Origin of the sequence: Janthinobacterium sp. EB271-G4-3-2 (assembly GCF_020858035.1) — a bacterium.
Lineage (GTDB): Bacteria > Pseudomonadota > Gammaproteobacteria > Burkholderiales > Burkholderiaceae_D > Janthinobacterium > Janthinobacterium aestuarii.
On the sequence record NZ_JACYMG010000009.1, the window covers coordinates 57,672 to 114,698 of the forward strand.

Genomic DNA, 57,027 nt, shown 5'->3' on the forward strand with positions numbered 1-57,027 from the left:
CGCCGCACCGCAGCGACGAACCGTACCGCCGCGCCCTGATCGGCATCTATGCGCGCCTGGCCGCCACGGCCCGCGCGCTGGGCGCCACCAACATCCTGCGCAAGGAAGTGGGCCCGGCCGCCGCCTACCCTGACGCGGCCGCCTTTGTGGCCGACTTGCGCACCATCGTCGCCTCGCTCGAGTCGCACCACGGCGCGGCCCTCGTGCGCCCGCGCCTGGCCACCCTGGCGCGCGCGGCCGACATCTTCGGTTTCCATCTGGCCTCGCTCGACATGCGCCAGACCTCGGACGTGCACGAGCGCGTACTGGCCGACCTGTTCGCAAAAAGCGGCGTGGCCGCCGATTACACGGCCCTGTCCGAGGAAGACAAGCAGGCGCTGCTGCTGAACGAACTGGCCCAGCCGCGCCTGCTGTACTCGCCCTATATCGGCTACGCCGCGGAGACGGATTCCGAGCTGGCGATTTTGCGCGCGGCGCGCGACATCCGCCAGCGCTACGGCGCGCGGGCCATCCGCAACTACATCATCTCGCACACGGAAACCGTGTCCGACTTGCTGGAAGTATTGCTGCTGCAAAAAGAAACGGGCTTGCTGCGCACCGACTGGAAGGCCGGAGGCGACGGCGACAGCACGTGCGAGCTGATGGTCATTCCCCTGTTCGAAACGATACCCGACCTGCAGCGCGCGGCCGGCATCATGAGCCAGGTCATGGCCTTGCCCCTGGTAAAGCAATTGATCGCCAAGCAGGGACAGTTGCAGGAAGTCATGCTCGGCTATTCCGACTCGAACAAGGATGGCGGCTTCCTCACCTCGAACTGGGAACTGTACAAGGCGGAACTGGCGCTCGTCTCCGACTTTCAAAAGGCCGGCGTCAAGCTGCGCCTGTTCCATGGCCGCGGCGGTACCGTAGGACGTGGCGGCGGCCCCAGCTACGAAGCCATCCTGGCCCAGCCGCCGGGTACCGTCAACGGCCAGATCCGCCTGACGGAGCAAGGCGAGATCATCGCCTCGAAGTTTTCCAATGCGGAAATCGGCCGGCGCAACCTGGAATTGCTGGTCGCCGCCACCCTGGAAGCGAGCCTGGCGCCGCAGGAAGCCAATCCGGCCCGCAACAGCCAGCTGGCGCAGTTCGAAGCCGTGATGGCGCAGCTGTCGGACCTCGCCTATCACGCCTACCGCCACCTCGTGTATGAAACGCCGGGTTTTACGGAGTATTTCTTCTCGGCCACACCGATTGCGGAAATTGCCGAACTGAACCTCGGCTCGCGCCCCGCCTCGCGCAAGGCCAACCAGCGCATCGAAGACTTGCGCGCCATTCCCTGGGGCTTTTCCTGGGGCCAATGCCGCTTGCTGCTGCCGGGCTGGTTCGGCTTCGGCAGCGCCATCGAGGCCTGGATCAACGATGGCGAGCCAGCATCGAAGGATGACAGGATCGCCACCCTGCGCGCCATGTACGCCGAATGGCCATTCTTTGCCACCCTGCTGTCGAACATGGACATGGTGCTGGCCAAGACGGACCTGGCGATCGCCTCGCGCTATGCGGAACTGGTGGCGGACCAGGGCTTGCGCGAACGCATCTACAAGCGCATCACGGACGAGCATGGCAACACCTTGCGCTGCCTGGAGCTGATCACCGGCAATACCGAGCGCCTGGCGGGCAATCCCCTGCTGGCCCGCTCGATCCAGAACCGCTTCGCCTATCTCGACCCGCTGAACCATTTGCAAGTGGAATTGATCAAGCGCAACCGCGCCCTGTCCAGTGCCAGTAAAGTCGATGAACGGGTGCACCGCGGTATCCAGCTGTCGATCAATGGCGTGGCGGCAGGCTTGCGCAACACGGGCTGATCGCGTCAAACTGCCATCGGCAGGCAGGGGCCGGGACCGCAAGGGCCGGCCCCTTTTTGCTTGCTCAATGGAAAAATATTCTCAAGAAAGCAACATTTGGTATTACACTAGCGTCGGATATCCTCCCCACTCCGGCGCCACGTGCACCGCAGAGGCCAACCACGACGCCAGGAACGCGGATGAGCAAATGGTCGATTGAAACGCTGGGTGCGGCATGCGCCGCCCTCATCCTGGTCGTGCTGGGCTGGCTGGCGGGCGCGGCCTGGCAGGAACTCGACTTCTGGGAACATGTCTGGCTGTCGCTGCTGCTGGCGACCGCTGGCGGCATCGCACTGTGGCTGCTGCGCGTGCTGCGCAACCACCTGGCCAGCACGCGACTGCTGCTCGACGCCAGCGTCATGCGCTACCGCGACCTGAGCGAGACGGCGCAGGACGGGATGTGGCAAACGGATGCGCAAGGCACGATATTGCATCTCAACCAGCGCCTGTGCGACATGCTCGATATGCCTGCGGAAAAGCTGCTGGGCCATAAAATGAGCGAATTCTACGATGAGGCAACCTTGCTGCGCCTGTGTCCGCTGCGCCAGACAGCCACGGATAGCTGCATGGGCGAACTGCAGTACTGGCACAGCGACGGCTCGGAACGCTGGGCCATGATCAGCGGCCGCTGTCTGTACAACCAGCTGGGCACCCTGACGGGCGCGCTCGTGCTGGCCAGCGACATCACGGAACAAAAGCGGGCCGAACACGCGTTGAGCGTCGCCCATGCGGAGCTGGAAAGCCGCGTGGCCCTGCGCACGGCCCAGTTGCTCGACGTCAATCTCCAGTTGTCCGCGGAAATCGCCATGCGCGCGCAAACGGAAGCGGCCCTGGCGCGCAGCGAAGAGCGGCTGCAGGACATCATTTCCATGATGCCCCTGTCGCTGTTCCTCAAGGATGCCGATTCGCGCATTTTGCTGATGAACCAGGCTTGCGAACAGCAATGGGGCGTGCGCCAGCAGGACATCGCTGATGGACGCGACCTGCAGCACTTTCCCAGCGATCAGAACGTGGGCTTCCACGCGGCGGACCGGGAAGCGTTTGCCAGCCGCAAGGTGGTGATCCGCGAAGAATTGGTATGGAACGCGCAGCTGCAGGAAAATCGCCTGGTGCAGACGCACAAGAAACCCGTGTTTGACGCCAACGGCCGGCCGCAGATGATCATCGCCATGGCCATCGACATCACCGACAGCAAGCGTAATGAGGAAAACCTGGAACGCACCCTGGCCCAGCTGCGCGAACTGACCGACCACCAGCAAACCATCAAGGAAGAAGAGCGGCGCCGCATCGCGCTCGACATTCATGACGACCTGGGCCAGAACCTGATGGTGCTGCGCATCGACGTATCGCTGCTGCACGCGCGCACGGCCAGGACCCACCCGCGCCTGCACCGCCACGCGCAGCGCGTGCTCGATACCATCGATACCACCATCCGCTCCGTGCGTACCATCATCAATGACTTGCATCCCAGTACCCTCGAACTGGGGCTGGGCCCGGCGGCCGAATGGCTGATCCGCCAGATGGAGGGCCGCGGCGCCATCCGCTACCGGCTCACGCTCGACAGCGAGGCGCCGGACCTGGGCCTGGACCACCGCCAGACTTCGGCCATCTTCCGCGTGCTGCAGGAATCGCTGTCGAACATCGTGCGCCACGCCCAGGCCAGCGAAGTGGAAGTGGCGCTGGAACAGGACGCTGACGCCATCTTGCTGCGCATCAGCGACAACGGCATCGGCATGCAGCCGGGCGACCACGGCAAGCGGGCCGCCTTCGGACTGAAAAGCATACGCGAACGTGTCCACGCGCTGGGCGGCGAACTGCGTATCGACAGCCAGGCCGGCCAGGGCACGGTGCTGGCCATCCACTTGCCGCGGACCAGGAAAGGCCACCCAGCCAATCATGACACAACACAAGAATTATCAAAAACAGTAGAAAATTAAGTATGCATTTTCAACATTAAAAAGTATAGTAAGTTTTTTCTTTGAGGAAACTATCATGCTGCCACGGTTCTCCCGCTTCCGCTCCCCACTGCTTGGCCTGTGCCTGCTGGCCGCCGCCCCCATCGCCAGCGCCACCATCTATGCCGAACGGGGCTTTGGTGAAAGGGATGGCAACGGCAGCATCGCGTCCGACCTGAACCCGGCGGGCCTCGTGGCCGGCATCATCATGGAAGAAGAAGGACGGCGCCGCGCCGTGACATACCAGCATGGCCGCATCCGCGAGCTGGGCACCCTGGGCGGCGATGAAGGTTTTACCAAGGCCATCAATATCCATGGCGTGGTGGTCGGTTCGGCGCAGACGGCCAGCGGCGCCTGGCACGCCTTCCGCTACGACGCGGCGGGCGGCATGCGCGACCTGGGCACCCTGGGCGGCACCAGCAGTTATGCCACGGCCATCGCGCGCGGCGGCCAGGTGGCCGGCTACGCCGATACGAGCGGCGGCGATTTCCACGCCTTCGTGACGCAAGCCGACCACAGCCTGCAAGACCTGGGCACCCTGGGCGGCGCCAGCAGCTATGCCAGCGGCCTGAACAGCCATGGCGTGGTGGTGGGCACGGCCCAGCGCGACGACGGCTACCGCCGCGCCTTCGTCTACCGCCCCGGCGCGGGCATGCAGGAAATCGGCACCCTGCCCGGCGGACGCATCAGCTCGGCCACCGCCATCAATGACGCGGGCCTGATCGTGGGCGCCTCGGAAACGGAGAAACGGCGCTGGCACGCTTTTGCCTGGGACGGCAAGCGCATGCTCGACCTGGGCGCCATGATCGGCCAGGGCGACAGCTACGCCACGGCGGTCAATGCGGCCGGACACGTGGTCGGCAGCGTCAACATCAACGGCTTTGAACCGATGACCTTTGTCTACAAGGAAGGCGTGATGACGGTGCGCCGCCGCGACGACGGCCTGTACCTGACCAACAAGATCACGGACGCCGGGCTGGTGGTGGGCGCCGTCTACACGGGGCATAAGTTCCAGGCCTTCGCCGTGCCGTCGCAAGCGTCGCCGGCGCCGCCGCGTCGCAACCCGCTGGACTGGTTCTTCATGACCGTCATCGTCGGCGCCAGCGGCGTGGCCCTGTACAAGCTGCAGCGCCATCACCGCGCCGGCCTGCAAGGCCAGCGTACGTATTTCATGTAAGCCAACGCTGCGGATGGACGAAAAAAAAGAGGCTTGCGCCTCTTTTTTTGTTGCTTGCCCTACGCTTAGTTTTGCGTCAGGAAGGTTTTCAGCTTGTCCGAACGCGAAGGCTGGCGCAGCTTGCTCATGGCTTTCGCCTCGATCTGGCGGATGCGCTCGCGCGTCACGTCGAACTGCTTGCCCACTTCTTCCAGCGTGTGGTCGTTCGACATTTCCACACCGTAACGCATGCGCAGCACTTTCGCTTCGCGCGGCGTCAACGAGTCCAGCACTTCCTTGATCACGTTGCGCATCGAGGCGTGCAGCGCGGCGTCCAGCGGCGCCAACGTCGTGTTGTCTTCGATGAAGTCGCCCAGTTGCGAATCGCCGTCTTCGCCCATCGGCGTTTCCATGGAAATCGGCTCTTTCGCGATCTTCATGATTTCGCGCACCTTGTTTTCCGGCATTTCCATCTTGACGGCCAGGGTCGCCAGGTCCGGCTCGCTGCCCGTTTCCTGCATGATCTGGCGCGAGATGCGGTTCATCTTGTTGATCGTTTCGATCATGTGCACCGGCACGCGGATGGTGCGGGCCATGTCGGCGATCGAACGCGTGATCGCCTGGCGTATCCACCAGGTGGCGTAGGTCGAGAACTTGTAGCCGCGGCGGTATTCGAACTTGTCGACGGCCTTCAGCAGACCGATGTTGCCTTCCTGGATCAGATCGAGGAATTGCAAGCCGCGGTTGATGTATTTCTTGGCGATCGAAATGACCAGACGCAAGTTGGCGACCGTCATTTCGCGTTTCGCGTGACGGGCACGCTTTTCGCCGGCAGCCATCTGCTTGTTGATCTTGCGCAAGTCAGCCAGCGGCAAGGCCACGCGCGCTTGCAGGTCGATCATCTTCTTTTGCAGTTCCTTGACGGCAGGCACGTTGCGGCTGAGGATGGCGCTGTACGGATACTTGCAATCGACTTCGCGGTCGACCCATTCCAGGTCGCATTCATTGCCTGGAAACACCTTGATGAAGTGGGCGCGCGGCATGCCGCATTTGTTCACGCACAGTTCCAGCACGGCGCGCTCGATGTGGCGCACTTCTTCCATCTGGCCGCGCAGGGTGTCGCACAGCTTTTCCACGACCTTGGCCGTGAAGCGGATGCCCAGCAATTCCTGCGAAATGGCTTCCTGCGCCTTGATGTAGGCTTTCGAGTTGTAACCCTCGGGCGCCTTGCGCATCTTGTCGTACTGCGTCGAAATGACGTTGAATTTCTCCAACGCATTCTTTTTCAGCTGCGCCAATTGTTCGCTGGAGAAACCGGCCGCGCCGCCATTGGCGTCGCCGTCTTCTTCCTCGGCGTCTTCTTCCTCTTCCTCGTCGTCACCGCTGGCGGCGGCAGGCGCGGCGGCAGCGGCTGGCGCCGGGGCATTGCTTTCGTTCAGATCGACAAAGCCGTCGACCACTTCATCGACCTTGATTTCGTCGCGCGCGATTTTTTGCGACAGCGCGACGATTTCGCCGATCGTGGTCGGGCAGGCGGAGATGGCCTGGATCATGTCTTTCAGGCCGCCTTCGATGCGCTTGGCGATCTCGATCTCGCCTTCGCGCGTCAGCAGCGCCACTGCGCCCATTTCACGCATGTACATGCGCACGGGGTCGGTGGTGCGGCCGAAGTCGGAGTCGACGGTCGACAGGGCGGTCGCGGCGGCCGCTTCCACTTCATCGTCGCTGGTGACGGTGGCGACGTTGTCAGTCAACAACAAGCTTTCCGCGTCAGGAGCGCGCTCGTAGACGGCGATGCCCATGTCGTTGAAGGTGGCGATGATGCCTTCGATCGCTTCCGGATCGATGATGTTTTCCGGCAATTGGTCATTGATCTCGGCATAGGTGAGGAAGCCGCGTTCCTTGCCCATGTTGATCAAGCCCGTGATCTGCTTGCGGCGGCGTTCCAGGTCCGCCGCCGATGCTTCCGGATCGCCCAATGCGTCCGCCAGGCCGCCCTTGGCCTTGCGGTCGCGCGCCTTCGACACGGCCTTCAGTTCGGCGCGCTCGACGGCGTTCAGTGCTGCCACTTCATCGTTTTCCGGCGTGAATTCGCTTGGTTTGCGGCCACGGCGGCCTGGCACCTTGACGGTTGGCAGGAAGTAATTCGAGGTATCGATGGCGGCCAGGGCATCGGCGTCCGTGGTCTTGCTGACCACTTGCGCACCGGTGATGATGGTCACGGGCGCCGCTTCCGGCTTGGCGCGCACGACTTTCGAACGGGCTGCCGTCACCACTTTGTTGGTGGCGGCGCTTTCGCTGACCTTGCGCGGCGCGGCCGGAGCCTTGGCGCCGGGGGCGATCTTCACGCTTGGCGTTTTCGCCGGTGCGGCGTCGGCCACCTCGGCCACTTCGGCAACAGCCTCTACGGCCGGCGCGCTGACGTCCGCTTCCGCAGCCGCATCGGCCGGTGGCACGGCGGCCAGGCGCGAGCGGCTTTTCTTCACCACGGTGACGACGGTCGGCGCCGTCGTGACGGTCGCTTCCGGATTCGCTTGCGCATTATCGATGAAGTAAGATAAAGTCGTTTTGGGTACGGCAAGTGGTGCCGCGGCTGGGCGTGGCGCCTTGGCGGACAACGTTAAAGTTTTTGGCGTATTCTTCATGAGATATCTCTTAATGCGAGACCAGATGGTGTCGGCGCGAAGTGAATGATTCCACCTAAGCCTGCGAAACCGGACTCGATGGAGCGTATTGTTGCGGCTGCCGTGTCAACGGCAGCGGCGCCTGTCTATCGGGACGTTCAAAGCCCGCGCATCCGTCATGCGGAGCGGCGGGGCCGAAGCCGGGTCAGATAAATAAGCGATGTACATTGCGGAATGAAAAAAAGCCCGTACCAGAACGGGCTTGAATCTATTGTTGTTCAGTGAAGACACAGCGGAGAGCAAGATTATGCACGAAGGCCAGTTATCTGGATAATTGATAAGCGGAATATCCCATATCAAAAATACTAATAGTGATGGCCTGTACCGCACTGCTCCTATCCCCTGCACACCTGAGCCAGACCGTCAAAAACAGGGTCCAGTCATCAGCGCAAGCCGACATTATACACATTTCCCGCATTTCGCGCTGTGCCCGCTGTAGCGCGAAGCCGTTTATCGCAGGTCAAGTTGCCAAAAAAGACAATGCACTTGCCTGTGGCGCGTGCTATGCTCCCCTTTTATAGCCCAACCAATGATGTCGATGACCAGCTCCACGCCAGACCAGCAAGCCACCACTCCTGACACGCCAGTCGATGCAGCCCCAGCGGCGGCACCGGCCGCAGCGACCACGCCGGCGCCTGCCGGCCTGACCGCGCGCGCCCTGCTGAAGCAGTTCCAGGAGCAATTCCCGCCATTCCGCGATTGCCTGCCCTTGTCGATCGGTATCGACAAGCAGATCCTGGCGCGCCTGCCGGACCTGGACCGCAAGCTGATGCGCACGGCGCTGGGCATCCACACGGGTTCATTGCGCTACCTGCGCGTGATGGAAAAAGCCAAGGTACGCTACGACCTCGACGGCACCGCCGGCGCGGAAGTGACGCAAACCCACCGCGACCACGCCACGCAAGTCTTGCAGCAGCGCTTCAAGAAGGAAGCCGAGCGCAAGAAAGCCGAGCGCGACGCGGCCGCCGCCGAAGAAGCGAACCGTTTGCGCCTGGAAAAACTGAATCAGCTGACCGCGAAATTCTCGCGCAAAGGCTGATCCGGTTTCATGGACACAGCTGCCGCACCGCCACTCCCCCCGTATCAAGGCATCGCCCTCGAGCACGTCAAGCTGGTACGCACCAGCGATGATGCAAAAGCGGCCATGGCCGCCCTGCTGGCAGCGGATGCCATCGGCTTCGATACGGAATCGAAGCCGACGTTCGTCAAGGGCGAGTCGTCCACGGGACCGCATTTGATCCAGCTGGCCACCGACGACATCGCCTACCTGTTCCAGGTGGGCAGCACGCCGGCGCCGGCCCTGGCCGAACTCAAAGCCATCCTCGAATCGACCACCACCCTGAAGGTGGGTTTTGGCCTGTCCGACGACGTCAAGCGCCTGCGCAACAAGCTCGGTATCGCGCCAGCCCAGGTGCTCGACCTGTCCGTCGCCCTGCGCGGCGGCCAGCGCAACGACCTGGGCGCGAAGACGGCCGTGGCCAAGTTCTTCGGCCTGCACCTGCAGAAATCGAAAAAGATCTCCACCACCAACTGGGCCACGTCGCGCCTGACGGAAAAGCAGATCCTGTACGCGGCCGACGATGCACAAGTGGCCCTGCGCGTGTACCGCCGCTGGATCGCCGAAGGCGGTAAAGTGGCGCCGCAAAAAGCCCCGCGCGCCAGCACGCCGCCTGCCCCACCGCCCGCTCCCGCCTGAAACTGACGCCTTCCTGCAGCATGAACAAGAACAAGTCCATCGGCACCACGCTTGAGGCGATCGCCGCCGCCGAACAGGCGCTGGGGCGTTCGCTGCCCGCGTCCTACGTGCAATGGTTATTGGTAAACAATGGCCGCGCGCTGGGCGCCTTGAGCATATTTCCCGTCTACGACGCGGCCAATGCGCGCAAGACGTGGGAATCGATAGAACGCCATTACCGCACCGATTGGCAAGAGTGGCTCGAGAATACGGATGACGGCGATGCCGCATCCCTGCTGCCCTTTGCCCAGTTCGGCACGGGCGATTACTATTGTTTTGACTATGCGCAAACGGGGCCATCGGGCGAGCCGGTGGTCGTGCTGTGGTCGCACGAAACAGGGACTGCCACCACGGTGGCGCCCGACTTTGCGTCATTCCTGATACTGCCCGGCCGCCCGGGCTGACACCCGGCGGCCGGCGCAGCCTTATTTGACGAGACGCAAGGTCAGGGGATAGCGGTAAGTGATGCCATTACTGGCCTTGACGGCAGCAACGATCGAGCACACCAGATTGGCCAGCGCCACGATCCAGAACAGGAACAGGCCGATCAGCACGAACGACAGGATGAAGCAGGCGAAATACCAGATGATCAGGGTGATCTGGAAATTGAGCGCTTCGCGGGCGTTCTCGGCCGAGAATTTATCCGCATCATCTTTCTTGATCAAATAAATGATCAACGGCGCCACCCAGCTGGTGAACAGGCCGCCAACGTGGGACAGAATGGCGATCGTCGTATCTTGCGTACGACCCGCTTCCGGCTGCGTGTTATCCATTATCATTCCCATCATTAGTTATAGATACTTCAATATAACAGCAATATTTCCTTTTGGAATGAAACATTTGCTGACGCAAGGGCCTTTTTTCATGTGCCGCTTGCCGCCGCCTGCGCCAGCCGCCCCAGGGTGGCGATGGCCTCTTCCAGCTGCGGGCTCCACGGGTGGCCGTAATTGAGGCGAATGCAATGGCGAAACGCGCGCGTGGCGGAAAAAATGGGACCGGGCGCGATGCTGATGCCGGCCGCCAGCGCGCTACGGTGCAAGGCCAGCGCATCGATACGGGCAGGCATCTCCACCCAGACGAAATAGCCGCCCTGCGGCCGCGTCACCCGCGTGCCGGGCGGAAAATGCACGGCGATGGCTTGCAGCATGGTGTTTTGCCGCGCCGCCAGGGTCAGCCGCAGCTGGCGCAAATGGCGGTCGTAGCCGCCCTGCGCCAGGTAATCGGCCAGCGCCATCTGCAGCGGTATCGGCGCCGACAGGCTGGTCGTCAGTTTCAGGCGCTCGACCTGGCGCGCATAGCGGCCCGCCACGGCCCAGCCCAGGCGAAAGCCGGGCGCCAGGGTCTTGGAAAACGAACTGCAATGCATCACCAAGCCCGCGCTGTCGTGGCTTTTCGTCAGACCGGGGCGCTGCTTGCCGAAATACAGCTCGCCATACACGTCATCCTCGATCAGCGGCACGCCATGGCGCGCCAGCAGTTCGACCAGCGCGCGCTTCTTTTCCGGCGGCATCAGGCTGCCCAGGGGATTCTGGAAATTCGTCATCAGCCAGCACGCCTTGGGCTGGTGGCGCCGCAGCAATTCTTCCAGTGCCGCCAGGTCGACGCCATCGCGCGGGCTGGTGGCGATCTCTACTGCCTTGAGTTCCAGCCGCTCCAGCGCCTGCAGGCACGCGTAGAAGCTGGGCGACTCGATCAGCACCGTGTCGCCGGGCCGCGTGACGGCTTGCAGACACAGGTTCAGCGCTTCCAGCGCGCCATTCGTGATGACGATGTCGTCGCTGGAAACGGGCACGCCGTCGAGCTGGTAGCGCAGCGCGATCTGGCGGCGCAGCTCGGCATTGCCCAAGGACAAATCCGTGACGGTGCTCCACGGGTCGAGACGGCGCATGCTGGCCGACACGGCCCGCGCCAGCCGTTCCATGGGGAACAGATGCGGGCTGGGAAACGCCGAGCCGAACGGCACGATGTCGCGCGCGCCGACGGCGCCCAGCACTTCGAACACGAGGTCGCTGACGTCGACGGTGGTGCTGGCGGCCAGCGGATGGGAACTGTCCGGCTCGGGCGCCAGCGCGGCGCGCTGCGGCGCCACGTAATAGCCGGAGCGGGGGCGCGAGACGATCATGCCGCGCGCTTCGAGCAAATAATATGCCTGGAACACCGTCGACGGGCTGACGCCCCTGCGCGCATGCTGCTGGCGCACGGACGGTAACTTATCGCCAGGCAGCAACAGCTGCGCGCTGATCATGGCGGCGACTTCTTCCGCCAACTCCTCATATCGTTTCAACCCTGCTCCTCAAACTGATCCGTAGTTTTATTGCACAACTGATCCTGTCACAGTGACAGCGCCCGGTATATGCTAGGCTCATAAAAATTAACCGGGCAGCAACACCGGCACACCATATCGACCGACGAGACAGGCTATTTTCCCATGCAACTCTCCATGCTACTGCATTCCCCCCTCGTGCTGGTGCTGACCCTCGTGCTGCCCGGCATGGCGCTGGCCGCGCCAGCTGCCATCTCCGCCAGCCACGACAGCCTGGAGCAGCGCATCAAGGCGTGCACGTCCTGCCATGCGCAAGAGGAAAAGCACGACGCCTTCTTTCCCCGCATCGCCGGCAAGCCTGCCGGCTACCTGTACAACCAGCTGCTGAACTTTCGCGAGGGACGGCGCCAGTATCCGCTGATGAACTATATGGTCGAGCACTTGCCTGACGATTACCTGCGTGAAATTGCCGAGTATTTTGCGGCACAGCACCCTGCACCGCCGCCGGCCCAGCCCAGCGGCGCCGGCGCGGTCGCCCTGGCGCGGGGACAGCAACTGGTGCTGCGCGGTGACGCCGGCAAAAAAATTCCCGCCTGTATCGCCTGCCACGGCCAGCAGCTGGCCGGCGTGGCGCCCGCCATCCCCGGCTTGCTGGGCTTGCCGCGCGACTATATAAACGCCCAGCTGGGCGCCTGGAAGAACGGCATCCGCCGCGCCCACTCACCGGATTGCATGGCGCAAGTGGCGCAGCGCCTGTCCGACGCGGACGTGGGCGCCGTCTCGGCCTGGCTGGGTACGCAAGTGGCCAGCGCCGACGCGCGTCCCGCCGGCAGCATCACCGTGCCCTTGCCGCTGCATTGCGGCGGCGTGCCCGGTTCCAGCGCGCAGGTGGCGCCATGAAAAAATGGATGATCGCGCTTGCCGGCGTCGCCATCGTTGCGGCCGGCGCCAAATTCCTCCTGTGGCCGGCGGACGACATGGGACCGCCCGCCGTGGCCAGCACCCTGAGCCAGGATCAGCTGGTCGCGCGCGGCGCCTACCTGGCCAAGGCGGGCGACTGCATGGCTTGCCACACGACGCGCGGCGGCGTGCCCTACGCGGGCGGACGGGCCTTGCAGACGCCGTTCGGCAAGGTGCTCTCGCCCAACATCACGGCGGACAAGGAAACGGGCATCGGCAGCTGGACGGCCGACGATTTCTGGCGCGCCATCCACAACGGCAAGTCGAAAGACGGCCGGCTGCTGTATCCGGCCTTCCCCTACACCAGCTACACCAAGGTGCGGCGCGAAGACAGCGACGCCCTGTATGCGTATTTCCAGAGCGTGCCGCCGCACAAGCAGGCGAACGCGCCGCACGCGCTGCGCTTCCCCTACAACCAGCAGATCGCGCTGGCCGCCTGGCGCGCCCTGTATTTCAAACCGGGCGTGTACCAGCCGCTCACAAACAAAAGCATGGAATGGAACCGCGGCGCCTACCTGGTGCAAGGCCTGGGCCACTGCAGCGCCTGCCATAGCAGCCGCACCACCCTGGGTGGCAGCGACGACGGCCTGTCGGGCGGCCTGATCCCCGTGCTGGGCTGGTACGCGCCGTCGCTGACGTCGGATGCGGAGGCGGGTCTCGGCGACTGGGATACGGCGCATATCGTGGAATTGCTGCAAACGGGCGTGTCGCCGCGCGCCACCGTCTTCGGCCCCATGGCGGAAGTCGTGCGGCAAAGCTTGCAGCACATGAACACAGCCGACGTGCAGGCGATGGCCGTCTACCTGAAAAGCTTGCCCGGCCCCGCGCAGCCCGCACAACGGGCGCCGCGCGACACGTCGGAACAAGCCAGGCAGCAACTGGCGCTGGGCGCGAAACTGTATGAAGCGCAATGCGCGAGCTGCCACCAGGCCGACGGCAAGGGCGTGCCGCCCGGCTACCCGCCGCTGGCCGGCAACCGCGCGCTGACGACGCAGTCGGCCGTGAACGCCATCCGCCTCGTGCTCAACGGCGGCTTCGCGCCCGGCACCCGCGGCAACCCGCGTCCCTACGGCATGCCGCCGTTCGGCCCCGTCATGGATGACACGGAAGTGGCGGCCGTGGTCACGTATCTGCGGGCGTCGTGGGGCAATGATGCGCCGGCCGTGTCGGCGCTGGAAGTGAATAAATACCGCAGCGTGCCACTGGAATAATCGAGTAACGCAGCGGAAATCCGGGGTCAGTCCCTGCGGGATCGGAATGCCCCCCCCCCATTGGGGCGCACTCCCCCGCCGGGTCTGGCCCCGGCACTCATTTAACGGGTGAACTCGTAAAAAAACCGGCAAGCGCCGGTTTTTTCATCGCAAGCAGCAATCCTCAGCGGAACTTGCTCTTGTGCCCCGTCTTCAAGTCCAGCGCATAGCGCACGCCATTGTCCGTCAGCATGACTTCATCGGGCGGCTCTTCGCCGGCCAGGGCGCCGTCGATCAAAGGCAAGCCTTCGCCCTTGCGCATCAGGTCATCGCAGCGCTCGTACACATTCGCACAACCGGTGGATGCCATCAGCGATTGCACGATGGCCACTTTCCACGCGTCGACGCCGCCGGCGTTGAATTCGCAGATCAGATAGCCTTGTACGCCGCCAAACAGCTGCACCACCAGGCCCGGCAAGCCCTCGTCCTCGCCCTTGATCAGGGTCAGCAGCTGGTTTTCGCCCGCCTTCTTGATGGCCGGCAGTTTTTTCTCGATGGCGGCCTTGACCCTGCGCTTGATCAGCGCGTGGTCGACCGGTTCGTCTTCCTTGAAGCTCCAGATGCGCGCGCGGATCTGCGACTTCGAATTGTAGGCGGCGCGGGCGATGAATTGCTTCGAGGAGCTTTGCACGATGGCCGTCGAGCCGGGCTTCATTTTTTCCTGCGGCTTGCCTTCGACTTTTTCAATCGCGGATGCGTAAATCCACGATTGGCCCAGCAAGCTCTTTTCCTTGCCCTGTTTGATGGTGATGATCAGCATGTAATTCCAGTAGTGTGAGCGGCGCGTGCCGCTCGTCGTATGTCCCACCGACATCATACCTCATGCCATCCTGTCGCAGCCTCCTGCATTCCATGCCGCTGCCGGCGCAGTCTGTCGCAGGACGGTACGCAGACGCGGCCGGCTGGCATACCATGCTCTCATACCAATTCCAACAGGGAGCAAGAATGACACAGCCACTTTTCCACCGCCGCCACCGCCGTCACGCCAGCGCCGCGGCCGCCCTGCTGCTGGCCGCCTGCGCGCTGGCCATTCCGGCCGCACCGGCACTGGCGTCGCCGCTCGACTGGATTTCCGGCAACAGCATCCAAGGCAGCGGCAAGCTGCAAAAGCAGACGCGCGACGTGGGCAGCTTCCATGCCGTGGCGCTGAACGTGCCGGGCACGGTCGAACTGCGCATCGGCAACACGGACAGCGTCACGATCGAAGCGGACGACAATATCCTGCCGCTGATCGACACGGCCGTGGAAAACGGCACCCTGCGCATCCGCCCCGCCAAGCGCAACGCCAACTTCCGCCAGAGCAGCCTGACCATCGTCATCCAGGCGCGCCAGGTGGAGCGCGTCAGCGTGGGCGGCTCGGGCAACATCACGGCAACGGGCTTGCGCGCCGAGAACCTGCGCTTCGACGTGGGCGGTTCCGGTTCCATCCACGCGCGCGACCTCGACAGCCGCCAGGTTTCCATCGCCATCGGCGGCAGCGGCAGCTTCAAGGCCAGCGGCAAGACGGAGCAGCTGACGGCATCGATCGGCGGCTCCGGCAATATCGAGGCGGGCCGCCTGGCCGCGCGCGAGGTGCAGGTGAGCATCGGCGGTTCGGGCGAAGCCACCGTGTGGGCCAAGCAAGACTTGGCCATCAGCATCGGCGGTTCGGGCGAAGTAAGCTACTACGGCGATCCGCGCATCAGCCGCAGCATGCAGCGTTCGAGCAGCATCCGCCGCCTCGGCGCGGCACCGAACTAATCATTCACAAGGAAAAAAAGCCCGGATCGCTCCGGGCTTTTTGCATTTCCAACAGTCAAATCAGCGGGCCGGCTTGACCGGTTCGCGGTCGATCAGGACCGTGTTGACGCTGTCCGTCAGCCATATCTGGCCATCCTGGATCGTGCATTGCAGCTGCATCGTGCGCTGCGCCAGCTTGCTCATGTCTTGCGCCGCCTCGGAGGGCAGGTTGATCACGGTCAAGTTCTTCGCCCGTTCCAGCTTGTTGGCGATCTGCTTCCACCAGATGTGGCTCGTTGCGCCATAGCTGTAAACGATGACCTGTTCTGAACGGCCGCACGCCTTGAGGATGCGCTTTTCGTCGGGCTGGCCCACTTCGATCCACAGCTGGATGGCGCCCGTCAAGTCTTTCTGCCACAGGTCGGGCTCTTCCGTGTCGAACAGGCCCTTGGTGAACGTCAGCGCCTCGTCGGCATGGATGGCGAACGCCAGCAGGCGCACCATCATGCGCTCGTCCGTTTCGGACGGGTGGCGTGCCAGGGTCAGCGCGTGATCCTGGTAGTAATTGCGGTCCATGTCGGCGATCTGCAGATCGGCTTTGAAAATTGTTGCTTTGAGGGCCATCGTGTTTCTGTCTCGGTAAAGTGAATAGTGAAGTCGGTATCAGCGGAAAACCACCGTCTTGTCGCCATTTTTCAGGATGCGGTGCTCGACGAACCATTTCACGGCGCGCGCCAGCACCACGCACTCGACGTCGCGGCCGATGGCCGTCAGGGTTTCCGCATCCATCGCATGATCGACGCGCTCGACGTCCTGCTCGATGATCGGGCCTTCGTCCAGGTCGCCCGTGACGAAATGGGCCGTCGCGCCGATCAGCTTGACGCCGCGGTGATGCGCCTGCGCATATGGCTTGGCGCCCTTGAAGCTGGGCAGGAAGGAGTGGTGGATATTGATGGCGCGGCCATCGAGCGCCTGGCACAGGCCCGGCGACAGGATTTGCATGTAGCGCGCCAGCACCACCAGGTCGATCTTGTGCGTGTCCATCAGGTCGATGATCTTCGCTTCCTGCGCCAGCTTGGCCGCTTCCGGCGCGCCGGTGGCCAGCGGCAGGTGGTGGAAGGGAATATTGTAGCTGGCCGCCAGCTGGTAGAACTCCATGTGGTTCGACACGATGGCGGGAATTTCCACGTTCAGCAAGCCGCTCTTGTAGCGGAACAGCAAATCGTTCAGGCAATGGCCGATCTTCGACACCATCAGCATGACGCGCGGCTTGACGCGCGCATCGTGCAATTGGCCATGGAAGGCGCCGTTCAACTGCATGGCTTGCGACAAGTCGGCGAAGTCGCTGCGCAACTGGGCGTCGCTGACGGCGCCGTCTTCCAGCGCGAAATGCACGCGCATGAAGAACAGCTGGGATTCCTGGTCGCCGAATTGGGCGGAATCGAGGATGTTGCAGCCGTGTTCGGCCAGGAAGCCGGAGACGCGGTGCACGATGCCGCGCTGGTCCAGGCAGGACAGGGTCAGGATGTATTCGGGATGCGTCATGGTCGCGGAATCAGGTAAAAAGTAAGGCGATGCTCGGCTCAGCCACGCGCGCCGGCCATCGGCTGCGCTGCCGCGAGCCGGCTATTGTCGCACGGCCGGGCCTGTAAACATGCATTTTCCACACAAGCGGCATGGCTGCCGACTGCGGCGGCCTGATTGACGTTCATTTGATCTAGCACAAAGTCGCCGCGTTTTTCCACCTGCCAGCCCCCATTCTCGCGTCAAACCGGCATCAGGCGTGGAACCTGGCACGCCATTGGGCGTCTATCTCTTTGCTTGTTTCACCATACGTCGCACCCGGTGCACCGGGTGTTTCCCGGATCAGTTTTTCATTGAGGTAGAACATGTTCCCAAACAGTATTTCCCCCAGTCTCAGCCCCGCCCTGAAGTCCCATCTCGAGGCCCAGTGCAGTTTCGCCACGGAACTATCGCGCAAGATGTTCGATACGGTGCAGCAATTGAGCGAGCTGCATCTGCGGCTGGCGCAAGACCTGCTGCAGGAATGGAGCAACGCCAGCCAGCAACTGCTGTGCGCACGCGACACGGGCGAGTTCATGTCGATGGCCGCCGGCCAGTTGCAGCCAAGCGGCAACAAGCTGCGCCAGTACCAGCAGCAACTCGGCAATCTCGTCGCCAACGCCAATGTCGAAATGAACCGCACGGCAGAGAATCACCTGCCGGAAGCGCGCCGCACGGCTGTGGCCTTCGCTGACGAAGTGGTACGCAAGACGGCCGAAGAAACGGAAAAAGCCGCGCAACGCCAGCGTGAAATGATTGAAAAGATGCATGCCACGGGCCACCGCGACGGCGCGGGCAGCAGCCGCGATACCAGCAGGCAATCCGAGCAGGCGCATTGAGCGTCCGCATTGACCACTTGACCCCACTCGACAGCAAGGAGAGCGACATGGCTAGCAATCAAGGTAATGAACAGGGCAAAGGCGCTGGCAGCAGCCAGAAAACCAGCGAATCGGGCAGCGCCAAAGGCACGAGCAAACGCGGTTTCGCCGCCATGAATGAGGAGCAGCAACGCGAAATTGCCAGCAAGGGCGGCCAGGCAGCCCATCAAAAGGGCACGGCGCATGAATTCGATTCGGAAGAAGCACGCCGGGCCGGGCAGAAAGGCGGCGAAGCCGTCAGCCGCAACCGCGAACACATGGCGGAAATCGGCCGCAAAGGCGGCGAAAGCCGGCAATCGGCCCAGCGCGCCAATGAAAGCCGCAGCACGGCGGCGCGCAGCGGCGGCACTGGCCGGCAAGGCGGCAAGGACGAAGACGACAAGGGCTGACCGCGACTGGCGCGAATGGCCGGGCTGAGCGGCTTGGTCCGGCAGTGCGCGGCTTGACGCAGGAAGGCACGGGGCGGCTCTGGCGGCCCCGTGCAAGGGCTGGCGCAGCGCGGGGCGCGGCGGTATGGTACATTCTCGCCTTACCGACACCTCCGCGCCACGCCCCGCCCGTCCCCGCATGCAGCCATCCCTGAAATACCTGAGCGCCTATTCCGAACAAACGCAAGCGCAAGTGCAGCAACTGATCGCGCAAGACAAGCTGGGCGACGTCCTGTTAAAACGCTATCCGAACGCGCACGATGTGCGCAACGACAAGGCTTTATACCAGTACGTGCAGGATTTGAAGAATGAATTTCTGCGCAATGCCGAACCCATCAACAAAGTGGCGTTCGACAGCAAGATCCATGTGATCCAGCATGCGCTGGGCTTGCATACCTCGATCTCGCGCGTGCAGGGTGGCAAGCTCAAGGCCAAGCATGAAATCCGCGTGGCCACCATGTTCAAGGAAGTGCCGCTGGAATTCCTGCGCATGATTGCCGTGCACGAACTGGCGCACGTCAAGGAAAAGCAGCACGACAAGGCGTTCTACAAGCTGTGCACGTATATGGAACCGCAATATCACCAGTACGAATTCGACGTGCGCCTGTACCTGACCCAGCTCGACCTGTCAGGCCAGCGCCTGTGGTCATGAAGTCCTGGTCATGACATCCACGTAAAAATGCCGCCCGGCAGACAACTGGGCGGCATTTTTACTGATGCGCCGGCATGACCGGCGCCATGTTCAAGCTCAGGCGGCGTTCTTGCGGCGAAGCATGAAGCCCAGCAGGCCCAGACCGCCCAGCAGCATGCCGTAGGTGGCCGGTTCCGGCACGGCGCTGACAGTGGCGGCGATATTGTCGACCTGGAAGGTGTGCAAGGCGCCTTCCTTCCACGTTGCCGACAGCAGATTGCTGAAACCTGTAAACGTGTAATCGGCAAAGGTGTGGCCGCCACCGAGGGTGAAGGTCTGGCTCACCGTGCCGCCGCCTACCTGGTGGCCGACGAAGGTCACGTCAAAGGAACCGGGCAAGCTCACGAAGTCGGCCAGGCTGATCGAGCTCAGCGAGAAAGCGGCGCCATCGGCACGGCTCAGGGTGGTCGTCGACAGTGGGGTCGCGCCGAGACCGGCCGAGCCGGCATAGGCGAAGCTATCCTGATGCGCCGAGCTCAGCAGGCCGAGGAAGCTGCTGTCGAAGTTATAGCCGCCTTCGGAGTAGGAATTGAACACGGAACCGAAGTAGCCCGGTTGTTCCAGCGAATCGAAGCCGATGGTGGTGGTTTGTGCATGGGCACCGCCAGCGGCAGCGAGAATGGCAGCGACAGCGGTCGCTCGCAAGAGGGTCATAGGTTTCAAAATAGCATCCTTTCGAGATGAAGAAGTAGCGTGGTTGTGGCAACTTGAAACGGCTCGGCACCTTTTTTTGGGAGTCTGTACAACGCTCGCCGGTGTCCGATATTCCTAACTTTTGAACCCTGACAGTAGACCACAGCCATAATTAAAAATCATCTTCATTTTCAAAAAAACATGCCTTCAGAGCAATTTTATAGCCATATTTTTATTAATTAAGTCATTCAGCCCGATCAATTTTCCCGTGTAGAAATAAAAAAGCCATGCAGCACCGCATGGCTCTTTCAGGCGACAGGAAAAATAGTTGATCGGCGACGCCCGCACGGCCAGGCAAACATGGTCTTACGGCGCGCACTCCTTCAGGCGCTGCACCAGCGCAGCAGGGTCGGCGTCGGCATTGAGGAATGCCGCGTGCTGCGGGCGGATGAAACCCTGTTCCTTGCCGTTTTGCACGAAAGCGATCAAGCCATCGTAGAAACGGTCGACATTGAGCAAACCGATGGGCTTGGCGTGCAAGCCCAGCTGGGCCCACGTCAGCATCTCGAACAGTTCTTCCAGGGTGCCATAGCCGCCGGGCATGGCGATGAAGGCGTCGGACAGGCTGGCCATCATCGCCTTGCGCTCATGCATGTCCTTCACGATGAACTGGCGCGTCAAGCCCATGTGGCCCACTTCGCGCTCGACCAGCTGGGTGGGAATCACGCCTGTTACCTCGCCGCCCAGGCGCAGCACTTCATCGGCGATCACGCCCATCAGGCCCACCTTGCCGCCGCCATACACGAGCGAAATATTTTCCGCCACCAGCACGCGCGCCAGTTCGCGCGCCGCCACGGCATAGTCCGGCGAGACGCCCGCGTTGGCGCCACAGTACACACATAAAGCCTTGATCACAGTAATCCCTACCCTTTCAATTCATCGATCGCCGCCTCGACTTCGAGGCGTTCCTTGGCGTCCAATGCCACGCATTCGGCCGCCTTTTCATACAGGGCCAGCGCTTCCGCCAGCTTTTTCTTTCCGTCGAGCATGTTCAACGCGCGCGCATATTCGCTGTGCGCCAGCGCCGAATACGGCGTCAGGGCCAGCGCCGTCTTGAAGTGCTGGTAGCCGTCTTCCTTGTTGGCGCCGTAGGTCAGGCTGCCTATCATGGCGCCGACCTTGTCGATAATTTCCGTATGATAAATCCCAAACGCGATATGCGCTTCCGCATGCATGGGTGCCACAGTCATAGTGCGGTCCAGGCTGTTGCGCACGCGCGCGCCCATGCCCTGCGCCAGTGCCTTGACGACGGACGTACCCAGCGCATAGCGGCCCAGGCTGTAGGCATGCCAGTAGTAGCCGGCCGGATTGTCAGGCTGCTCGCTCTGCTGGCGCTCGCAGCGCTCGGCCACTTCCTCGTACATGTCGAGTTTCTGGCTATCGTTTCCTTCCAGGTGCGTGGCATAGATGCAGGTGGCCTTGTGCGCCACCGCATAGCCGGGCACACCGACGGCCAGGCCCAGCTTCACGGCGCGCTCGAAGTCGCCCGCATGGAAAGCCAGCCAGGCTTGCAGCAGCGCAGGGTGCGTGGGAAACGGTTCCACATCGCCCGCATGCAGACGCGGCCAAGCCGCTTCCAGGGTTTGCGGCGTGTAGACATATGCTTCGTCCGGATAGGGGAATTGTTTCCAAGCCATAGCTCTCTCCTGTAATTGACGACGTGGCGCCAGCAGCCGCGTCAGTCGTTCTTGAGTTTGGTCACATACTCTTCCGACAGTTTGCGAAACAGCAAATGCGTTTCATTGCGCAAATACGGCCCGATCAGGGACAGCACCTGGTAGCAGCCGCGCGCCAGCGCATCGGACATCGATTGCTGCTCGCTGTACTTGCGCGGGTTGCGCACGTACTCGTACGACAGCCAGTAGGTGGCGACGACCACCATATTCGTCGCCATGGCAGCGACTTCCATGTCCGACGCTTCAAGCGACTGTTCGCTGCGCAAGTCTTCGCACAGCTGGGTGGCCACCTTGATCTTGTGCGCCAGGATCAGTTTGAAGTGCAGTTCCAGCTTGCGGTTGCGCGACAGTAAATCGTTGAGGTCGCGATAGAAAAAGCGGTAGCGCCAAATCAGCTCGAACATCAGGTGCAGGTACAGCCAGACGTCCTCGATATTCGAGCGTCGCCCGTCGGGCACGGTCAGGATGCGTTCGATTTCCGCCTCGAACTGGACGAAGATCGAGTTGACGATGTCGTCCTTGTTACGGAAGTGGTAATACAGGTTTCCCGGCGAAATGTTCATCTCTTCCGCAATCACGGTCGTCGTGATATTCGGCTCACCAAACTCATTGAACAGGCGCAGCGACAACTCCAGGATGCGTTCGCGGGTACGGCGTGGTGCTTTTTGTAGCATGGCGGGCAATCTCTCTGTGTTCTGCCTCAAGCATACCACCTAAGATAGTCGTAATGAAACACCGCGCCCCACGGCGGCGGCGAAAAGCGCGGGCAAAAAAAAGCCTGCGCGAGCAGGCTGGAGGAATGCGGCGCCAGCTCAGGCGGCCGGCGCTTTTTTCTTCGCCGCCGGCCTCGCGGCGGGTTTGCTCACCGCTTTGCTCGCGGGCTTGACCGGCGCCTTGGCGGCAGCCGCTTTCGGTGCGGTTTTTGGTACGGCTTTCGATGCGACTTTCGGCGCCGCCTTCACGGCAGGCTTGGCCGCCACCTTCGGCTTGGGCGCCGGCGCGGCCTTGGCCGACAGCGCCGCCACTTGCCGGCTCAAGGCATCGATCTGCGCGTGCAGCGCGGCGATGTCCTGCCGCGTGGGCACGCCGATGGTGGCCAGCGCGCGCGCGACGCGCTCTTCGAACACTTGTTCCAGCTTGTCCCAGGAGCCGCTGGCCTGCTTGCCCACGCCATCGGCCAGTTTGCCGACGCTGCCGCTGACGTCGGCCACCTTGTCTTCGGCCCGTTTCTGGAATTCCGTGCCTTCCTTCACCAGCCTGGAAAACACGCGTCCGCCCTCTTCCTGCGCCTTCGCAAAAGCGCCGAGGCCCGCTTGCCATATCTGCTGCGCCGACGAGCGCACGGCGCTCGCCAATTCCGTGTCTTCCGTCAGCTCCTTCAATTTCTTCGCCATCGCCAGCTCCCGTCATGTGAAAGGCCATGCCACTTCATGGATGCGTTTTATTCTAGAGAGCAAAACTAGAGACGGGAGTCTAATTCGATGGAAAGCTGCTGCGCAAGGTGCGCCAGCGCACGCGGCGGCCAATTACCCGCTGCGGAAAATCCTCAGGCCGCCGCTTTCACCTGGCCATGCAGCAGCTTGTGCAGGCGGAAGCCTTCGCGGATATTCTCGCGCAGCACGGCGCCTTTCCACGGCTTGGTATAGAAGCGGTCGACGGCGCCGCGGTTGATGGCCGCCATGATGGGCGTCAGGTCGGCAAAGGCCGACAGCATGATGCGGAAGGTGTCGGGACACAGGTGCTTGACCCGCTCCATGAATTCGGTGCCGCTCATGAGCGGCATGCACTGGTCGCACAGGATCACCTGTACCTTGTGGCGCGCCAGGATGTCGAAGCCCTCGGCGGCCGTCTGCGCCGTCAGGATGCGGTAGCCGTCCTGCGCCAGGAAGTCGCTGAGCACGTCGAGCATGAAGACATCGTCGTCGACGATCAGCAAGGTTTGCTGCTCTTCGCTGCCAGCATCCTGCGGCGCCTGCAGCAGCTTGCCGCCCATCAGCATCTGTTCGAATTCTTCCTGCGGCACGGGGCGGCTGAAATAATAGCCCTGCATCTCGTCGCAGCCATGGCGCCGCAGGTAGGCCAGCTGCGCATCGTTTTCCACGCCTTCTGCGATCACGTCCAGCTTCATGCTGTGGGCCATGCTGATGATGGCCAGCACGATGGCCGCGTCGTCCGGATTGCTCGTCACTTCGCGCACGAAGGCGATGTCGATCTTCAGCTTGTCGATGGGGAAGCGCTTCAGATAGGCCAGGCTGGAATAGCCGGTGCCGAAATCGTCGATGGAAATCTGGATGCCCAGCGCCTTCAGGTTGCGCAGCACGGCGATGGTTTCCTCGGCATTCGACATCAGCGAGCTTTCCGTCAGCTCCAGCTCCAGCAGGTCGGGCGCGATATCGTGCTTGCGGATCGCCTTAAGCACCTCTTCCTCCAGGCCGCCGACGAAAAACTGGATGCCAGACACATTCACCGACAGGTGCACGGGGCCGATGCTGCTGGCGCCCCACTCGCTGATCTTCTTGCAGGCCTCGTCGAGCACCCAGTTACCGACGCGCACGATGAGACCCGTTTCTTCCAGCAGGGGGATGAACAGGGCCGGCGAAACCATGCCGTGGCCGGGACGGCGCCAGCGTATCAGCGCCTCGGCGCCGCTGATGCGTCCCGAGATGATATTCACCTTGGGCTGGAAGAACAGCACGAATTCCTCGTTGTCGATGGCACGCCGCAGGGCATTTTCCATGTCCAGCCGCGCCATCGACTGCGCGTTCATTTCCGCCGTGAAGAAGCGGAAGGCATCGCGGCCCGCCTCCTTGGCACGGTACATGGCCGTGTCGGCATATTGAATCAGGGTGTCCGCATCGGCCGCATCCTCGGGGAACACGGATATGCCGATGCTGACCGTCACCGTCACCTCGTGGCCCTGCAAGTCAAAGGGCTTGCGCATCGCCTCGCGGATCTTGTCGACAACGCCGACGGCATGCTGCGCGCCTTCGGGCAGCAGCAGGATGGTGGCAAATTCATCGCCGCCAAAGCGGCCAATGGTGTCGCGCACGCGCAGGCAATCGACGAGGCGGCTGGAAAACTGGCGCAGCAGGTCGTCGCCGATGGTGTGGCCCAGGGTATCGTTGATATTCTTGAAGCGGTCGACATCCATGAACAGCACGGCCACGGCCCACTGGTGCTCGGCGGCCTGGGCCAGCGAATGGGTCAGCGAGGCGTAGAACTGGCTGCGGTTCGGCAAACCCGTCAAGGTATCGAAATGGGCCAGTTTCATCAGGCGCTGTTCGGCATCCTTGCGCTCCGTGATGTCGCGCGCCACGGCCACCAGGATCCAGCTCTGCCCCGAGCGCAAAGTGCGCCGCTGCACTTCCACCGACAGGGGCGAGCCGTCCTTGCGCTGCAGCTGCAATTCCGTCATCGGGCCGCCCTGGTCGCCGGCCAGCAGCTTGTTGTACAGCTCTTCCAGCTGGGATTCGCCCTCGTGCGCGCGGCCCGGCCCCACGCGCAGGAAATCCTCGCGCTCGAAACCGAGCATGCGGCAAGCCGTCTGGTTGACGTCGACGAAGCACATGCCGGCGCGGTCGACGAGGAAAATCGCGTCGGCCGTGGCGTCCATCGCCAGACGGAAGCGGCGCAAGTCTTCATCGAGGCGGATGCGCGCCGCCATGTCCAGGGTCAGCTGCTCGTGGTGGCGCTTGATTTCGTCGTACAGCAGCAGGTTGTCGTAAGCGACGGCGATCTGCGCCGCCACTGTGGCGGCGACCCGTTCGTCGACTTCGGAAAATTCATTCGCCCCCAGCTTGTCGACCAGGTACAGCCAGCCGTGGCTGCGCTCGCGCGACGCGATAGCCACGCCCAGGAAGGAGTGGACGGGCGGGTGCGTGTCGGGCAGGCCCAGCGCGCCGGGATCGCCCTTCAAGCCATTGACCCGGTAAGGCTGGCGCTGTTCCAGCAAGCGGTTCAAAATGCCCGTGCGCGGCGTGCTGGCGATGCGGTCGAGGTTTTTCTCGGCGCCGCACGAGGAAAAATAGCTGAGCTTTTCGGCGCCCTCTTCCAGCACGCCGATGCAGGCGTACTTGGAGACGCAGATATTCTGCGCCACCTTGCAGCCCGCCTCGATCAGGGCGCGCGGATCGCGTTCGGCGCCCAGCTCGATGCCCAGTTCGATCAGGGCCGTCAGGCGCAGGCTCACCGCCTGCAGGCTCGACAGCGAGCGCGACAAGCGCTCCGTCATGATGCCCAGGTCTTCGGGGAGCGCGGCTTGGCCCTCGCGCTGGCTGGCCAGCTGCGAAATCTGCTGGCTGCTCGATTCGAGTTCGTCGAGGTAGCCGCTGACCTGGTGCTCGATGCCGGCCAGCTGGCCCGTGCCAGGAAGCGCCGTACCGCCGCCCGGACCCGGCGCCGCAGGCACCTGGGCCGCCGCCGGCATCAGTCCCAGCGCCTCGTTGACGGTGCGCACGATGACTTCGGGATCGGACGGCTTGGGCAAGACCCAGCGCACGCCGCACGCCTGCGCGAGCAGGATCGCTTCCTGCTCGCGGTAGGTGGCCGTATAAAAGATGATGGGCACGTCGGCCAGCGCGGGATCGGCATGCACGCGCGTGACGAATTCGTAGCCGTCCATGTTCGGCATGAGAATGTCGGAGATGATCAGGTTGGGCCGCTCGGTGCGCAGTATTTCCAGCGCGTCGGCGCCGTTGGCCGCCTCCAGCAGGCGGTGGCCGCCGTAGCCGAGAAGTGCGGTCAGGAACTCGCGGTTCAGCACATGATCATCGACGATCAGGATGGTGGCTATGTCGTTTTTAACTGGCGTCGACGGCGCCCCGGGTAAAAAAGACTCCAGCTCCGCGACGAACAGGTCGGGCTCGATCGGTTTGCCGATGTAGCCATTGAAGCCCGCTTCGAGCAGGCGTTCGCGGTCGCCCACCATGGCCAGCGCCGTCACGGCCAGCGCCGGGATCTTGCGCAGCTGCGGGTCTTTCTTCAGCTCCGCCACCACGCCATAGCCATCGAGCTTGGGCAAGTGCACGTCGCAAATGATCAAGTCCGGCAACTCGCTGCGCGCCATGCGCACGCCCTCTTCGCCGTCATAGGCGGCCAGCGGCGTGTACCCGAAGGCACGCAGCAAGTACACCATCAATTCCATATTGGTGGCGTTATCTTCGATAATCAGGATACGTGCGGACAATTAGCGCCCCCAATAAAAACGGCATGGACTCATTTTTCCGCATGCGCGGGCTACATAACAATCGTATAACATCTTGCCATAGATTCAGAGAAATTTCTGGCCGACGTACGCCTGCAGAACGGCTCAAGCGGCCTCATGAACAAATTTCCTTCAGCTATCTTCTGACGTTAGCTTAATACAGTACGCCAGCGGAAAACAGCACTTTCTGCCCTGTGCGTTGTTAAACATGGGCAACAGCAGAGACAAAAGAGACAGTCTTGCCATGCAGACAAAACACAACAGGACTCAGGCGAAATGGGGAGCGGAGGGAGGTTGCACGACTTCGCTCTTGATAGTGATTTCCGCCAGCAGCTGGCGCAGCACGCGCGCGTCGCTGGCCAGCGCCACGTGGCCGATGCCGCCGAAAGCGAGATTGCGCGCGCCCGGCAGGTGCGCGGACGCTTGCGGCGCGACGATATTGTCGTGATGCGAATAGATCGACGTGATCAGCGCGCGCAGCTCCGGCGTCTCGCTGGCGGCCAGCTGCGCCAGCCAGCCGCTGGGCGCGCCATCGACGCGGCTCATCTGGCGCGCATTCGCACCCGCCGCCAGGTTGGCCAGCACCGTGCCGTGGTGCGGCGTGCCGATGGTGACGATGCGCGCCACGCGGGCCGCGCCATGGCGGCGCAGCCACGCGCGCGCCACCAGGCCGCCCATGCTGTGGGCGACGAGAATCACGCGGTCGCTACCCGTGCGGGCGCACAGCTCGGTGATGGCCAGTTCCACCTGCGGCACGAACTGCTCGATGTCGGCGTTGATCGGTTCCAGGTCGACGCCGTCGTGCACGATGCCGGCCCGCGCCAGCTGCCGGCTCAGCTTTGTCCAATAGCCGCGGTTGCACACATAACCGTGCACCAGCAGCACCGGCAGGCCCTGGCCAGGCGTGATGCAATCGGCAGCATGCAGACGCGGACGCAGCATGTCCCACGACGAGGTCCACAGGGTGGCGCGCAATTCGCCGAAAAACAGGCGCGCCGCGCCCATGGCGCCCAGCTGGTATTCAGGCGGCACGGGACTGCCCAGGCGCCGGCTCTCCCGGAAATTGCGCACGACGATCAGCGCGCGCACGGCCAGCAGCATGAAGCCCGCCAGCAGCACGGCCATGGCCGGCGAGGCGACGCCCCACGCCTGCATGGCCAGGTACGCCAGCCCCAGCACGGCCAGCACCTGCAGCAGCATCAGCCATTTGAGGATGCGCGCGATCATGCGGTCGCCGCAGCAGAGGCGGGAACGGGAACGGGCGCGGGTTTGCCCGTCAGCGCTTGCGCCAGGCCGCTGGCCAGGCGCGCGGCCAGCGCATAGATCGTCAGTTGGGGATTGGCGCCTATCGAGGTGGGAAACAGCGAGCCGTCGTGCACGGACAGGTTGCGCACGCCGTGATAGCGGCCGTCGGCCCCCGTCACGCCCAAACGCGCATCGTCCGACATCGCGCAGCCGCCCATCACGTGGGCCGACACCACGCGCGCCAGCAGCGCCTTCATCGGCAAATCGCCGATGGCCTGCTTCGCCTGCGCCCAGCTCGTGTAGTGGCTGGCCATCTCGTGCACGGGATAGACGCTCCTGGCGCCCGCCGCGAACTGGATTTCCGCCATCGACAGCAGCGCGCGCCGCACGCCATCCCAGAGAAAAGGCGTGAGCGGATAGTCGAGCACGGGCGCGCCGAAACTGTCGATCGAGACGCTGCCGCCCGCCGCATCATGGTGAAAGCCGTCGCGCAGCAGCGCCAGCAAGGCGTGTGCATGGGGAAATTCGCGCATGGTGCGCGCATGCTCGTCGCCGAAGCCGCCCATGGTGGTGGCCATCAGCAACGGGTGCAAAGGCGGCGCTTCGAGCTTGTAGCCGATGGGGCCGTCGATGGGCGCCGTGTGCAGGAAATGGTCGGAATAAATCGTCTGCGGCGCGCCCGCATAGGCGTCGACCCTCTGCTTGAACAGGCCCGCCGAGACCACGGTCGGATGCAAAAAGGTGCGCCGGCCCAGCAAGCCGTGCGGGTCGGGCGCCTGCGAGCGCAGCAGCAGCGCCGGCGAGTTGATGGCGCCGCCGGCCAGCACAAAGTGTTTGGCGCGCAGCGTCAGGCGCACGCCCGTCGGCACCTGCCCGGCCGCGTCCAGCGCCGTCACCTGCAGGCTGTCGATGCGCTCGCCCTTGAAAGTAAAGCGCTCGGCGCGCGCATGCACGAGCAGGCCCGCGCCCAGCGCCAGCGCCGACGGGATCGTCGTCACCAGCATCGACTGCTTGGCGTTGGTCGGGCAGCCCATGCCGCAGTAGCCGAGGTTCCAGCAGCCGTTCACATTGCGCCGGATGGCGGCAGTGGGGATGCCCAGCGCCGCGGCGCCACGCCGCAGCAGATCGTTGTTTTCGTTGGGCGGCGCGGCCCAGTCGCTCACGTGCAGGCGCTTTTCCATCATGGCGAACCACGGCGCCATGGCATCGACGCCATAGCCGGACAAGCCAAAGTGCTTGCGCCAGTATTCGAGGGTGCCGGGCGGCGTGCGAAAGCTCGAGGTCCAGTTGACGGTGGTCGAACCGCCGACCGTGCGCCCCTGCAAAATGTTGATGGCCTTGTCGCGCGTCTTGCGCGCGGCCGACTCCTGGTACAGCGCGGGATAAGCGTCCGCTTCGCGCATCTTGAAGTCTTGCGAGGACTTCAAGCCGCCCTCTTCGACGATCAAGACCTTCAAACCGGCCAGCTCGAGGATTTCCGCCGTCACGCCGCCGCCGGCGCCGCTGCCGATGACGACGACGTCCGCCTCGAAGCCGCGGTCGGCGCTCAATGTGCTGGCGTCGGTGACGTTCCAGCCGCTGGCCACGCCGATGGCGATGGGATCAAGAATGGGAGATGTGCTCATGGATGCCTTATGCGCTCAGTTCGGGCAGCGGTCCCGGATAGCCGATGGCGGCCCAGTGGGCGGCATCGGCATACCAGGCGCCGAGGATCAGGTCATGCAGGGCCAGATAGGCCGTCTGCAAGGTGGCCAGGCGGTGCGTGCGCCACGACTGCAAAAAGGCGGCCACCTGGGCCGGGTCGGCGTCAAGCCAGCCGCCATGCACGCCGGCGACGAAGCGCCGCGCGGGCGCCAGCGCCAGCAAGCCAAACAAATCCCGCACTTCCTGCTGCGCCGCCAGGGGCAAGCCGCGGATGGCCGTGTCCACGCCGGCGATGGCGCCATCGAGCGCCGTGGCCCGCGCGGTCGCGTCCCGAGTCAGTGCGCTGCCCAGCATGGCCGGCACGATGGCCGCCAGCGCCGCACGCGCTTCGCCATCGAGCACGAAGCGGCCCGGCGGCGCCGGCCCGCGCACCAGCCGGTAGGCGGCGCCGCCAGCGGCCAGCGCACCGGCGCCGAGCACGCCCAGTTTCAGAAACGATCTGCGTCGCATCCCCATGTCTCCCTTGTTTTGTACGGCCTTTTGCAGGCCAGTGTACGCCAAAGGCAGCGGGCGTTTGAACGCAAAAACTAGAGCGACCCGTCTAGTTTTTGCGCGGCGGGAACCATAGCAGCAACATGGCCAGCAGCGCCGCCAGCGCCCCGCCGATGGCGATGCCGGGCAAGCCAAAGGCGACGATCAGCGCGCCGCCCAGCGCGCCACCGGCCGCCGTGCCCGCATTGAAGGCGGCGATATTCAGGCCCGCCGCCACCGCATCGCTGCCCGGGCAATGCTGCTGCGCCAGGCGCAGCAGCCGCATGGTCGACAGGGTCACGAGGGCGAAGAACAGCAAGCCCAGGGTGCCGCACAGGGCCAGCATGGCAAAGGGATGCGTGCGCAGCGCATAAAAGCCCAGCAGGTTGAGCGCCAGCGCGGCCAGGGCCAGCACGGTGGCGCGCAGGGCGTGGGGGCGGTCCGCGCACCAGCCGCCCAGCAGGTTGCCGCCGATCGCGCACACACCAAAGCACAGCATGGCGGCACTGAGCCAGCCCGCATCGAGCCCGCCCAGCTGCAGCAGGAACGGCGAGACATACGTGAAAAAGCTGAAGGTGGCCACGCTGATCAGCGCCGCCACCCCGGCCGCCAGCAGCAGGGGCGGCTGCAGGATGGCGCGCAGGCTGGCCAGGGCCGAGACGGCAGCGGTTTCCTGGCGCGCGGCCGGCATGGCGCAGCGCAAGCCGGCGCCGCCGCACAGGGCCAGCACGCCAATGGCCGCAAATACCCAGCGCCACGACGAGACGGCGCCCAGCCACGTCCCCAGCGGCACGCCGCCCGCCAGCGCCAGGGTCAGGCCCAGCCAGACGATGGACAGCGCCCGTCCCGCGCGGGACGGGTCGACCAGGCTGGTGGCCGCGTGCGAGGCGACGGCCATGAACACGCCATGCGCGAGGCCCACGGCAAAGCGCACACCGAGCAGCGCGCCCAGCGCCGGCGCGGCCGCCATGGCTACGCTGCCGGCCGCCAGCACGGCCATCGTCGCTGCGAGCACCTGGCGCACGGGCCGGCGCGCCAGCAGGGCCGTCAGCACAGGCGCGCCGATGGCCGCCCCCAGCGCATACGCGGCGATGGCGCCGCCGGCCGCCGCCACGCTGGCGTGCAAGTCGCGCGCCATGGGCGACAGCAAGCCGGCGGCGATGAATTCGCACAAGCCGAAGGCAAAGCTGCACAGCGACAGCCAATAAATGGAAGCAGGTAGCGCGCGGCTGCGCGGCGTAACGTTGGACATGGCATCCCCGACAATCAAAACGCCATGCTGGCCCCTGCGTCATCATCTGTAAAATATCTTATTTGTCTTGAAACGAGACCTTGAACGTCTTATTGAGCGGCGAACAGCCGCAGCTGCGCCAGCAGCCGCTCGCGCACGGCGGACGTGCGCCGCGGGTCCCACGCCATGTACAGGTCGAGCTGGCGCAAGGCCTCGGGCGCGCTGCTTGCCAGCGGCAGCATGACCACGCCCGCTGGCTTGCACGCCGCCAGGCTGGCCGGCAGCAGGGCCACGCCAAAACCGGCCGCCACCAGACCCAGCACCGTTTGCAATCGGCGCGCCTGCTGCACCACGCGCGGCACGAAACCCGCATGCAGGCACAGGCTGGCCAGCTGGTCGTGGAAACCCTGGCCCAAGTCGCGCGGCGAAGCGACGAAATCGTCGCCGGCCAGGTCCGCCAGATCCACCCTCGCCTGGCCCGCGCAGCGGTGGTGCAAGGGCAGCGCGATCACGATGTCTTCGCCCGACAGGCGCTCGAAGCGCAAGCCCGGCGTGCTGCGCCCGGGAGCGCGCAGCAGCGCGATATCGGCCTCGCCCCGCTCCAGCCACTCGACCTGCTGCTGCGTCGACGCTTCGCGCAAGGTGAACTGCACGGCGGGCGAGGCGGCGCGAAACGCGCGCATGGCATCGAGCACGTGGGCGTAGGGTGTGATATGGATGAAACTGAGGCGCAAGTGCCCTTCGATACCCTGCGCCACGCGGCGCGTCGCGGCCACGCCCTCTTCCAGGCTGGCCAGCACCTGGCGCGCCGTGGCCAGGAAAGCATCCCCGGCCGGCGTCAGGCTGACCTTGCGGTTCGTGCGTTCGAATACGGGGTAGCCGAGCAGCTCTTCCAGCCGCAGTATCGCCTGCGACAGGGGCGGCTGCGCCATGTGCAGCCGTTCGGCCGCGCGGCGAAAGTTCAGCTCCTCGGCGACGGCAATGAACTGGCGCAGCAGCCGGGTCTCTATCATGGGCCTTTTTTGGCTACCGCCAGGATATGGCGCGCGATGCCGCGCAGGATATTGACTTCTTCCGTTTCCAGTCCCGTGCGCGAAAACAGGCGTTTCAAACGGGGCATGAGCTTTTTCGGGTTGTCGGCGTCGAGGAAATCGATGGCGACCAGCGCCTGTTCCAGATGCGCATACATGCCGTCGACCTGCGCCAGGCTGGCCGCGTCGCCATGGAAACCGACGGGGCTGGCCATTTGCCCATCACCGAGCGCCGCCACGCGGCACTCATAGGCGACGACCTGCGCCGCCTGCGACAGGTTCAGCGAGGAATACTCGGGATTGGCGGGGATGTTGATCAGCACATTGCACTGCTCGACGATCTCGTTGGGCAAGCCGAAACGCTCGTTGCCGAAGATGACGGCCGCGTGCAAGTCTGCGCCGGCCGCCAGCTGGGCCGCGATGGCGCGCGGGGCCGTGACGGGCGGCGAGAATTCGCGCAGACGGGCCGACACGGCCGCCGCGTAATTGCAGCCTTCGAGCGCCTCGGCGATCGAGCCGACGATGCGCGCGCCGGACAAAATATCCTGCGCGCCGCTGGCGAAGGCCACCGCTTCCGCATCCGTCAAGGCATCGGGAAAACGGGGGTTGACCAGCACCAGATCGGAAAAACCCATCGTTTTCATGGCGCGCGCGACGGCGCCAATGTTGCCAGGACGACTAGTTTCGACAAGAATAAATCGCAGGCGTTTGAAAAGAGACGTGTTGATTTCGGGCAGATTCATTTAAAATAGCGCTATTGCGCGGTATCGATACAGGAAATTTCGGGAAACGGAGTCACAAAACGCTGACGCCAGGCCGGGATTTTAACCACTTCGGCACCGCTCCGCTCTTTAATTCATTCTTGCACTCTATCGTACCGGCGCCGCAAGGCGGCCATGGGCGGTCGCGTGCTTTTAACGGAAGCTCACATGCACCCAATGCTCAATACGGCGATCAAAGCCGCCCGCCGCGGCGCCGCCGTCATCAATCGCGCCTCTTTCGACCTCGACCGCGTCGTCGTCACGGAAAAACAACATAACGATTTCGTCACCGACGTCGACCAGGCGGCCGAACAAGCCATCATCGAGGTGCTGTCCAAAGCCTACCCGGACCACGCGTTCCTGGCTGAGGAATCGGGAGCTTCCGCCAACTCGCACGACGAGAATGAATACCAGTGGATCATCGACCCGATCGATGGCACCACCAACTTCATCCACGGTTTCCCGCAATACTGCATCTCGATCGCCCTCGCGCATCGCGGCGTCGTCACGCAAGCCGTCATCTACGACCCGGTCCGCAACGACCTGTTCACGGCCACCAAGGGCGCCGGCGCCTACCTGAACGAAAAACGCATCCGCGTCACCAAGCTCGACCGCATTTCGAACGCCATGCTGGGCACCGGCCACGGCGCCGGCCCGCGCGCGCTCGACGAATACCTGAAGATGTACCAGATCATGGCCGAACGCAGCCAGGGCGTGCGCAGTGCCGGCTCGGCCGCGCTGGACCTGGCCAACGTCGCTTGCGGCCGCCTGGACGGCTTCTACGAAAAAGGCTTGAAGCCCTGGGATATCGCCGCCGGCGCCCTGATGATCACGGAATCGGGCGGCATCGTCGGTGAATTTTCCGGCGAATCGGACTACCTGTACAAGGGCGACGTCATCGCCGCCAGCCCGAAGATCTTCGGCCAGATGATCCCCCTGCTGGCGCCATTCGCCTGATCGCCAGGCAAGGGCTGATGTAAAAAAGCTGCCGGAGGAAACTCCGGCAGCTTTTTTTTGCCTCCGGCCGGCCCTCAGCCGCCCCGCATGGCCGGCAGCAGCACGCGGTAAATCTGCAGGAACGCCGGTCCCATCAGCACGACCATCAGCGATGGAAAAATGAAAAAGATCAGCGGAAACAGCAGCTTGAGGGCGATCCTGGCCGCCGTTTCTTCGGCGCGCTGGCGCCGCTTGGTGCGCAGCTGGTCGGACTGCACGCGCAGCGACGCGGCGATGCTGGTGCCGAAGCGCTCGGCCTGGATCAGCAAGGTCACCAGCGCATCAACGTCGTCCACGCCGGTGCGCAGGGCCAGATTGCGCAAGGCCTTGTCCTTGGCGCTGCCGGCGCGCAGTTCCAGCGTCACCAGTTGCAGCTCTTCGGCCAGGATCGCACTTTTCAAGCCGATTTCCTGCGCCACGCGCGCCAGCGCCGCATCCATCGCCAGCCCCGCTTCGACGCACACCGTCATCAGGTCCAGCGCATCGGGAAAGGTCTCGAACACTTCGCGCTGGCGCTGCTTCAGGCAATGCGACAGCCAGACATTGGGCAGGTAATAGCCGAGGGCGCCCGCCGCGACCAGCCACAACAGCATATTCTGCCCGCCGTGGCGCAGCAGGAAATACGCCAGCAGCGGCAAGCCCACGAACAAGGCCGTCTTGGCCGCGTAAAACAGCGCGGGCGCGGCCTGGCTGCGCCAGCCGGCATGGACGAAGCGGCTGCGGATGGGCGAACTTTCCCAGCCCTCGTCGGGCAGCGACAACCTGGCCAGCGGGCGCGTGAGGCTGACGGCGTGCGCCAGCCAGCGCCGCCTCGCATGGCGCTCCCTGTCGCCGGCGGCGTTGGCATCACCGAGCGATTGCAGCCGCTCCTGCACGGCACTGCCGGCGAACAGGCGCAGCACCAGCACGGCCAGCGCGAAAACAATCAGGAACAGCAGGCCCAGCAAAGCCAGCTGCGCCGCACTCATGCCGCTCATCGTGTTTGCTCTTTCATGTCACACCCGGATATGGATAATTTTTCGGATACAGAGCACGCCAACCATCAGCAAACCCAGCGCCACGCCGACCATCTTGCGCCCGCCCGCATCCGTGTACAGCACGGCAAGAAACTGCGGATTCATCACGTGCATCATCAGCGCCGCGCCGAACGGCAGCAAGCCCAGGACCCAGGCCGACATGCGCCCTTCGGCCGACAGCACGCGCACCTGGCCCAGCAATTTCAATCGGTCGCGGATGATGGCGCTGATGCTGGCCAGCAGTTCAGTCAGGTTGCCGCCCGTCTCGCGCTGGATCAGCACGGCGATGACGACATAGCGCAAATCCGTGCTGGGCACGCGCGCGGCCAGGTTGCCCAGCGCATCGGCCATCGCCACGCCGAAACTGACTTCGTCGAACACGGCGCGAAATTCGTCGGCCAGCGGCCCCGTCATCTCCTCGCCCACCATTTTCAGCGCGGTGGGAAACGCATGGCCGGCGCGCATGGCGCGGCCCATCAGATCGAGCGCGTCCGGCAGCTGCTGTTCGATGCGCGCCAGCCGCCGGCTCCTGGCCCGGCGCGCCAGCAGATACGGCAGCACGGCGCCGCCCGCGCCCACACCCAGGCGCGCATACCATGGCAAGGGCAGCACACTGGCCGCCAACAGGCCGGCCAGCGCGCCAAGCGCGCAATAGCCGAGGAAGCCGGCCACGAGCCAGCGCATGCCCGCCTGCAGCAGCAGTTGCTCGATGCGCCGCGCGCCGGGCAAGACTTCCAGCACGCCCTGCAGGAAGGGATAGCTGCTCAGCGGGCGCTGCTTGGTGATCGACAGCGCCTGTTCGCCGTCGCTGGCCGTGTACATGGCTTGCAGGCGCCGCGCCACCCGCGCCGCGCTTGGCCCCCGCGCCGCTTGCCACGCCAGCCAGGCGCCCGCCACCAGCAGCAGGACGGCAAGGAAGAGGAACAGATAGACAAGGTAGGAAAGCATGGCGGTCAGCGCCCCGCCGCCGCAGGCTCGAACAGGGCGGCCGGCACGCCGATGCCAAAACTGTTCAGACGCTCGAGAAAGCGCGGGCGGATGCCGCTGGCCGAGAACTGCCCGACCACGGCGCCGCCCTCGGCCACGCCCGTCTGCTTGAAGCTGAAGATTTCCTGCATCGTGATGACCTCCCCTTCCATGCCCGTGATTTCCTGGATCGACGTCACCTTGCGCTTGCCATCGATCAGGCGCGACACTTGCACCACCACCGACACGGCAGAACTGATCTGCTGCCGGATGGCCTTGCTGGGCAAATTCGCCGCCGCCATGCTGATCATGTTTTCCAGCCGCGTCAGCGCGTCGCGCGGCGTATTGGCGTGGATGGTGGCCATCGAGCCTTCGTGGCCCGTGTTCATCGCGCCCAGCATGTCGAGCGCCTCTGCGCCGCGCACTTCGCCCAGGATGATGCGGTCGGGGCGCATGCGCAGCGCATTGCGCACCAGCGCGCGCTGGCTCACCTCGCCCTTGCCTTCGATATTCGCGGGCCGCGTTTCCAGGCGCACCACGTGCGGCTGCTGCAATTGCAGTTCGGCCGCGTCTTCCACCGTGACGATGCGTTCCGTATTGCCGATGAAGCCGGAAATCACGTTGAGCATGGTGGTCTTGCCGCTGCCCGTGCCGCCGGAAATGAGGATGTTCATCTTCGCCTTGCCCAGGCCCTGCAGCACTTCGGCCATCTCGGCCGTCATGCTGCGGTAGGCGACCAGGTCGGCCAGGCGCAGCGGATCGACGGAGAAACGCCGGATCGACATCACGGGGCCGTCGATGGCCAGCGGCGGGATGATGGCGTTCACGCGCGAACCGTCGGGCAGGCGCGCATCGACCATGGGGCTCGATTCATCGATGCGCCGGCCCACGCGCGAGACGATCTTGTCGATGATTTTCATCAGGTGGGCATCATCGTCGAAGCAGATGTCGGTCAGCTCCAGGCGGCCGCCGCGCTCCACATACACCTGCTGGTGGCCGTTGACGAGGATGTCCGACACGCTGGCGTCCGACAGCAGCGTTTCGAGCGGCCCGAAGCCCAGCATCTCGTGCTGGATGTCGCGCGTCAGGCTCCGGCGCTCGGCGTCGTTGATGACGACCGCCTCTTCGTCCAGCAAGCGCTCGACGAGGCCGCGCAATTCTTCGCGGATGCGCTCCTGCGACAGGCGCTGCATGCTTTCCAGGTCCACCCGTTCAAGCAGCAGTCCATGGATGCGCAGCTTGAGGGCGCGGTAGCCGTGGTTGTCGATGGCCGCCGCGCGTTGCGGCGCGAGCGTGGCGATCTTGGCGCTGCCGAGCCGTTCGCGGATGGACAAGGCGGCGGTGGGGGAACTAGCCATGAAATGCTCCGGTTATAGGGTGGGAATCAAGCGTGTGGATCAAGCTCGCCGCAGGACGCGCCCCAGCCAGCCCTGGCGCGCCGTGCTGGCCGCGCCGCCGCCCAGGCTGGCGGCGAACTCCTGCAGCGAGCGGGTGATCGGGCTGGCTTTGTCGAGCTGTAAAATCGGCATGCCCTGGTTGACGGAGGCGGCCGCCGAAGCGTAGTGATTGGGCACGGTGCGGTAGACGGCCGTGCCATACGCCGCTTCCAGGTCGCGCAGGCGGATTTCGCCGCCCTTGTCGTGGCGGTTGACGATGATGTGCACCTTTTCCTTCGCGTATTCGAGCGAGCGGAACATGCCCAGCAGGCGCTTGCCGTCGCGGATGTAGGGCAAGGTCGCCTGCAGGACGGGAAAGATCATGTCCGCGTGGTCGAGCGCGCGCACGCTGACGGCGTCGAGGTTGCGGCCCACGTCGAGCACGATGAAATCGTACTGGCGCCTGGCTTGCCGGATGATGGCGTCGATGTGTTCGGGCGCCACTTCGCTGGCGTGGGCCGGATCCTCGGGCGCGGCCAGCACGCTGTAGTTGGGCAGGATGTGCAGCATGCTCGATCCCAGGAACGAGGAGTCGAGCCGGTGGATGTCGCGCGTGACGTCGGACAGGGTGGCCAGCGGCTTGTTCTCGGAAACGAAGAGCGAGGCGTCGCCAAAATGCAGGTTCATATCGATCAGGGCAACGCGCTGCTGGCCGCCGGCGGCCAGCGCATAACCGAGATTGCTGGCAATGAAGGTGGCGCCGCTGCCGCCCTTGCAGGAAATGAAGGCCAGCACCTTGCCGTTGCCATGCTCGCGCCGCTCCAGCTTTTCCTCGATGCGTTCGAGCGCCGCATGCAGGCTGGCCGGCGCGGCGGGAAACGGCAGCACGTCGCGCACGCCCGCGCGCATGGCCTGCAGCAGGAATTCGGGCGGCTGCTGGTGGCACAGCACGATGAAGGCCATGCGCGGATGCAGGTTGCTGAGGCGCTCGATGGCGGCCAGGTCGGCGCCGTCGTTCGATGGACGGTCGAAGATCAGCACGTCGGGCGGCGATTGCGCCGCCTGCAGCGGTTCGAGCGATTCGCCGCCCGCGCTGATCTCGTCGAGCCGGTTGCGGCCGCGCAGCAGCCGGCCCAGTTCGGACAGTATTTTTTCATCCCTGGAATTGATGGCGATTTTCACGATATGCCTTGCTGATTCTGTGGTGACGGTGCCGGGCTCACGGGCGCGCCCCGACGCCGATGGTCAGGGCGGCCCCTTGCGGCGCGGGTGCGGCAAAGCTTTTCTGGTACGCCGCGTGGGCGGCCTGCGCGGCCTTGCCGTCGATGCCGGCCACGGGGTCGCGGTTCGCGCCCGCCTGCGGCGCCAGCACTTGGCGCGCGCGCAGCTGCTCGACGCTGTGGCCGAACTGGCGGTCCAGGTTCGGCGTGGCGGCGCAGCCGCTGGCGGCCAAGGCGGCCAGCAGTACGGGGAGGGAAAGGGAATGCTGCATGGTGTGCTCCTATTGAATGTCCGCGCCGGCCGGCGCTGTCTGCGTGGCCGCTTCCTGCCGTGGCCGTGGGGCGGCGGCGCCTTCCATTTTTCCTTGCAAGAAGAACTCGCCGCGGCTCGGTGCCACATAGGCGTCGGTCGGCAACACGATATCGGCGCCTTCCGCGGTATCGAGCGGCTTGACCAGGTGCGGCGTGATGATGAAGACGAGCTCGGTACGGTCGGTCTGGAAATCACTGCTGCGGAACAGCGCGCCCAGCACGGGAATCTCGCCGAGGAAGGGCAAGGCCTTGATATTGGTCGTCACATTGTTCTTGATCAAGCCGCCGACGGCAAAACTCTGGCCGTCGAACAGCTGCACCGTGGTGGTGGTACGCCGCGTGGTAAAGGCCGGCAGCACCGCATTGGCGGCGGCGCCCCCGCCCGTGGTGATGCCGATGCCTTCGCGGTTCAACTCCGACACTTCCGGCGCCACCTTCAGGTTGATGCGTCCGCCTTCGAGCACGGTGGGCGTGAACTTGACGGCGATGCCGAATTCCTTTTCCTCCAGCGTGATCTTGTTGGTGGTGCTGTCTTGCGCGACCGGAATGAAAATCTTGCCGCCCGCCAGGAAACTGGCTTCCTGGCCGCTGATGGCCATGATGTTCGGTTCGGCCAGCACCTTGACGAGGCCGTCGCGCTTTTGCGCATCGAGCGTCAGGCCGTTGCCATTCTTGCCGTGCACGGCACCCAGCTGGCTGGGGTTGCCGCTGAGCAGGTTCGACAGCAAGCCGTAGCTCCAGTTGCCGCGCGTGCCGCTGATGCCCACGCTGGCGCCCAGCTGGTCGACCAGGGTCTTCGACACTTCGGCGATCTTCACTTCCAGCATGACCTGTTGCGGCGCCGCGATCGACAGCATATTGATGACCTTGACGGCGCCGCCCGTACTGGCAGCGCCATCGGCCGGCGTAGCCGGTGCTGCCGACTCGCCCACGCCGCGCTGCGCATAGGCTTGCGCCATCTCGAGGATCTGGCTGGCCTTGACGCCGTCGCTCACCTGCCCCGACAGCACGATGCTGCCGCCGGCCGCGCCAACTTTCACGGCACGCTCGCCGGGGAAGACATAGGCCAGCTGCGCCTGCAAGCCCTCGACATCGATCTCGACTTCAATATCGACGATCACGGGGCGCTGCTGCCGGTCCCACAGGATCAGGTTGGTGCTGCCCGGGGCCAGGCCCCAGACGAACAGCTGGCTGGACGAGCCCAGCATCCTGGCGCCGGCCACGCGCGCATCGTTGACGGCGATCTGCGACACCGGCAGGCTGAGCTTGCGCAAGGTGGACTTGCCCACGGCGATGCGCACGGGCTCGCCCAGGCGGGCGATATCGGCGCCCAGCGACATGGCCGGCGCCTCCACTGGCGAGATGACGGCCTGCCTGGCCGGCGCCGCCGCGATGGCGATGGCTGGCCAGGCCATGCCTGCCGCCACGGCCAGGCGCATGCCCGCACTCGCGGCGTGCTTATGAAATGTGTTCATCGGTCATCCTTGCTTGCCTGCTGATTGTTAAAATTGCTGGACGCTCGTATCCATGCCCTTGACGACGGTGACGCTGTCGCGCGCGGCGGCGCGTGCCGGGGCCGCGCGCCGCGCCGCGCGCACGGGCACGGCCGCCGGCGCCGGCGCCTTCAGTTCCAGCAACGACTCCTTGGTGGCGCCGCCCGTGTCGGCGGGTTCCGGATCGACCTGGTTGCGCAGCACCAGCGACAGGCTGCCCACGCTGCGCGCCAGGTCCAGCTTTTCCACCTGCTCCGGCGTCAGCTCCAGGGTCACGGCGTTGACCACCTTGGGCTTGTTGTCGTCGCGGCCCGACTCCTGCGCCACGGCCAGCACGAGGATGCGTTCAAGCACGATCTTGGAAATGGCCAGCGGCGCGCCGCCCGCCGGCCTGGCGCGGTCATCCTGCGTATGGACGAGAATGTCGACGAAATTGCCCGGCAAGGCGAAGCCGGCCACGCCCACCACGTCATTGACGCGCACCGTCATGGCGCGCTTGCCGGCCGCCACGATGGCCGACAGGCCGCCGGTGGCGCCGGGCGGCGCGAGCTTGCTTTCCAGCACAGGCTCGCCTCGGCTGACGGCGCTGCGCGTGATGCGCCCGTCCAGCGCGCCGGCCTCGCCAAATGCTCCCGGCGGCAAGGCGCCGGCCGGCCAGTCCATGCCGCGCAGCATGGCCGGGGTCACCTTCGCGCCCACGCCGATATCGACCAGCGCGACCATCACCGTCTGGCTGGCCGGCGCGCCCTGCCCCGACATCCAGCGCGCGGCCGCCAGCACGGCGGCCCCCGCCATCAGCAACGCCAGCAGCAGCACGATCACAACGCGGCTATTTCTCATTGTTTTTCCTCTTGATCAAGCGTGGGGTTCCGGACGGGCGCGTCATGCATGGCCGCCGGCCGCCAGGGCCAGGCTGATGGCGGTGCCGGCGGCAATGGCGATCGCGTACGGCAAGCTGCCGCCCGACGCGGCGGGCGCATCAAGCTGCGGCGCCTCGCCCGCCGCGGCGCGCAGCCAGCCTTGCAGCAGCAATTGGCGGGCATTGGCCAGCGCCTGGCGCAGCGTGCCCTGGCACAGGGCGACGGCCAGCGCCAGCACGCCGCCCGCAAGCAGGCTGCACAGCACGGCAAACACGGCGGCGCGCGGGCCCAGAAACGTCCCCACCATCGCCATCAGCTTGACGTCGCCCGCGCCCAGCGCCTTCAGCGCATACATGGGCAGCAGCAAGCCCAGACCGACAGCCAGGCCGCCCAGTGCCAGCCACGGTCCGGCCGTCGTTACCCCGGGCAAGGCCAGGCTGTTGAGCAACACGCCGAGCACGGCGCCGGAAAAGACCAGCCGGTTGGGAATGCGCCGGCGGCGCACGTCATGCCAGACAGCGGCGGCCAGCAGCCCCCACAAGACTATGGCGGGGCTGAACGTCCAGAAAGAATGAGGGTCCATCGTGTACCTGATGCAAGCCGAGCGCATGACGGCATGCGCATCGTTGGGCGGGAAGCCGGCAGGCCAGTGCGCATGGGCAGCCGGCCTGACGGGGTGCAGCGCGGTGGGCGGGCGTCTTAGATCGCCGCGCCCGTCAGCTTGGTGCCGATCGCCTTGAAGGCGCCATCGAGGCCGGTGGTGAAATAGCCGACGGCCGTGACCAGCGCCGCAGCCACCAGCGCCGCGATCAGCGCATATTCGATGGCGGTCACGCCGTCTTCTTCGGCGATAAAGTTTTTAATGCAATTCATATTATTCCCTTTCAGGTCAAGTTTCAAACATGATAAAAACTAAAAATACAGTCTGAAAATAAAAACATAATCCTTGTTTTTATTTGCCAATTTCTGATGCGTGTATTTTATATAAACAAACATCAAATCGAATCAGAGAAAAGTCATTTTGTGCGCAGTACAAACCATCTTAATTTTTTGCCTACACTCAGGACATATGTACTACCCCTCCGCAGGCAGGGACTCGGCCAGCCGGTTGCGGGTGGCGTACACATATAATTCCAGGCGGTTGGTGACATCGAGCTTGCTGTAGATCGATGTCAGATGATTACGCAAGGTTTGCTCCGAGATAAAAGCGCGCTGGGCTATCGCGCGGTTCAGCGCACCATTTCCCTCCACCATCATGGCAACGATCTTGCGCTCCTTCAGCGTCAGCCTGGCGATCCGCTGCTCTTCCGGGTCGGGCGCCGCTTCAGGCTTGTTCAGTACGCCCAGCATGCTGTCGAGCAACGCCGGATCCAGGCACAACTCGCCCTGATGCAGGCGGACGATGGCGTCGACCATCTGCTTGACGGGCGTTTCCTTGCCCACCACGGCGCGCGCGCCGCTGCGTACGGCGCGCGCGCATGCGGCCTGGTCCTGCGTTCCGCTGAACAGCAAGGCCCGCGACACGCCATTGCCGAGCAGCTGCGGCAAATAGTCGATGGCGCAGGCGCTGGCGCCGCCGCAGCCCAGGTCGGCGTCCAGCACGATGACGTCGGGACACAGGGTTCGCGCCAGCAGCAGCGCGCTGTCGATCTCGGTGGAGCTGGCCACCACCTGCATCGCCGGCTGGGCACTGGCGAGCAGCTGCTCCAGGCCCCACAGCCAGGTCTTGTGGTCCGACACCAGCATGACGCGGATGACATTTTTTGTTGACATGCTTTACCTCTTTACTTGAAGCCCACCCCCTTCGGGGGAATGTTGTTGATCCGAATCGGCTTGCCTGCCCCGCCCGCGCGCGCCTTCTGCCGCCGCGCGCAGGGGAAAGAAGTCATGGGGGCACGAAGGAAGAGGCATCGGGCCGGCACGCGCAAACGCGGTGCGTGGCCCAGGCCAGCGGGCGCCGCATGGCGGGCGTGTGCCGATGGATGGGCAGCGTGGTCGGGGCAGACGCGGCGCGGGCGCGCCATCGCTGCTGCCACTGCTGCTGTTGCTTACATTGCAGCATTTTTGTTGCATCACCTTGCAAAACAAGTCCTTGCCTGCACGCAGGACAATCCTGACACCAGGCCTGTTTTCATACCCGCGCATATTACTCCCGGCCTTATCGGGACGGGGCCGGCACAATTGAAATATGGCAGTTAATTTCGATTATCTTGACCTGTAATAATTTAAATGGCGGCCACGCCCTTGAAAATCGATATAGAATAATCGCCAGTCAAATGGCGCAATTTCATCCGCCCGACATTTGTCATCGCGAAACTTTACCGGATTATTCCCATGCGTTTAAAACAGGCCGATTCCCGCATATTCCGCAAGCACGGCGGACAAGGCGGCGCCACCTTGCTGGAATTTGCTCTGATAACGCCGGTCTTTCTCATGCTGATAATCGGCATCATCGAATTGAGCATGGCGTATTTTGCCAATATGACCATGCAGCACGCGGTGCGCGAAGGCGCGCGCTATGCCGTCACGGGGGCAAAAGACCTCGACCCCGACAGCGCCAACCAGCAGCGCTACCAGGCCGTGATACAGAAGATCAGGGACAGCTCCATGGGCATGTATGACAAGGTCAGCCCCGTGATCGCCGTCAACGGCAGCGATGCCGTCGGCGCCGCCATGTTCGGCCAGGCCGGCGATATCGTCGTCATTTCCGTCGATTGCCGCTGGGCGTTTGCCACGCCGATGATCCGGGCCCTGTTCCGCGACGGCCAGGCGCATTTCGTCGTGGCCGCCACCATGCGCAATGAAAGCTTTGGCGGCCTGTGATGCGCGCCCGCCCTCCTGCGCGCCTCGTGCGCGGCATCGCCGCCGTGGAACTGGCCATCGTGCTGCCGCTGCTGGCGCTGCTGCTGTTCATGGTGGTCGATCTGTCGCGCGCCATCCAGGCCAAGATCATCTTGCTCAACATCAGCCGCGAAGGCGCCAACCTGGCTTCGCGCTCCACGTCCGACCTGAGCGGATCTAGCCAGGCCATCATGAATGCGCTGGCGGCCAGCACGCCGCCGCTGGACATCAACCAGCGCGGCATGATCTATATCACCAAGATCATGGGCTACACGGCCAAAAGCGGCATGCGCAACATCGTGCTGGAACAATACCGCTGGGAGGCCGGCGCGAAGGCCAGCGGCTACCTGCCCGCCAGCCAGGTATGGCAGTGCGGCAGCTGGAGCAATGGCGCGTGCACGGGCATCGCCAAGGACGAGTCCGCCCCCACGGTGCCGTTGATGCGGGACCAGCTGGCCGATGGCGAACTGATCTACGCCGTGGAAACGTTCTACGATTTCGACATGCTGTTCGGCACTTTGAAATTTGGCAACAGCACGACGCCCGTGCTGGGCCCCAACCTCACTTCGATGACGATATTCTGATGCGCATTCCACACAAGCGGCAAGACGGGCAAGTGCTGATCATGGTGGCGCTGTCGGCCGTCGTTTTGATCGCCTCGGTGGGCCTGGCCGTCGATTCGGCCCTCGGCTACTTCGTCAAGGCCAAGCTCAACGCGGCCGTCGACTCGGCCAGCCTGGCGGCGGCGCGCGGCGTCACGGCGGGCAGCTCGGAAGCGGAACAGCGGGACAGCGCGCGCCAGTCGGCCAGGGAGTTTTTCGACATCAATTATCCGGACCAGTTCCTGCTCTCGACACCGGTCCTCAATCCCGTCGGCGTCACGTTCAGCAAGGGCACCGTCACCATCGACGTCTCGGCCACCGCCTCGCTGCCCGTCTCGCTGATGGGCATACTCGGCTTCAAGACCCTGAACGTGGCCGCCAGCGCGCAAACCATCCGCAAGGATCTGGACATGGTGCTGGTGATGGATACGTCCGGTTCGCTGAAAAACAATGCGGACGCCGTGCGGGCGGCGGGCATTTCCTTCCTGAATAAATTCAATTCCACGGTCGACCGGGTCGGCCTGCTGCATTTTGCCAGCGGCGCGCAGCTCGATCTGCCGATCAAGACAAGCGATCGCGGCTTCGATCGCACGCAGGCTGGCAATGCCATCAATGGCTACAAGTTTGAAGGCGGCACGAATTACTCGGAAGGCATGTGGAATGCTCAGGATCAGCTCAATAGCATCAGCCAGAACAATCGCTCCAGCCTGCGCGTCATCGTGTTCTTTTCCGATGGATCTCCGTCCGCCTTTTCCTCTTACTTTTTCCCCGCTACCACGGGCAATTGCACGAAAGCGGGAGCGCTGGCCGTGTACGACGATTTACCATCGAGCGGTTTTGCGACAGATGGACTGTACCGTATCAATGCAAGCAGCACCAAGCTCGCGCCCGAGACCTATTGCACCAGAAACCTGATCAGTGAATTGCCGACCTGGTATAACGCGCACAATCTTCCCGCCCAGGCCGACGATCCGACGGCACGCGAATTCCCCATCGTGACCACTACGCCGCGTGCGGTGAGCAAAGATATGTCCACCAGAAAACTTCAATGGACCAATATGCACCGTGCATCGCGCAACTTGGCAGAGGCGATGGCCAGCAAGGCACGCCTGGAAAATACCTACATATTTACTCTGGGCATGGGCGTCGCGCTGAAGGCCAAGGCCGGGCCGGACAGTGAAATCGGCGAAGACTTGCTGCGCTGCATGGCCAACACGGCGGATGCACCAAACCGTTGCCGCAAGCCGGCCGAGCCCGTGGGCCTGTACTGCTATGCGGCCACCGAAAGCGAGCTGAGCCCATGTTTCACACGGCTCGCCTCGGCCATCCTGCGTATTTCCAGATAAGGCCCGGCAGCTCCTAGAAGGCGAAGCAGCTGCAGCCGAGCGTACCCCAGAAGCCGGAAAAATCGCTGATCGGCACGGCCGACTTGCGCGCCCGGTCGTGGGCGTGGGCATGCACGCCGCAGGCGCCCGCGCACTGGTGCGGCATGGCGGCTTGCGCCTGCTTCGCCACGGGCCGGTAATGGCCGGGCACCGTGCGCACGGGCGACCACTCGGGCAGCACGGGGATAGCCGGCGGCGCCAGATTGGTGAACTCCGCCTGAGCGTAGACGATTTTTCCACCCACCATGGTCAGCACGGATTCGATGGACTTGATCGATTCTTCCGGCACCGTGAAATAATCGACCGACAGCACGGACAGGTCGGCCAGCATGCCCTCGCGGATGCGGCCCTTCTTGCCTTGCTCGCTGGAGAACCAGGCACTGCCCGCCGTCCACAGTTCCAGCGCCGTGTCGCGCGGCAATCTGCCCGCCGCATCCGTCAGCGCCAGGCCGCCCACGGTGCGCCCCGAAACAAGCCAGTACAGCGCCGTCCACGGGTTATAGCTGGCGACCCGGGTCGCATCCGTGCCGCCGCCGACGGGCACGCCCGCGTCGAGCATGCGCTGCACGGGCGGCGTGGCTTTCGCCGCTTCCGCGCCGTAGCGCTCGACAAAGTACTCGCCCTGGAAGGCCATGCGGTGCTGGATGGCCAGGCCGCCGCCCAGCGCCTTGACCCGGTCGATATTTTTCGGGCTGATGGTTTCCGCGTGGTCGAACAACCAGTGCAAGCCGCCGAATGGCGTGTCGCGGTTGACCTTTTCAAACACGTCGAGCATGCGGCTGATCGATTCGTCATACGTGGCGTGCAGGCGGAACGGCCAGCGCTGCTCGACCAGGTGGCGCACGACCTTTTCCAGCTCATCCTCCATGCCGGCCGCCAGCTCGGGGCGCGGTTCGAGGAAATCCTCGAAGTCGGCGGCGGAAAACACGAGCATTTCGCCGGCGCCGTTGTGGCGGTAAAAGTCCGTGCCGTCGCCGGGCTTGATCATGCCCGTCCACTTCTGGAAGTCCTGCAATTCCGCGCCCTTGTTTTGCGTGAACAGGTTGTAGGCGATGCGGATCGTCAGCTGCTCTTTTTGCGCCAGCTCGTCGACGACGGCGTAATCCTCGGGATAATTCTGGAAGCCGCCGCCCGCGTCGATGGCGCTGGTCAGCCCCAAGCGATTGAGTTCGCGCATGAACTGGCGCGTGGAGTTCACCTGCAATTCCAGCGGCAGCTTCGGGCCTTTCGCCAGGGTCGCATACAGGATCATGGCGTTCGGCCGGGCGATCAGCAGGCCGGTCGGGTTGCCGGCCGCGTCGCGCACGATTTCGCCGCCGGGCGGGTTCGGCGTATTTTTATCGTAGCCGACGGCGCGCAGGGCCGCGCGGTTCAGCAAGGCGCGGTCGTACAGGTGCAGGATGAAGACGGGGGTATCGGGCGCGGCCGCGTTGATTTCATCGAGGGTGGGCATGCGCTTTTCCGCGAACTGGAATTCCGTCCAGCCGCCCACCACGCGCACCCATTGCGGGTTCGGCGTGCGCAAGGCTTGTTCCTTCAACATGCGCAGGGCGTCGGCCAGCGACGGCACGCCTTCCCAGCGCAATTCCAGGTTGTAGTTCAAGCCGCCGCGGATCAGGTGCAAATGCGAGTCGTTCAGGCCGGGAATCACCGTGCGGCCAGCCAGGTCGATCACCTGCGTGGCCGGGCCGCGATGGCGCATCGCGTCTTCCACGTCGCCCACGGCGAGAAATTTGCCATCGGCGATGGCGACGGCGGACGCCAGCGGCTGCGTCCGGTCGACCGTGTGGAAACGGCCGTTGAGCAAGATGGTGTTTGCGTGCATGGGAACTCCCGGATCAAATGAAAACACGGCCCCGCCGGCGGGCGGCGGAGCCAAAATCAGCGAAAAATCAATGGCCTTCGCTGGCGTTGAACATCGATTTGGCGTAGATCAAGCCCAGGCCATAGCCGCCGCCGTGCGCCACGGCCGTCGCCACCGTTTCATTGTAAGTCTCGCCGCGGGCCCAGTCGCGCTGTAGTTCCAGCAAGTATTGCACGGACGTCATCGGCTGCGCGCCCGCCTGTATCATGCGCTGCATGGCCATCGCATGGGCTTCGTCGGAGACGTCGCCGCTGGCGTCGGCGATCACGTAGACTTCAAAACCCTGCTCCAGCGCCGACAGGGCTGGCCCCACGATGCAGACGGAGGTCCACAGGCCGGCCAGCACGATCTTGCCCTTGCCGTAGCCATTCACCTTGTCGGCGATGCGCGCATCTTCCCAGGTGTTCATGCTGGTGCGGTCGATCGGCGTCTGCTCGGGGAAGACGGACTGGATCTCGTCGAAGATGGGGCCGGAGAACGATTTGGCGGCCACCGTCGTCAGAATCGTCGGCACCTTGAACTCCGCCGCCGCCTTGGCCACCAGGGCCGCATTGTTGCGCAGCAGGGCCAGGTCGATCGAGCGGGTGGCGAACGCCATCTGCGACTGGTGGTCGATCATGATCAGGGCATGGTCGTTCGAGGTCAGCAGTTTTTGGGCGGCTTGGGCGGTGGCGATAGGCATGATGTTTTCCTTAGTGAAAATAATTGAATATAAAAAAAGCGAGGTCCTTGTACGGCGTTTCTGCTCCTGCCCTTGCGTCACGCTGTGTGTGCCGGGCCAGTGCTATGCAGTATGGACGAGATACTTTGAAAACAAAAACGGAAAGAATGCCAAGCTATATTCGATTTTTTCGATAATATAAAATAAGCGCACCGGCATACGCAAAGGGGAAGAACATGGGATTTGAATTCAGGATCACGGCCAGCCTGGCGCAGGACCAGCGCCAGCACATCGCGCAGTTGCTCGAAGCGCCGGCGCCGCGCGCGCCCGGCGGCGCCATGCCCGACACCGACGCCAGGCTGACGGACGCCGGCCTGTATATATGCCAGCACCTGCGACCCGACCCGTGGCATGGCCTGGACGCCGTGCGCGGCTACCTCGAGGCGCAGGGCGTCAGCTACACCGTCGACGAGATCGACGACTAGACCGGCTACAGGGTTCCCTCCAGCATCAGCCGCCAGGTGCGGTAGCTGCCCGTATCGACCGTGCGCAGCAGGCTGCGCGCGCCATCCGCATACAGGCTGCGCGTACGGTAATCCTGCCCCAGCAGGTTGGCGCCCGACAGGCGCAGGCGCAGCCTGTCGCTGACTTTCCACAGCGCGTACATATCGAGTTCGCGCTTGCCGCCCTGCCAGGCCAGCAGCTGGCTGGACTCGCGCGAGCGCCCGCCCGCCTGGTAGTTCAGGTCAGCGCCCAGGCTCAAGGGCAGGCGGGCCAGCTGGTAATCCCCTCCCACGTTGGCGCTCCACGGCAACTGGCTGTCGAGGCGGCTATCGGGGCCGGCCACGGCATCGAGCCTCGACCAGTTGCGCGCCACGTTGGCCCGCAAGTCCAGCGCGGGGGCGCCCGCCCACAGCGCCGTCAAGGGCAGCTTCGCTTCCAGCGCGATCGAGCGCACGCCGGCATTGCCATGGTTGACGGGCGTGCTCACCCAGCGCCCGTTGTCCTGGTACAGGCGCTCCAGCATCACGTCGCTGATGCGCCGCAGCGAGGCGCTGGCGCCCAGCATGGCGCCCGCGCCCGGATAGTATTCATAGGCGGCATCGAGGCCCCAAGCCAGCTCCGGGCGCAGCGCCGGATTGCCCTGGCTGTCGGGATTCGTGGGGCTGTTGCCATTGTCGACCGTGTACGGGCGCGGGATCAGCTCGAAAATCTGCGGCGCCTTGTAGGTGCGCGTGACAGCCAGGCGCACCTGCTGCTTGCCGCCGATCTTCCACAGGCTTTGCAGCAAGGGGCTCCATACCTGCGCGCGCACGTCGACCGGCTCGCCGCCGCCCGTGGCGCTGGCCGTGCGCCAGGTTTCCCAGCGCAAGCCCAGGTACAGCGACCACTGCGCGGAAAGCTCCCATTCATCCTGCGCGAACAGGGCCAGGCGCCGCACCGTGGCAGCATAGTCTTCGTCGCTGAGCACGGGAGGGCCGCCCGGCTCCAGCTGGCGTTCGCGGCGAAAATCCGTGCGCCGCCGGTACCCCGCATCCCAGCCCGCCGCCAGCGTGTGGTGGTCGCCCAGCGCGCGGCGGTAGGTGCCGCTCGCCTGCACGCCCACCTCGTCCAGGCCCGAATCGACCAGGCGCGCGATGCCCCGTCCCGGCGCCGCGCCGCGGCCCAGGAACTGATAATCATTGGCGCGGTGATTGATGCTGGCGCCCAGCTTCACGTCGAGACTGGCGCCATGGTCGAGCTTGCGCAGCCAGTGCAGGTCGCTGCGCACGGTGCTGCTGTCCTGGTTGAAATTGGCCCGGTTCTCCGGATAGGCGCTCGTGCCGCCCAGGTAAGCCGTTTCCAGCGCGTGGCGGCGGCTGGCCAGGCGGCGCACGCTGACCAGGCTTTGCCAGGCCAGGCTGCCCTCCCCCGCCAGTGCCCATTGCACGCGGGGCGCCAGCTCGATGGCGTCGCTCGTCACGCGCTCGGTCAGCGGCACGTGGCGCACCACCGTGGGCGCGCCCGCTGCGTCGAATTCGCGGCTCCACTCGTCGAGCAGCGCTTCGCGTCCCGTATGGCTGAGCGTGCCGGCCAGCGCGTACGACCGGCGTCCATCCTTGTCCGACCACTGCACGGTGGTGCTGCCGGCGGGCATGCCGTGGCTGGCGGACGCGCCCAGCTTGAACGTGCGTTCGCGCCGCCCGCCCGACTTTTTCAGCACGATGTTGATGGAACCGGCGATCGCCTGGGTGGAAAATTCCGCCGTGGCGGCGCGCATGATTTCCACGCGCTCGACCAGTTCCGGGTCCAGGGAGTCGAGCGAAAAGCCGGGCGCCACGGGCACGCCATCGAGCATGATCAAGGTATAGCCCTGGCCCAGGCCGCGCATCTGGATTTGCCCGCCAGCGGCGCCCGCAGCCGCGCCGGAAGGCCCGCCGATGGAAATGCCGGGCAGGCGCTTCAGGGCGTCGGACAGCACGCGGTCGCCCTGGCGTATCAATTCATCGTGGCCGACGACGATGGCGGCGACGGTGTCGTTGCGGCGCTGCTCCGCCTTGCCCGCATGAACCGTCACGGAAGGGAGAATGTCTTCGGCACGGACGTGCGCCGTCAACGGCAGCGCGAGGCTGCACAACAAGATACTCAATCGCATGGGGATTCCCGAAGAAAGGATATTTCAGTGAAAACCAAGAGCATCACGCCGGGGCAGACCCTGCCGAGTCCGACCCCGCTTGTTGTTCCTGGGTGACAAAAAACCGTACGGCGTCAGCGGCCGAACTGCTCCTTGCGCATGCGCAGGGCCCGCTCGCTGGCGTTGGCATCCAGGCCGGCCAGCCAGCGCTGCGGATCTTGCAGGCGACCGTCCTGGCGTACCTGGAAGTGCAGGTGCGGCCCCGTCGCGCGGCCCGTGTCGCCCACCGTGCCGATGCGCTGGCCGGCCTCGACGATGGCGCCGTCTTCCAGCGCGACGCTGTCGAGGTGGACGTACACCGATTGCAGCCCGCCGCCATGGGCGATGTGCACGGCCTTGCCCAGCCAGTCGTCCTGCGTTACCGTGGCGATGCCATCGGCCACTGCCTGCACGGGCGTGCCGCGCCGCGCCGCCAGGTCAATCCCGCGCAAGCCCTTCTGCGTGATGGGGCGCACCACGCCGAAGAAGCCCGTGACGCGCATGGTGGCGAGCGGATTGCGCCACGGCGCATGCACAGGCGCCGCGGCCGGAAGCGGGGCCGTGCTGGCAAGGGACGCGGCCGATGTCCAGGCCCGCGCAGGCTGCAAGGCCAGCGCAGGCTGCAAGGCCACGCTGGCCGCACCCAGTGCGCACAGGGCCAGGCCCATGGCCAGCCGGGCGCACCAGTGCATCTCGACGGCGCGGCTGTCGCGCATGCGGGCCACGCGCTCCAGCATGCTGTCGGGCTGGCCGCCAAACGCCAGGCCGGCAGGGGAACGGGTTTGCAGGCCCAGCTGGCGCACCAGCGCGGCCGCATATTCCCGGCGCTGCTGCTGCGGACGTCCAGCCAGCACATGGCGGTCGCAGCCCAGTTCCTGCGCCCAGGCCAGCTTGCCTGCCAGCCAGCGCGCTGCCGGGTTGAACCACAACAGCAGCTGCACGCCGCTGGCCAGCAGCTGGAGCACGGGATCGCGGCGGCGCGCATGCGTCAGCTCGTGTTCGATGACCAGTTGTTGCTGCTCGGCCGTAAATTGCCGCAAATGCGCGGGCAACAGCAAACGGGGCCGCCATACGCCCACCAGCATGGCCGAGATGGGCGCGTCGATTTCCAGCACGGCGGTGCGCTGGGCTTGCAGCTGGCGCAGTTGCGCCGGCGCAAACGCGCCATGCGCGGCCAGGGCTGCCGGCGCCAGCGGCTGTGCCGCCCGGAGCAAGGTCCGCAGCGTGCCGCGGCTACGCCAGCGGCGCCACGCCAGCACGGCCAGGCCCAGCGGATACACGCCCAGCCAGAGCGTGGCCAGCATGCTCAGCCAGGCCGTCACCGATAGCGCTTCCACCAGCGGCGCAGGCATGGGCGCGGAGCGCGGCGCGGGCGCGGCCATCGGCAAAAGGGCCTCGGGCGCTGCCTGCGCGGCGGCGGGCAGGCTGAACTCGGGCACCACGCTGATTTGCTGGCCCTGCGGCAGCAGCGGCAGCAGGAACACGGCGCCCAGCACCAGCGCGGCCGCCAGCCACGCGCTGCGCTGGGCCGCCAGCGCGGGCCAGCGCCCCTGCGCCAGGTGCAGCAAGCCTTGCAGCAGCAAGCCGGCGCACAGGCAGGCGGCCGTCGCCTGCAACAAGGTCAGGGCGAACAGGGTCATGGCCTATTCCTTCGCATCCGCAGGCCAGTCGTGCAGCAGCTGTTCCAGCGCCGCCAGTTCCTGCTGGTCCACCAGTTTGCTGCCCGTAAACATACTGACCGGCAAGGGGCTGTCGATCTCCATCACGCGCCGGCCAAAGTCGTGGGCGAACGCGGCCAGGGTGGCCACCTTGTCCAGGTTCGCTTCATACACGAGCACGCCGTGCACGCTGCGCTGCAGCAGCATGCCCTTGTCCAGCATGCGCTCGAGCGTCTTGCGCGTGGAGGAAAACGACCAGCCCAGCTCTTCTTCCACGCGGGCATGCAATTCGCGCGCGGACAGCGGATGGTCTTTCCATAAGGCTTTCAATAACGACAGTTCGGTGACGGAGGGCGTGCTCATGGTGCATCCTTTGAGTGACTATTGACACAATTATGCGACAACAGTCACACGCACGCAAGCGGTATTTGCGACAGCTGTCGCATGCATTCAAACGCCGGCATTAGAACTCGTCCCACTCGTCTTCCCCCGGACGCTGTTTGCCTGCCGGAACCTGCGGCGCATGGCGCACCACGGGCTTGACGCTCAGGCGGGCGGGCGCGCGCGCCACCGTGGGCGGCACAGGACGGCGCGCGGCGGGCCGCGGCGCCGGCATGGCGTCCACCTGCGCCGTCCTGAACACGCTCACCGCATCGGCCAGCCGGGCGGCCTGTTCCTGCATGGCTTCCGCCGCGGCGGCGGCCTCTTCCACCAGCGCAGCGTTTTGCTGGGTCACCTGGTCCATTTCGCTGATCGCCTGGTTGACTTGCTCGATGCCGGCCCGCTGCTCGTCGCTGGCGGCCGAGATATGCCCGACGATGCTGCTGACCTTGTGCACGCTGTCGACGATCTCGTGCATGGTGTGGCCCGCCTCGTCGACCAGGCGCGCGCCGCTCTCCACCTGCGCCACCGAATCGTTGATGAGGGCCTTGATTTCCCTGGCGGCACCGGCCGAACGTTGCGCCAGGTTGCGCACCTCGGTGGCGACGACGGCAAAGCCGCGCCCCTGCTCGCCCGCACGGGCCGCCTCGACGGCCGCGTTCAGTGCCAGGATATTCGTCTGGAAGGCGATGCCGTCGATCACGCCGATGATGTCGACGATCTTGCGCGACGAATCGTTGATCGAGCCCATGGTATCGACCACCTGCGCCACCACGCTGCCGCCCTTGCCGGCCACGGCGGAGGCCGACGCCGCCAGGCCGTTGGCCTCGCTGGCATTCTGCGCGTTCTGCTGTACCGTGCCGGTCAGTTCCTCCATCGAGGATGCCGTCTCTTCCAGCGAGCTGGCCTGCTGTTCCGTGCGCGCGGACAAGTCGAGATTGCCCGTGGCAATCTGGCGCGAGGCCGTGGCGATGGCTTGCGTGCCGCCGCGCACTTCGGTGACGATGCGCAGCAAGCTGGCCGTCATGTCTTTCAATGCCTGCATCAGCTCGCCCGTCTCATCCTTCGAACGCACGTCCACCCGCACCGTCAGGTCGCCCTGCGCCACCTGCCTGGCCACGTCGATGGCCGAACGCAGCGGCCCGCTGATGTTGCGCGCCAGCCACCAGGCGATCAGGGCGGCCAGCATCAGCGCCGCCGCGCCGCCGCCCAGCAAGGTCCAGTGCGTGCGCGCCTGCAAGGCCGCCGCCGCTTCCGAGCGCCGGGCCAGCAGCGCCGTTTCCGCCTCGTCCATCTCCTTGAGCAGCGCGCGCATGGCATCCATGCCCTGCTTGCCCCGGCCCTCCTTCTCCAGCGCCAGCACGGGTTCGATGGCTGCCGTGCCCTGCGCCACGGCGCGCCGCATGGCGATCACGGGATCGAGCGCGCCGGCCTGCCAGGCTTGCTTGGCAGCAGAGAGTTTCGCCAGGCGCTCCTGCTGGGCCGGGTTATCGCTGGTCAAGGCGCGCGTCTTGGCCAGATGCGTGCCAAACGCGGCCTGTCCCGCCTGGTACGGCTCCAGCGAGGCCTCGGCGCCCGTGATCACGTAGCCGCGCTGGCCCGTTTCCATATTGATCAGGCTTTCCAGGATCGCGCTGCTTTCAGCGAGGACCTGGTAGGTGTGGGTATTGATGGCATTGGCGTCGGCCAGCCGCGCGACGTTCAGTGTGGCGACGGTGACCAGGGCGGCCAGCAGCAGGACGACAGTGCCGAAACCGCCGTACAGGCGGGTGGCGATGCGGAGATCGGCGATACGCATGATATTCCTCCAGGAACAAGACCCCCCGGCAGCGCGGCCATCCCCCGCGCAAGGGGTGCAGGCAGGAATTTTACCCAGAATTACGCCAGGGCAGCGCGCCCTTGCCTCGCTTTTCTTTACTTGCGACATTGCAAACCTGAAACAAAACAGGCGCGTTTTTGCCATGCTGTTATACTTCGCGTGTGCGGCACATATGACCAGTCCCCTTGCCGCTGTCTTTCGACCCCTAATCTGATTGCCTGCGACTGGCGCCCCACGATGGCGACAGGCCGATCTCACAATAAAGTTACCATGTCCTTTTCCTCCCTCGGATTGTCCGACGCTATCGTACGTGCCGTTACCGAACACGGCTACACCGTGCCGACCCCGATCCAGTCGCAGGCGATTCCCGCCGTGCTGGCTGGCGGCGACTTGCTGGCCGGCGCACAAACCGGCACCGGCAAGACGGCCGGCTTCACCCTGCCCGTGCTGCACCGCCTGTCGACGGACGCCAATGGCGCATCCATCACCAGCAACACCTCGACGCGCCCGATCCGCGCCCTGATCCTGGCCCCGACGCGCGAACTCGCCGCGCAGGTCGAGGAAAGCGTGCGCGCCTACAGCAAGTACACCAAATTGAACTCGACCGTGATCTTCGGCGGCGTCGGCATCAACCCGCAAATCAAGCAGCTCAAGCATGGCGTCGACATCCTCGTCGCCACGCCGGGCCGCCTGCTGGACCACATGGGCCAGGGCACGGTTGACCTGTCGAAAGTGGAAATCCTGATCCTCGACGAAGCCGACCGCATGCTCGACATGGGTTTCATCCGCGACATCAAGAAAGTGCTGGCCGTGCTGCCGCCAAAACGCCAGAACCTGCTGTTCTCGGCCACGTTCTCGGAAGAGATCAAGGCCCTGGCCGACGGCTTGCTGAACAAGCCGGCCATGATCGAAGTGGCGCGCCGCAATTCGACCGTGGAAGTGATCAAGCAAAAGATCCATCCGGTCGACCGCGACAAGAAGCACCCGATGCTGTCCTACCTGATCAAGTCGAACAACTGGACGCAAGTGCTGGTATTTACACGCACCAAGCATGGCGCCAACAAACTGGTCGAGCAGCTGGGCGCCGACGGCATCGGCGCCCTGGCCATCCACGGCAACAAGAGTCAGTCGGCCCGCACGCGCGCGCTGTCCGAGTTCAAGGATGGCACCCTGCAAGTGCTGGTCGCCACCGACATCGCCGCGCGCGGTATCGATATCGACCAGTTGCCGCACGTCGTCAACTACGACTTGCCGAACATTCCGGAAGACTATGTGCACCGTATCGGCCGCACGGGCCGTGCCGGTGCCAAGGGTGAAGCCGTGTCGCTGGTTTGCGTGGATGAGCACGAAATGTTGAAAGACATCGAAAAGCTGATCAAGCAAACCCTGCCGCGTGAAGTGATCCCTGGCTTCGAGCCGGACCTGAACGCCCGCGCCCAGCCTGTGCAATTGCGCAGCGGCACCGGTGGCCACCGCAACAACAGCCGCGCGCCAGCGGGCGCCGTCGTGCGCGTGAAAACCGGCGGCAGCGGCGCCAAGCCACGCAGCGCCGGCCCATCGGGCGGCGGCGGTGGCGGCAACCGTTCGGGCAATGCGCCGCGTTCGGCAGCTTCGCACCGTTCCGGCGGCCGCGGCCGCTAAAACGCAGCCTGAAAGCTACTGCGCGGGGCGCTATTGCGTTTGCGTTGCTCGCCGTACTCCTGTACGGCTGCGCTACTCGACGCAATATCACTCCCGCTCGCTA

At 64.6% G+C, this 57,027-nt stretch carries 52 protein-coding genes (1 of these 52 cut by a window edge); 18 read left to right on the forward strand and 34 right to left on the reverse strand.

Annotated elements, in window-relative coordinates:
• The 3 genes from ppc to IGS55_RS18815 all read left to right on the forward strand — a co-directional run.
• A protein-coding gene (gene ppc / locus IGS55_RS18805) for a phosphoenolpyruvate carboxylase (RefSeq protein ID WP_230517709.1) crosses the window boundary here: on the forward strand, positions 1-1,844 show its 3' portion. The gene continues 1,006 nt to the left of window position 1, outside the view; the window shows 1,844 of its 2,850 coding nt (coding positions 1,007-2,850); its start codon lies beyond the left edge, outside the window; its stop codon occupies positions 1,842-1,844.
• A 179-nt stretch (positions 1,845-2,023) separates the two neighbouring features.
• Positions 2,024-3,820, forward strand: a complete 1,797-nt coding sequence (locus IGS55_RS18810) for a PAS domain S-box protein (protein ID WP_230517708.1) — start codon at positions 2,024-2,026, stop codon at positions 3,818-3,820.
• Between the two features lie 55 nt (positions 3,821-3,875).
• The gene (locus IGS55_RS18815) at positions 3,876-5,015 is read left to right on the forward strand and encodes an HAF repeat-containing protein (RefSeq protein WP_230517707.1); all 1,140 of its coding nucleotides are present in this window, start codon (positions 3,876-3,878) and stop codon (positions 5,013-5,015) included.
• Positions 5,016-5,080: 65 nt separating this feature from the next.
• Here the strand turns inward: IGS55_RS18815 and rpoD are convergent, their stop codons facing one another.
• Positions 5,081-7,639, reverse strand: a complete 2,559-nt coding sequence (gene rpoD / locus IGS55_RS18820) for an RNA polymerase sigma factor RpoD (protein WP_230517706.1) — start codon at positions 7,637-7,639, stop codon at positions 5,081-5,083.
• 568 nt (positions 7,640-8,207) lie between these two features.
• On the opposite strand from rpoD, the gene IGS55_RS18825 reads away from it, so the two are divergent.
• The 3 genes from IGS55_RS18825 to IGS55_RS18835 are packed head-to-tail and all read left to right on the forward strand — an operon-like array spanning position 8,208 to position 9,817.
• Entirely contained in the window at positions 8,208-8,717 is a 510-nt protein-coding gene (locus IGS55_RS18825) for a ProQ/FINO family protein (protein ID WP_034758713.1), read from the forward strand.
• A 9-nt stretch (positions 8,718-8,726) separates the two neighbouring features.
• Positions 8,727-9,374 (forward strand): 3'-5' exonuclease, encoded by a 648-nt coding sequence (locus tag IGS55_RS18830; RefSeq protein WP_230517705.1) that lies wholly within the window; start codon positions 8,727-8,729, stop codon positions 9,372-9,374.
• Between the two features lie 20 nt (positions 9,375-9,394).
• Positions 9,395-9,817 carry an SMI1/KNR4 family protein gene (locus IGS55_RS18835; protein WP_230517704.1) on the forward strand — a complete coding sequence of 141 codons (423 nt, stop codon included), beginning with the start codon at positions 9,395-9,397 and terminating at the stop codon, positions 9,815-9,817.
• Between the two features lie 21 nt (positions 9,818-9,838).
• On the opposite strand, the gene IGS55_RS18840 is transcribed toward IGS55_RS18835, so the two are convergent.
• Both IGS55_RS18840 and IGS55_RS18845 read right to left on the reverse strand, forming a co-directional pair.
• The gene (locus IGS55_RS18840; protein ID WP_230517703.1) at positions 9,839-10,186 is read right to left on the reverse strand and encodes a DUF4870 domain-containing protein; all 348 of its coding nucleotides are present in this window, start codon (positions 10,184-10,186) and stop codon (positions 9,839-9,841) included.
• Between the two features lie 89 nt (positions 10,187-10,275).
• A complete protein-coding gene (locus tag IGS55_RS18845; protein WP_230517702.1) occupies positions 10,276-11,697 on the reverse strand; it encodes an aminotransferase-like domain-containing protein in 1,422 nt (473 codons plus the stop codon).
• Positions 11,698-11,853: 156 nt separating this feature from the next.
• On the opposite strand from IGS55_RS18845, the gene IGS55_RS18850 reads away from it, so the two are divergent.
• Both IGS55_RS18850 and IGS55_RS18855 read left to right on the forward strand, forming a co-directional pair.
• Positions 11,854-12,576: a c-type cytochrome gene (locus IGS55_RS18850; protein WP_442908181.1), complete on the forward strand. Its 723-nt coding sequence runs from the start codon at positions 11,854-11,856 to the stop codon at positions 12,574-12,576.
• The gene (locus IGS55_RS18855) at positions 12,573-13,847 is read left to right on the forward strand and encodes a cytochrome c (RefSeq protein ID WP_230517701.1); all 1,275 of its coding nucleotides are present in this window, start codon (positions 12,573-12,575) and stop codon (positions 13,845-13,847) included. Before IGS55_RS18850 ends, IGS55_RS18855 begins: the two co-directional genes overlap by 4 nt.
• A gap of 163 nt (positions 13,848-14,010) precedes the next feature.
• On the opposite strand, the gene IGS55_RS18860 is transcribed toward IGS55_RS18855, so the two are convergent.
• Entirely contained in the window at positions 14,011-14,646 is a 636-nt protein-coding gene (locus tag IGS55_RS18860; protein ID WP_034758744.1) for an SAM-dependent methyltransferase, read from the reverse strand.
• A 185-nt stretch (positions 14,647-14,831) separates the two neighbouring features.
• Here IGS55_RS18860 and IGS55_RS18865 point away from each other — a divergent pair, with 185 nt between their 5' ends.
• On the forward strand, positions 14,832-15,626 hold the full coding sequence (locus tag IGS55_RS18865) for a head GIN domain-containing protein (protein WP_230517700.1): 795 nt from the start codon (positions 14,832-14,834) through the stop codon (positions 15,624-15,626).
• A gap of 60 nt (positions 15,627-15,686) precedes the next feature.
• On the opposite strand, the gene IGS55_RS18870 is transcribed toward IGS55_RS18865, so the two are convergent.
• Both IGS55_RS18870 and purU read right to left on the reverse strand, forming a co-directional pair.
• Positions 15,687-16,229: a YaeQ family protein gene (locus IGS55_RS18870; RefSeq protein WP_070291303.1), complete on the reverse strand. Its 543-nt coding sequence runs from the start codon at positions 16,227-16,229 to the stop codon at positions 15,687-15,689.
• Between the two features lie 39 nt (positions 16,230-16,268).
• Positions 16,269-17,150: a formyltetrahydrofolate deformylase gene (purU, locus tag IGS55_RS18875; RefSeq protein ID WP_034758753.1), complete on the reverse strand. Its 882-nt coding sequence runs from the start codon at positions 17,148-17,150 to the stop codon at positions 16,269-16,271.
• A 344-nt stretch (positions 17,151-17,494) separates the two neighbouring features.
• On the opposite strand from purU, the gene IGS55_RS18880 reads away from it, so the two are divergent.
• The 3 genes from IGS55_RS18880 (at position 17,495) to IGS55_RS18890 (ending at position 19,126) form a co-directional block, all read left to right on the forward strand.
• Positions 17,495-18,007, forward strand: coding sequence for a phasin family protein (locus tag IGS55_RS18880; protein ID WP_230517699.1), 513 nt, complete (start codon positions 17,495-17,497; stop codon positions 18,005-18,007).
• A gap of 47 nt (positions 18,008-18,054) precedes the next feature.
• Positions 18,055-18,435, forward strand: a complete 381-nt coding sequence (locus IGS55_RS18885) for a KGG domain-containing protein (protein ID WP_070304060.1) — start codon at positions 18,055-18,057, stop codon at positions 18,433-18,435.
• A 178-nt stretch (positions 18,436-18,613) separates the two neighbouring features.
• Positions 18,614-19,126: a YgjP-like metallopeptidase domain-containing protein gene (locus tag IGS55_RS18890; protein ID WP_034758768.1), complete on the forward strand. Its 513-nt coding sequence runs from the start codon at positions 18,614-18,616 to the stop codon at positions 19,124-19,126.
• Positions 19,127-19,222: 96 nt separating this feature from the next.
• Here the strand turns inward: IGS55_RS18890 and IGS55_RS18895 are convergent, their stop codons facing one another.
• The 12 genes from IGS55_RS18895 to IGS55_RS18950 all read right to left on the reverse strand — a co-directional run bounded on the left by IGS55_RS18895 (position 19,223) and on the right by IGS55_RS18950 (position 33,162).
• A complete protein-coding gene (locus tag IGS55_RS18895; protein ID WP_230517698.1) occupies positions 19,223-19,819 on the reverse strand; it encodes a PEP-CTERM sorting domain-containing protein in 597 nt (198 codons plus the stop codon).
• Between the two features lie 345 nt (positions 19,820-20,164).
• Positions 20,165-20,710: a TIGR00730 family Rossman fold protein gene (locus tag IGS55_RS18900; protein ID WP_046682536.1), complete on the reverse strand. Its 546-nt coding sequence runs from the start codon at positions 20,708-20,710 to the stop codon at positions 20,165-20,167.
• An 11-nt stretch (positions 20,711-20,721) separates the two neighbouring features.
• Positions 20,722-21,495: a hypothetical protein gene (locus tag IGS55_RS18905; RefSeq protein ID WP_034758773.1), complete on the reverse strand. Its 774-nt coding sequence runs from the start codon at positions 21,493-21,495 to the stop codon at positions 20,722-20,724.
• Positions 21,496-21,536: 41 nt separating this feature from the next.
• Complete coding sequence (locus tag IGS55_RS18910) at positions 21,537-22,208, reverse strand: TetR/AcrR family transcriptional regulator (RefSeq protein ID WP_034758777.1); 672 nt, start codon at positions 22,206-22,208, stop codon at positions 21,537-21,539.
• Between the two features lie 138 nt (positions 22,209-22,346).
• On the reverse strand, positions 22,347-22,928 hold the full coding sequence (locus IGS55_RS18915; protein WP_230517697.1) for a phasin family protein: 582 nt from the start codon (positions 22,926-22,928) through the stop codon (positions 22,347-22,349).
• 152 nt (positions 22,929-23,080) lie between these two features.
• Positions 23,081-26,719, reverse strand: a complete 3,639-nt coding sequence (locus IGS55_RS18920) for an EAL domain-containing protein (RefSeq protein ID WP_230517696.1) — start codon at positions 26,717-26,719, stop codon at positions 23,081-23,083.
• A gap of 285 nt (positions 26,720-27,004) precedes the next feature.
• Complete coding sequence (locus IGS55_RS18925; RefSeq protein ID WP_230517695.1) at positions 27,005-27,964, reverse strand: esterase/lipase family protein; 960 nt, start codon at positions 27,962-27,964, stop codon at positions 27,005-27,007.
• Positions 27,961-29,607: a GMC family oxidoreductase gene (locus IGS55_RS18930; RefSeq protein WP_230517694.1), complete on the reverse strand. Its 1,647-nt coding sequence runs from the start codon at positions 29,605-29,607 to the stop codon at positions 27,961-27,963. Before IGS55_RS18930 ends, IGS55_RS18925 begins: the two co-directional genes overlap by 4 nt.
• 7 nt (positions 29,608-29,614) lie before the next feature.
• Positions 29,615-30,142: a hypothetical protein gene (locus tag IGS55_RS18935; protein WP_230517693.1), complete on the reverse strand. Its 528-nt coding sequence runs from the start codon at positions 30,140-30,142 to the stop codon at positions 29,615-29,617.
• 85 nt (positions 30,143-30,227) lie between these two features.
• Positions 30,228-31,409, reverse strand: a complete 1,182-nt coding sequence (locus IGS55_RS18940; protein ID WP_230517692.1) for an MFS transporter — start codon at positions 31,407-31,409, stop codon at positions 30,228-30,230.
• 89 nt (positions 31,410-31,498) lie between these two features.
• Positions 31,499-32,401, reverse strand: a complete 903-nt coding sequence (locus IGS55_RS18945) for a LysR substrate-binding domain-containing protein (RefSeq protein WP_230517691.1) — start codon at positions 32,399-32,401, stop codon at positions 31,499-31,501.
• Entirely contained in the window at positions 32,398-33,162 is a 765-nt protein-coding gene (locus tag IGS55_RS18950) for an RNA methyltransferase (RefSeq protein WP_230517690.1), read from the reverse strand. Before IGS55_RS18950 ends, IGS55_RS18945 begins: the two co-directional genes overlap by 4 nt.
• A 195-nt stretch (positions 33,163-33,357) precedes the next feature.
• On the opposite strand from IGS55_RS18950, the gene IGS55_RS18955 reads away from it, so the two are divergent.
• Positions 33,358-34,137, forward strand: a complete 780-nt coding sequence (locus IGS55_RS18955) for an inositol monophosphatase family protein (protein ID WP_070224967.1) — start codon at positions 33,358-33,360, stop codon at positions 34,135-34,137.
• Between the two features lie 74 nt (positions 34,138-34,211).
• Here the strand turns inward: IGS55_RS18955 and IGS55_RS18960 are convergent, their stop codons facing one another.
• From IGS55_RS18960 to IGS55_RS19005, 10 genes are all read right to left on the reverse strand, one after another.
• Complete coding sequence (locus tag IGS55_RS18960) at positions 34,212-35,153, reverse strand: type II secretion system F family protein (protein ID WP_230517689.1); 942 nt, start codon at positions 35,151-35,153, stop codon at positions 34,212-34,214.
• 18 nt (positions 35,154-35,171) lie between these two features.
• Positions 35,172-36,140 (reverse strand): type II secretion system F family protein, encoded by a 969-nt coding sequence (locus tag IGS55_RS18965; protein WP_230517688.1) that lies wholly within the window; start codon positions 36,138-36,140, stop codon positions 35,172-35,174.
• A gap of 5 nt (positions 36,141-36,145) precedes the next feature.
• Positions 36,146-37,492: a CpaF family protein gene (locus IGS55_RS18970; RefSeq protein WP_442908187.1), complete on the reverse strand. Its 1,347-nt coding sequence runs from the start codon at positions 37,490-37,492 to the stop codon at positions 36,146-36,148.
• 63 nt (positions 37,493-37,555) lie between these two features.
• Positions 37,556-38,716, reverse strand: coding sequence for an AAA family ATPase (locus IGS55_RS18975; protein ID WP_230517686.1), 1,161 nt, complete (start codon positions 38,714-38,716; stop codon positions 37,556-37,558).
• A gap of 37 nt (positions 38,717-38,753) precedes the next feature.
• Positions 38,754-39,026 carry a pilus assembly protein gene (locus IGS55_RS18980; RefSeq protein ID WP_230517685.1) on the reverse strand — a complete coding sequence of 91 codons (273 nt, stop codon included), beginning with the start codon at positions 39,024-39,026 and terminating at the stop codon, positions 38,754-38,756.
• Positions 39,027-39,035: 9 nt separating this feature from the next.
• On the reverse strand, positions 39,036-40,541 hold the full coding sequence (locus IGS55_RS18985) for a type II and III secretion system protein family protein (RefSeq protein WP_230517684.1): 1,506 nt from the start codon (positions 40,539-40,541) through the stop codon (positions 39,036-39,038).
• Positions 40,542-40,568: 27 nt separating this feature from the next.
• Complete coding sequence (cpaB, locus tag IGS55_RS18990) at positions 40,569-41,399, reverse strand: Flp pilus assembly protein CpaB (RefSeq protein ID WP_230517683.1); 831 nt, start codon at positions 41,397-41,399, stop codon at positions 40,569-40,571.
• Between the two features lie 42 nt (positions 41,400-41,441).
• Positions 41,442-42,002, reverse strand: coding sequence for an A24 family peptidase (locus IGS55_RS18995; protein ID WP_230517682.1), 561 nt, complete (start codon positions 42,000-42,002; stop codon positions 41,442-41,444).
• Between the two features lie 116 nt (positions 42,003-42,118).
• On the reverse strand, positions 42,119-42,292 hold the full coding sequence (locus IGS55_RS19000) for a Flp family type IVb pilin (protein ID WP_070304077.1): 174 nt from the start codon (positions 42,290-42,292) through the stop codon (positions 42,119-42,121).
• 201 nt (positions 42,293-42,493) lie between these two features.
• Positions 42,494-43,192, reverse strand: a complete 699-nt coding sequence (locus IGS55_RS19005; RefSeq protein WP_230517681.1) for a LuxR C-terminal-related transcriptional regulator — start codon at positions 43,190-43,192, stop codon at positions 42,494-42,496.
• Positions 43,193-43,753: 561 nt separating this feature from the next.
• Here IGS55_RS19005 and IGS55_RS19010 point away from each other — a divergent pair.
• The 3 genes from IGS55_RS19010 to IGS55_RS19020 are packed head-to-tail and all read left to right on the forward strand — an operon-like array spanning position 43,754 to position 46,208.
• Positions 43,754-44,242 carry a TadE/TadG family type IV pilus assembly protein gene (locus IGS55_RS19010; RefSeq protein ID WP_230517680.1) on the forward strand — a complete coding sequence of 163 codons (489 nt, stop codon included), beginning with the start codon at positions 43,754-43,756 and terminating at the stop codon, positions 44,240-44,242.
• Positions 44,242-44,844, forward strand: a complete 603-nt coding sequence (locus IGS55_RS19015) for a TadE/TadG family type IV pilus assembly protein (RefSeq protein ID WP_230517679.1) — start codon at positions 44,242-44,244, stop codon at positions 44,842-44,844. The genes IGS55_RS19010 and IGS55_RS19015 overlap by 1 nt, the downstream gene beginning before the upstream one ends.
• Positions 44,844-46,208 carry a vWA domain-containing protein gene (locus tag IGS55_RS19020; RefSeq protein ID WP_230517678.1) on the forward strand — a complete coding sequence of 455 codons (1,365 nt, stop codon included), beginning with the start codon at positions 44,844-44,846 and terminating at the stop codon, positions 46,206-46,208. Before IGS55_RS19015 ends, IGS55_RS19020 begins: the two co-directional genes overlap by 1 nt.
• Before the next feature lie 13 nt (positions 46,209-46,221).
• Here IGS55_RS19020 and IGS55_RS19025 read toward each other — a convergent pair whose 3' ends face one another.
• Together IGS55_RS19025 and IGS55_RS19030 are read right to left on the reverse strand one after the other, a co-directional pair.
• Positions 46,222-48,072 (reverse strand): amidohydrolase, encoded by a 1,851-nt coding sequence (locus tag IGS55_RS19025; RefSeq protein WP_230517677.1) that lies wholly within the window; start codon positions 48,070-48,072, stop codon positions 46,222-46,224.
• A 67-nt stretch (positions 48,073-48,139) separates the two neighbouring features.
• A complete protein-coding gene (locus IGS55_RS19030) occupies positions 48,140-48,793 on the reverse strand; it encodes a hydrolase (RefSeq protein WP_230517676.1) in 654 nt (217 codons plus the stop codon).
• 215 nt (positions 48,794-49,008) lie between these two features.
• Between IGS55_RS19030 and IGS55_RS19035 the strand changes: the two genes are divergently transcribed.
• Positions 49,009-49,257, forward strand: coding sequence for a hypothetical protein (locus IGS55_RS19035; protein WP_230517675.1), 249 nt, complete (start codon positions 49,009-49,011; stop codon positions 49,255-49,257).
• A 5-nt stretch (positions 49,258-49,262) separates the two neighbouring features.
• Here IGS55_RS19035 and IGS55_RS19040 read toward each other — a convergent pair whose 3' ends face one another.
• From IGS55_RS19040 to IGS55_RS19055, 4 genes are all read right to left on the reverse strand, one after another.
• Positions 49,263-51,407 carry a TonB-dependent receptor plug domain-containing protein gene (locus tag IGS55_RS19040; RefSeq protein WP_230517674.1) on the reverse strand — a complete coding sequence of 715 codons (2,145 nt, stop codon included), beginning with the start codon at positions 51,405-51,407 and terminating at the stop codon, positions 49,263-49,265.
• A 113-nt stretch (positions 51,408-51,520) separates the two neighbouring features.
• Entirely contained in the window at positions 51,521-53,065 is a 1,545-nt protein-coding gene (locus IGS55_RS19045) for a M23/M56 family metallopeptidase (RefSeq protein ID WP_230517673.1), read from the reverse strand.
• A gap of 3 nt (positions 53,066-53,068) precedes the next feature.
• On the reverse strand, positions 53,069-53,446 hold the full coding sequence (locus tag IGS55_RS19050) for a BlaI/MecI/CopY family transcriptional regulator (protein WP_230517672.1): 378 nt from the start codon (positions 53,444-53,446) through the stop codon (positions 53,069-53,071).
• Positions 53,447-53,546: 100 nt separating this feature from the next.
• The gene (locus IGS55_RS19055; RefSeq protein ID WP_230517671.1) at positions 53,547-55,262 is read right to left on the reverse strand and encodes a methyl-accepting chemotaxis protein; all 1,716 of its coding nucleotides are present in this window, start codon (positions 55,260-55,262) and stop codon (positions 53,547-53,549) included.
• A 291-nt stretch (positions 55,263-55,553) separates the two neighbouring features.
• On the opposite strand from IGS55_RS19055, the gene IGS55_RS19060 reads away from it, so the two are divergent.
• Entirely contained in the window at positions 55,554-56,924 is a 1,371-nt protein-coding gene (locus IGS55_RS19060) for a DEAD/DEAH box helicase (RefSeq protein WP_230517670.1), read from the forward strand.
• The last annotated feature ends 103 nt before the right edge of the window (positions 56,925-57,027 follow it).

Coding starts and splice junctions, on each gene's coding strand:
- IGS55_RS18810 (WP_230517708.1), top strand. CDS start 2,024: ATGAGCAAATGGTCGATTGAAACGCTGGGTGCGGCATGCGCCGCCCTC.
- IGS55_RS19015 (WP_230517679.1), top strand. CDS start 44,242: ATGCGCGCCCGCCCTCCTGCGCGCCTCGTGCGCGGCATCGCCGCCGTG.
- IGS55_RS19060 (WP_230517670.1), top strand. CDS start 55,554: ATGTCCTTTTCCTCCCTCGGATTGTCCGACGCTATCGTACGTGCCGTT.
- IGS55_RS18910 (WP_034758777.1), bottom strand. CDS start 22,208: ATGCTACAAAAAGCACCACGCCGTACCCGCGAACGCATCCTGGAGTTG.
- IGS55_RS18950 (WP_230517690.1), bottom strand. CDS start 33,162: ATGAATCTGCCCGAAATCAACACGTCTCTTTTCAAACGCCTGCGATTT.
- IGS55_RS19045 (WP_230517673.1), bottom strand. CDS start 53,065: ATGACCCTGTTCGCCCTGACCTTGTTGCAGGCGACGGCCGCCTGCCTG.
- IGS55_RS19035 (WP_230517675.1), top strand. CDS start 49,009: ATGGGATTTGAATTCAGGATCACGGCCAGCCTGGCGCAGGACCAGCGC.
- IGS55_RS18840 (WP_230517703.1), bottom strand. CDS start 10,186: ATGGATAACACGCAGCCGGAAGCGGGTCGTACGCAAGATACGACGATC.
- IGS55_RS18835 (WP_230517704.1), top strand. CDS start 9,395: ATGAACAAGAACAAGTCCATCGGCACCACGCTTGAGGCGATCGCCGCC.
- IGS55_RS18945 (WP_230517691.1), bottom strand. CDS start 32,401: ATGATAGAGACCCGGCTGCTGCGCCAGTTCATTGCCGTCGCCGAGGAG.
- IGS55_RS19020 (WP_230517678.1), top strand. CDS start 44,844: ATGCGCATTCCACACAAGCGGCAAGACGGGCAAGTGCTGATCATGGTG.
- IGS55_RS18935 (WP_230517693.1), bottom strand. CDS start 30,142: ATGGGGATGCGACGCAGATCGTTTCTGAAACTGGGCGTGCTCGGCGCC.
- IGS55_RS18880 (WP_230517699.1), top strand. CDS start 17,495: ATGTTCCCAAACAGTATTTCCCCCAGTCTCAGCCCCGCCCTGAAGTCC.
- IGS55_RS18980 (WP_230517685.1), bottom strand. CDS start 39,026: ATGCAGCATTCCCTTTCCCTCCCCGTACTGCTGGCCGCCTTGGCCGCC.
- IGS55_RS18825 (WP_034758713.1), top strand. CDS start 8,208: ATGATGTCGATGACCAGCTCCACGCCAGACCAGCAAGCCACCACTCCT.
- IGS55_RS19005 (WP_230517681.1), bottom strand. CDS start 43,192: ATGTCAACAAAAAATGTCATCCGCGTCATGCTGGTGTCGGACCACAAG.
- IGS55_RS18905 (WP_034758773.1), bottom strand. CDS start 21,495: ATGGCTTGGAAACAATTCCCCTATCCGGACGAAGCATATGTCTACACG.
- IGS55_RS18850 (WP_442908181.1), top strand. CDS start 11,854: ATGCTACTGCATTCCCCCCTCGTGCTGGTGCTGACCCTCGTGCTGCCC.
- IGS55_RS18925 (WP_230517695.1), bottom strand. CDS start 27,964: ATGATCGCGCGCATCCTCAAATGGCTGATGCTGCTGCAGGTGCTGGCC.
- IGS55_RS19025 (WP_230517677.1), bottom strand. CDS start 48,072: ATGCACGCAAACACCATCTTGCTCAACGGCCGTTTCCACACGGTCGAC.
- IGS55_RS18955 (WP_070224967.1), top strand. CDS start 33,358: ATGCTCAATACGGCGATCAAAGCCGCCCGCCGCGGCGCCGCCGTCATC.
- IGS55_RS18965 (WP_230517688.1), bottom strand. CDS start 36,140: ATGCTTTCCTACCTTGTCTATCTGTTCCTCTTCCTTGCCGTCCTGCTG.
- IGS55_RS19050 (WP_230517672.1), bottom strand. CDS start 53,446: ATGAGCACGCCCTCCGTCACCGAACTGTCGTTATTGAAAGCCTTATGG.
- IGS55_RS18860 (WP_034758744.1), bottom strand. CDS start 14,646: ATGCTGATCATCACCATCAAACAGGGCAAGGAAAAGAGCTTGCTGGGC.
- IGS55_RS18940 (WP_230517692.1), bottom strand. CDS start 31,409: ATGTCCAACGTTACGCCGCGCAGCCGCGCGCTACCTGCTTCCATTTAT.
- rpoD (WP_230517706.1), bottom strand. CDS start 7,639: ATGAAGAATACGCCAAAAACTTTAACGTTGTCCGCCAAGGCGCCACGC.
- IGS55_RS18930 (WP_230517694.1), bottom strand. CDS start 29,607: ATGAGCACATCTCCCATTCTTGATCCCATCGCCATCGGCGTGGCCAGC.
- IGS55_RS18995 (WP_230517682.1), bottom strand. CDS start 42,002: ATGGACCCTCATTCTTTCTGGACGTTCAGCCCCGCCATAGTCTTGTGG.
- IGS55_RS19000 (WP_070304077.1), bottom strand. CDS start 42,292: ATGAATTGCATTAAAAACTTTATCGCCGAAGAAGACGGCGTGACCGCC.
- IGS55_RS18985 (WP_230517684.1), bottom strand. CDS start 40,541: ATGAACACATTTCATAAGCACGCCGCGAGTGCGGGCATGCGCCTGGCC.
- IGS55_RS18895 (WP_230517698.1), bottom strand. CDS start 19,819: ATGACCCTCTTGCGAGCGACCGCTGTCGCTGCCATTCTCGCTGCCGCT.
- IGS55_RS18815 (WP_230517707.1), top strand. CDS start 3,876: ATGCTGCCACGGTTCTCCCGCTTCCGCTCCCCACTGCTTGGCCTGTGC.
- IGS55_RS19055 (WP_230517671.1), bottom strand. CDS start 55,262: ATGCGTATCGCCGATCTCCGCATCGCCACCCGCCTGTACGGCGGTTTC.
- IGS55_RS18915 (WP_230517697.1), bottom strand. CDS start 22,928: ATGGCGAAGAAATTGAAGGAGCTGACGGAAGACACGGAATTGGCGAGC.
- IGS55_RS18865 (WP_230517700.1), top strand. CDS start 14,832: ATGACACAGCCACTTTTCCACCGCCGCCACCGCCGTCACGCCAGCGCC.
- IGS55_RS18870 (WP_070291303.1), bottom strand. CDS start 16,229: ATGGCCCTCAAAGCAACAATTTTCAAAGCCGATCTGCAGATCGCCGAC.
- IGS55_RS18830 (WP_230517705.1), top strand. CDS start 8,727: ATGGACACAGCTGCCGCACCGCCACTCCCCCCGTATCAAGGCATCGCC.
- IGS55_RS18960 (WP_230517689.1), bottom strand. CDS start 35,153: ATGAGCGGCATGAGTGCGGCGCAGCTGGCTTTGCTGGGCCTGCTGTTC.
- IGS55_RS19040 (WP_230517674.1), bottom strand. CDS start 51,407: ATGCGATTGAGTATCTTGTTGTGCAGCCTCGCGCTGCCGTTGACGGCG.
- IGS55_RS19030 (WP_230517676.1), bottom strand. CDS start 48,793: ATGCCTATCGCCACCGCCCAAGCCGCCCAAAAACTGCTGACCTCGAAC.
- IGS55_RS18855 (WP_230517701.1), top strand. CDS start 12,573: ATGAAAAAATGGATGATCGCGCTTGCCGGCGTCGCCATCGTTGCGGCC.
- cpaB (WP_230517683.1), bottom strand. CDS start 41,399: ATGAGAAATAGCCGCGTTGTGATCGTGCTGCTGCTGGCGTTGCTGATG.
- IGS55_RS19010 (WP_230517680.1), top strand. CDS start 43,754: ATGCGTTTAAAACAGGCCGATTCCCGCATATTCCGCAAGCACGGCGGA.
- IGS55_RS18890 (WP_034758768.1), top strand. CDS start 18,614: ATGCAGCCATCCCTGAAATACCTGAGCGCCTATTCCGAACAAACGCAA.
- IGS55_RS18885 (WP_070304060.1), top strand. CDS start 18,055: ATGGCTAGCAATCAAGGTAATGAACAGGGCAAAGGCGCTGGCAGCAGC.
- purU (WP_034758753.1), bottom strand. CDS start 17,150: ATGACGCATCCCGAATACATCCTGACCCTGTCCTGCCTGGACCAGCGC.